50 protein-coding genes are annotated in these 53,028 nt (G+C 43.3%); 20 read left to right on the forward strand and 30 right to left on the reverse strand.

Annotation, left to right across the window (positions count from 1 at the left end):
* Positions 1-413 (forward strand): HEAT repeat domain-containing protein (locus ACM0OZ_RS33115; RefSeq protein ID WP_414587089.1); only part of this gene is annotated, 413 nt, incomplete at its 5' end.
* A 108-nt stretch (positions 414-521) separates the two neighbouring features.
* On the opposite strand, the gene proB is transcribed toward ACM0OZ_RS33115, so the two are convergent.
* From proB to ACM0OZ_RS33165, 10 genes are all read right to left on the reverse strand, one after another.
* Positions 522-1,631: a glutamate 5-kinase gene (gene proB, locus ACM0OZ_RS33120; RefSeq protein WP_414587090.1), complete on the reverse strand. Its 1,110-nt coding sequence runs from the start codon at positions 1,629-1,631 to the stop codon at positions 522-524.
* A 122-nt stretch (positions 1,632-1,753) separates the two neighbouring features.
* A complete protein-coding gene (locus ACM0OZ_RS33125; protein WP_414587091.1) occupies positions 1,754-1,945 on the reverse strand; it encodes a hypothetical protein in 192 nt (63 codons plus the stop codon).
* A 1,020-nt stretch (positions 1,946-2,965) separates the two neighbouring features.
* Positions 2,966-3,511 (reverse strand): YqeG family HAD IIIA-type phosphatase, encoded by a 546-nt coding sequence (locus tag ACM0OZ_RS33130; RefSeq protein WP_414587138.1) that lies wholly within the window; start codon positions 3,509-3,511, stop codon positions 2,966-2,968.
* A gap of 100 nt (positions 3,512-3,611) precedes the next feature.
* Positions 3,612-4,694: an endolytic transglycosylase MltG gene (gene mltG, locus ACM0OZ_RS33135; RefSeq protein ID WP_414587092.1), complete on the reverse strand. Its 1,083-nt coding sequence runs from the start codon at positions 4,692-4,694 to the stop codon at positions 3,612-3,614.
* 83 nt (positions 4,695-4,777) lie between these two features.
* Entirely contained in the window at positions 4,778-5,350 is a 573-nt protein-coding gene (locus ACM0OZ_RS33140) for a DUF3727 domain-containing protein (RefSeq protein ID WP_414587094.1), read from the reverse strand.
* A 134-nt stretch (positions 5,351-5,484) separates the two neighbouring features.
* Positions 5,485-5,943, reverse strand: a complete 459-nt coding sequence (gene ruvX / locus ACM0OZ_RS33145) for a Holliday junction resolvase RuvX (RefSeq protein WP_414587139.1) — start codon at positions 5,941-5,943, stop codon at positions 5,485-5,487.
* 117 nt (positions 5,944-6,060) lie between these two features.
* Positions 6,061-7,317 carry an N-acetyltransferase family protein gene (locus ACM0OZ_RS33150; RefSeq protein ID WP_414587096.1) on the reverse strand — a complete coding sequence of 419 codons (1,257 nt, stop codon included), beginning with the start codon at positions 7,315-7,317 and terminating at the stop codon, positions 6,061-6,063.
* 202 nt (positions 7,318-7,519) lie between these two features.
* Positions 7,520-7,720 carry a hypothetical protein gene (locus ACM0OZ_RS33155; RefSeq protein WP_414587140.1) on the reverse strand — a complete coding sequence of 67 codons (201 nt, stop codon included), beginning with the start codon at positions 7,718-7,720 and terminating at the stop codon, positions 7,520-7,522.
* A gap of 327 nt (positions 7,721-8,047) precedes the next feature.
* The gene (locus ACM0OZ_RS33160) at positions 8,048-8,374 is read right to left on the reverse strand and encodes a YnfA family protein (RefSeq protein ID WP_414587097.1); all 327 of its coding nucleotides are present in this window, start codon (positions 8,372-8,374) and stop codon (positions 8,048-8,050) included.
* 146 nt (positions 8,375-8,520) lie between these two features.
* The gene (locus ACM0OZ_RS33165; protein ID WP_414587098.1) at positions 8,521-10,113 is read right to left on the reverse strand and encodes a B12-binding domain-containing radical SAM protein; all 1,593 of its coding nucleotides are present in this window, start codon (positions 10,111-10,113) and stop codon (positions 8,521-8,523) included.
* 382 nt (positions 10,114-10,495) lie between these two features.
* Here ACM0OZ_RS33165 and ACM0OZ_RS33170 point away from each other — a divergent pair, with 382 nt between their 5' ends.
* The 3 genes from ACM0OZ_RS33170 to ACM0OZ_RS33180 all read left to right on the forward strand — a co-directional run bounded on the left by ACM0OZ_RS33170 (position 10,496) and on the right by ACM0OZ_RS33180 (position 14,374).
* A complete protein-coding gene (locus ACM0OZ_RS33170; RefSeq protein WP_414587099.1) occupies positions 10,496-10,681 on the forward strand; it encodes a hypothetical protein in 186 nt (61 codons plus the stop codon).
* A 771-nt stretch (positions 10,682-11,452) separates the two neighbouring features.
* Positions 11,453-12,145, forward strand: coding sequence for a hypothetical protein (locus tag ACM0OZ_RS33175; RefSeq protein WP_414587100.1), 693 nt, complete (start codon positions 11,453-11,455; stop codon positions 12,143-12,145).
* A 219-nt stretch (positions 12,146-12,364) separates the two neighbouring features.
* Entirely contained in the window at positions 12,365-14,374 is a 2,010-nt protein-coding gene (locus ACM0OZ_RS33180) for an HAD family hydrolase (RefSeq protein WP_414587101.1), read from the forward strand.
* A gap of 425 nt (positions 14,375-14,799) precedes the next feature.
* Here ACM0OZ_RS33180 and ACM0OZ_RS33185 read toward each other — a convergent pair whose 3' ends face one another.
* Complete coding sequence (locus ACM0OZ_RS33185; protein WP_414587102.1) at positions 14,800-15,759, reverse strand: NAD-dependent epimerase/dehydratase family protein; 960 nt, start codon at positions 15,757-15,759, stop codon at positions 14,800-14,802.
* A 126-nt stretch (positions 15,760-15,885) separates the two neighbouring features.
* On the opposite strand from ACM0OZ_RS33185, the gene ACM0OZ_RS33190 reads away from it, so the two are divergent.
* Positions 15,886-16,419 carry a GNAT family N-acetyltransferase gene (locus ACM0OZ_RS33190; protein ID WP_414587103.1) on the forward strand — a complete coding sequence of 178 codons (534 nt, stop codon included), beginning with the start codon at positions 15,886-15,888 and terminating at the stop codon, positions 16,417-16,419.
* 106 nt (positions 16,420-16,525) lie between these two features.
* Here the strand turns inward: ACM0OZ_RS33190 and hemE are convergent, their stop codons facing one another.
* Positions 16,526-17,581 (reverse strand): uroporphyrinogen decarboxylase, encoded by a 1,056-nt coding sequence (gene hemE / locus ACM0OZ_RS33195; protein WP_414587105.1) that lies wholly within the window; start codon positions 17,579-17,581, stop codon positions 16,526-16,528.
* A gap of 147 nt (positions 17,582-17,728) precedes the next feature.
* Between hemE and ACM0OZ_RS33200 the strand changes: the two genes are divergently transcribed.
* Positions 17,729-18,493, forward strand: coding sequence for a hypothetical protein (locus tag ACM0OZ_RS33200; protein ID WP_414587106.1), 765 nt, complete (start codon positions 17,729-17,731; stop codon positions 18,491-18,493).
* Positions 18,494-18,572: 79 nt separating this feature from the next.
* Here the strand turns inward: ACM0OZ_RS33200 and ACM0OZ_RS33205 are convergent, their stop codons facing one another.
* A complete protein-coding gene (locus ACM0OZ_RS33205) occupies positions 18,573-18,836 on the reverse strand; it encodes a helix-turn-helix domain-containing protein (protein WP_414587107.1) in 264 nt (87 codons plus the stop codon).
* Between the two features lie 190 nt (positions 18,837-19,026).
* Here ACM0OZ_RS33205 and ACM0OZ_RS33210 point away from each other — a divergent pair, with 190 nt between their 5' ends.
* On the forward strand, positions 19,027-21,102 hold the full coding sequence (locus tag ACM0OZ_RS33210; RefSeq protein WP_414587108.1) for a S9 family peptidase: 2,076 nt from the start codon (positions 19,027-19,029) through the stop codon (positions 21,100-21,102).
* Positions 21,103-21,579: 477 nt separating this feature from the next.
* On the opposite strand, the gene ACM0OZ_RS33215 is transcribed toward ACM0OZ_RS33210, so the two are convergent.
* The 3 genes from ACM0OZ_RS33215 to ACM0OZ_RS33225 all read right to left on the reverse strand — a co-directional run bounded on the left by ACM0OZ_RS33215 (position 21,580) and on the right by ACM0OZ_RS33225 (position 23,910).
* On the reverse strand, positions 21,580-22,014 hold the full coding sequence (locus tag ACM0OZ_RS33215) for an RrF2 family transcriptional regulator (protein ID WP_414587109.1): 435 nt from the start codon (positions 22,012-22,014) through the stop codon (positions 21,580-21,582).
* A gap of 501 nt (positions 22,015-22,515) precedes the next feature.
* Entirely contained in the window at positions 22,516-22,947 is a 432-nt protein-coding gene (locus tag ACM0OZ_RS33220) for a response regulator (protein ID WP_414587110.1), read from the reverse strand.
* A gap of 789 nt (positions 22,948-23,736) precedes the next feature.
* Entirely contained in the window at positions 23,737-23,910 is a 174-nt protein-coding gene (locus tag ACM0OZ_RS33225) for a hypothetical protein (RefSeq protein ID WP_414587111.1), read from the reverse strand.
* Between the two features lie 64 nt (positions 23,911-23,974).
* Here ACM0OZ_RS33225 and ACM0OZ_RS33230 point away from each other — a divergent pair, with 64 nt between their 5' ends.
* Entirely contained in the window at positions 23,975-25,315 is a 1,341-nt protein-coding gene (locus tag ACM0OZ_RS33230) for an RNA-guided endonuclease InsQ/TnpB family protein (protein WP_414587112.1), read from the forward strand.
* Positions 25,316-25,664: 349 nt separating this feature from the next.
* Positions 25,665-26,912 carry a cysteine desulfurase-like protein gene (locus ACM0OZ_RS33235; protein WP_414587141.1) on the forward strand — a complete coding sequence of 416 codons (1,248 nt, stop codon included), beginning with the start codon at positions 25,665-25,667 and terminating at the stop codon, positions 26,910-26,912.
* Here ACM0OZ_RS33235 and ACM0OZ_RS33240 read toward each other — a convergent pair.
* The 8 genes from ACM0OZ_RS33240 to ACM0OZ_RS33275 form a co-directional block, all read right to left on the reverse strand.
* Positions 26,879-27,175: a hypothetical protein gene (locus tag ACM0OZ_RS33240; protein ID WP_414587113.1), complete on the reverse strand. Its 297-nt coding sequence runs from the start codon at positions 27,173-27,175 to the stop codon at positions 26,879-26,881. The two genes, ACM0OZ_RS33235 and ACM0OZ_RS33240, sit on opposite strands and share 34 nt — an antisense overlap.
* Positions 27,176-27,252: 77 nt before the next feature.
* On the reverse strand, positions 27,253-28,239 hold the full coding sequence (locus tag ACM0OZ_RS33245; protein ID WP_414587114.1) for an aldo/keto reductase: 987 nt from the start codon (positions 28,237-28,239) through the stop codon (positions 27,253-27,255).
* An 80-nt stretch (positions 28,240-28,319) separates the two neighbouring features.
* Positions 28,320-29,216, reverse strand: coding sequence for a helix-turn-helix transcriptional regulator (locus tag ACM0OZ_RS33250; RefSeq protein WP_414587115.1), 897 nt, complete (start codon positions 29,214-29,216; stop codon positions 28,320-28,322).
* 174 nt (positions 29,217-29,390) lie between these two features.
* Complete coding sequence (locus ACM0OZ_RS33255; protein ID WP_414587116.1) at positions 29,391-30,005, reverse strand: Crp/Fnr family transcriptional regulator; 615 nt, start codon at positions 30,003-30,005, stop codon at positions 29,391-29,393.
* 103 nt (positions 30,006-30,108) lie between these two features.
* Positions 30,109-30,537: a MarR family winged helix-turn-helix transcriptional regulator gene (locus ACM0OZ_RS33260; RefSeq protein ID WP_414587117.1), complete on the reverse strand. Its 429-nt coding sequence runs from the start codon at positions 30,535-30,537 to the stop codon at positions 30,109-30,111.
* A 243-nt stretch (positions 30,538-30,780) separates the two neighbouring features.
* Positions 30,781-31,254 (reverse strand): GNAT family N-acetyltransferase, encoded by a 474-nt coding sequence (locus ACM0OZ_RS33265; RefSeq protein WP_414587118.1) that lies wholly within the window; start codon positions 31,252-31,254, stop codon positions 30,781-30,783.
* A 142-nt stretch (positions 31,255-31,396) separates the two neighbouring features.
* Positions 31,397-32,683 carry an RNA-guided endonuclease IscB gene (gene iscB / locus ACM0OZ_RS33270; RefSeq protein ID WP_414587119.1) on the reverse strand — a complete coding sequence of 429 codons (1,287 nt, stop codon included), beginning with the start codon at positions 32,681-32,683 and terminating at the stop codon, positions 31,397-31,399.
* 315 nt (positions 32,684-32,998) lie between these two features.
* The gene (locus ACM0OZ_RS33275; RefSeq protein ID WP_414587120.1) at positions 32,999-33,442 is read right to left on the reverse strand and encodes a MarR family winged helix-turn-helix transcriptional regulator; all 444 of its coding nucleotides are present in this window, start codon (positions 33,440-33,442) and stop codon (positions 32,999-33,001) included.
* 247 nt (positions 33,443-33,689) lie between these two features.
* On the opposite strand from ACM0OZ_RS33275, the gene ACM0OZ_RS33280 reads away from it, so the two are divergent.
* The 6 genes from ACM0OZ_RS33280 to ACM0OZ_RS33305 all read left to right on the forward strand — a co-directional run bounded on the left by ACM0OZ_RS33280 (position 33,690) and on the right by ACM0OZ_RS33305 (position 39,603).
* A complete protein-coding gene (locus ACM0OZ_RS33280; RefSeq protein ID WP_414587121.1) occupies positions 33,690-34,883 on the forward strand; it encodes an ABC exporter membrane fusion protein in 1,194 nt (397 codons plus the stop codon).
* A gap of 145 nt (positions 34,884-35,028) precedes the next feature.
* The gene (gene devC, locus ACM0OZ_RS33285) at positions 35,029-36,195 is read left to right on the forward strand and encodes an ABC transporter permease DevC (RefSeq protein WP_414587122.1); all 1,167 of its coding nucleotides are present in this window, start codon (positions 35,029-35,031) and stop codon (positions 36,193-36,195) included.
* A 19-nt stretch (positions 36,196-36,214) separates the two neighbouring features.
* A complete protein-coding gene (locus ACM0OZ_RS33290) occupies positions 36,215-36,958 on the forward strand; it encodes a DevA family ABC transporter ATP-binding protein (RefSeq protein WP_414587123.1) in 744 nt (247 codons plus the stop codon).
* 448 nt (positions 36,959-37,406) lie between these two features.
* Positions 37,407-38,120, forward strand: a complete 714-nt coding sequence (gene rd, locus ACM0OZ_RS33295; RefSeq protein WP_414587124.1) for a rubredoxin — start codon at positions 37,407-37,409, stop codon at positions 38,118-38,120.
* 222 nt (positions 38,121-38,342) lie between these two features.
* A complete protein-coding gene (locus ACM0OZ_RS33300; protein ID WP_414587125.1) occupies positions 38,343-39,002 on the forward strand; it encodes an RNA-guided endonuclease InsQ/TnpB family protein in 660 nt (219 codons plus the stop codon).
* Between the two features lie 25 nt (positions 39,003-39,027).
* Positions 39,028-39,603 carry an RNA-guided endonuclease InsQ/TnpB family protein gene (locus tag ACM0OZ_RS33305; RefSeq protein WP_414587126.1) on the forward strand — a complete coding sequence of 192 codons (576 nt, stop codon included), beginning with the start codon at positions 39,028-39,030 and terminating at the stop codon, positions 39,601-39,603.
* A 46-nt stretch (positions 39,604-39,649) separates the two neighbouring features.
* On the opposite strand, the gene ACM0OZ_RS33310 is transcribed toward ACM0OZ_RS33305, so the two are convergent.
* Entirely contained in the window at positions 39,650-40,444 is a 795-nt protein-coding gene (locus ACM0OZ_RS33310) for an AAA family ATPase (protein ID WP_414587127.1), read from the reverse strand.
* Between the two features lie 206 nt (positions 40,445-40,650).
* Positions 40,651-41,226 (reverse strand): Uma2 family endonuclease, encoded by a 576-nt coding sequence (locus ACM0OZ_RS33315; RefSeq protein WP_414587128.1) that lies wholly within the window; start codon positions 41,224-41,226, stop codon positions 40,651-40,653.
* 237 nt (positions 41,227-41,463) lie between these two features.
* Here ACM0OZ_RS33315 and ACM0OZ_RS33320 point away from each other — a divergent pair, with 237 nt between their 5' ends.
* Positions 41,464-42,030 carry a Uma2 family endonuclease gene (locus tag ACM0OZ_RS33320; protein WP_414587129.1) on the forward strand — a complete coding sequence of 189 codons (567 nt, stop codon included), beginning with the start codon at positions 41,464-41,466 and terminating at the stop codon, positions 42,028-42,030.
* Here ACM0OZ_RS33320 and csaB read toward each other — a convergent pair.
* Positions 42,023-43,066 (reverse strand): polysaccharide pyruvyl transferase CsaB, encoded by a 1,044-nt coding sequence (gene csaB / locus ACM0OZ_RS33325; RefSeq protein ID WP_414587142.1) that lies wholly within the window; start codon positions 43,064-43,066, stop codon positions 42,023-42,025. The genes ACM0OZ_RS33320 and csaB overlap by 8 nt on opposite strands.
* 39 nt (positions 43,067-43,105) lie before the next feature.
* Between csaB and ACM0OZ_RS33330 the strand changes: the two genes are divergently transcribed.
* The 4 genes from ACM0OZ_RS33330 to hisA are packed head-to-tail and all read left to right on the forward strand — an operon-like array spanning position 43,106 to position 45,820.
* The gene (locus ACM0OZ_RS33330; RefSeq protein ID WP_414587130.1) at positions 43,106-43,453 is read left to right on the forward strand and encodes a DUF2499 domain-containing protein; all 348 of its coding nucleotides are present in this window, start codon (positions 43,106-43,108) and stop codon (positions 43,451-43,453) included.
* Positions 43,450-43,797 (forward strand): DUF3593 domain-containing protein, encoded by a 348-nt coding sequence (locus ACM0OZ_RS33335; protein WP_414587131.1) that lies wholly within the window; start codon positions 43,450-43,452, stop codon positions 43,795-43,797. The genes ACM0OZ_RS33330 and ACM0OZ_RS33335 overlap by 4 nt, the downstream gene beginning before the upstream one ends.
* Before the next feature lie 9 nt (positions 43,798-43,806).
* On the forward strand, positions 43,807-44,997 hold the full coding sequence (locus ACM0OZ_RS33340) for an alpha/beta hydrolase (protein ID WP_414587132.1): 1,191 nt from the start codon (positions 43,807-43,809) through the stop codon (positions 44,995-44,997).
* Between the two features lie 49 nt (positions 44,998-45,046).
* The gene (hisA, locus tag ACM0OZ_RS33345; protein ID WP_414587133.1) at positions 45,047-45,820 is read left to right on the forward strand and encodes a 1-(5-phosphoribosyl)-5-[(5-phosphoribosylamino)methylideneamino]imidazole-4-carboxamide isomerase; all 774 of its coding nucleotides are present in this window, start codon (positions 45,047-45,049) and stop codon (positions 45,818-45,820) included.
* Positions 45,821-46,218: 398 nt separating this feature from the next.
* On the opposite strand, the gene ACM0OZ_RS33350 is transcribed toward hisA, so the two are convergent.
* The 3 genes from ACM0OZ_RS33350 to ACM0OZ_RS33360 form a co-directional block, all read right to left on the reverse strand.
* Positions 46,219-47,790, reverse strand: a complete 1,572-nt coding sequence (locus tag ACM0OZ_RS33350) for an RNA-guided endonuclease TnpB family protein (protein WP_414587134.1) — start codon at positions 47,788-47,790, stop codon at positions 46,219-46,221.
* Between the two features lie 466 nt (positions 47,791-48,256).
* Positions 48,257-49,762 carry an HlyD family efflux transporter periplasmic adaptor subunit gene (locus ACM0OZ_RS33355; protein WP_414587136.1) on the reverse strand — a complete coding sequence of 502 codons (1,506 nt, stop codon included), beginning with the start codon at positions 49,760-49,762 and terminating at the stop codon, positions 48,257-48,259.
* Between the two features lie 236 nt (positions 49,763-49,998).
* Positions 49,999-52,194 carry a peptidase domain-containing ABC transporter gene (locus ACM0OZ_RS33360; RefSeq protein ID WP_414587137.1) on the reverse strand — a complete coding sequence of 732 codons (2,196 nt, stop codon included), beginning with the start codon at positions 52,192-52,194 and terminating at the stop codon, positions 49,999-50,001.
* Between the last annotated feature and the right edge of the window lie 834 nt (positions 52,195-53,028).

A 53,028-nucleotide genomic window follows, 5' to 3' on the forward strand; every position in this document is an offset into this window, starting at 1 on the left:
ATGTGCGAAGAGCAGCAGTCCAAGAGTTAGCAAAAGCATTCAAAGATGACCCAGAGACATTATCCTGGCTCAAAAATCGTGCCACTAGTGATGAAGATTATCATGTGCGAAGAGCAGCAGTCGAAGAGTTAGCAAAAGCATTCAAAGATGACCCAGGAATGTTTGGGCTTTTATGCAATATTGCTGTCAATGACCCCTTTAAGCGCAACTACGACTTTGAAAACAACCCCCGGCAAATAGCACTTGCGGCAATTATCCAACAATATCCTGACAATCGCCAGATTCTGCCAGTGTTAAGGAATAGAGCAAAAAAAGATCGAGATCGGAAAGTGCGGGACTTTGCGAAAAAAGAATTGAGGAAACGGGGAGTGAAAATCAGATGGTACGAGTCTTTATTGCGCTTTTTTCCTTAATCTGAACTTGGTTGAGTCAATAGGCGGTAGTCGGGTAAAATTTATTTTTTCTTCTGCGTTCCTAGCTGTGGAGTTCTGAGTTCTATTTTCAAGTAGGTTTATCGGTTTCTACGTCAAAACTAAATTATCCCGGTGAACCACAGTTTCCGCACCAACATAACCTAAAATAGCGGCAATTTCACTGGAACGACGCCCGCGAATCTTTTGTAGTTCGGTGCTGCTGTAGTTTACCAGTCCTCTGGCAATTTCATGACCGTTTTTGTCGCACAATTGCACCGCATCCTGAATGTCAAATTCTCCTTGCACTGCGGTAATACCAGCAGCTAACAAGGATTTGCCAGCACCAGAAATTGCTAGCACTGCTCCCTCATCTAAATAGAGTTTTCCTGCAGGAACCAAACCATAAGCTATCCAGCGTTTACGGGCAGAAGATGGTTCAGGATGCGGTTCAAAGTGAGTGCCAATGAGTTCGCCTTGTAAAATTTTTTCGATATTGTGGGGGTATCGTCCTTGGGTAATGACGGTGCGAACACCAGCAGCGATCGCAATTCTTGCTGCTGAAATTTTGGTGAACATACCACCAGTACCCCATTGGGAACCTTGGGTGCTTGTTTGTATTTGTAATTCTGCTAATTCTTTGATGTTACTGACTAAAGCAATCGGTTGGGCATCGGGTACAGAACGGGGATCGGCTGAGTAAAGCCGATCTACATCGGTGAGCAAAAATAGCCAATCTGCTTCAACTAGGCTAGCAACTAAGGCAGAAAGGGTGTCATTATCACCAAATTTCAGTTCCTCCACTGCGACTGTATCATTCTCATTCACCACCGGAATGACCCCCAGTTGCAGTAATTCCCTGAATGTATTGTAAACGTTAAGGTAACGACTGCGCTGTACCAAGTCGCTGCGGGTGAGCAAAACTTGAGCAATTGGCTGTTGCAGAGTCGTAAATAAATCGTCGTATATCCGCATTAACCTGCCTTGCCCTACTGCTGCGACAGCTTGTTTCAAAGCGATCGCCTTGGGACGTTCAGTTAAACCCAGCCGCGCACAACCTACCCCTACAGCGCCAGAGGACACCAAAATGACCCTATGATTTTGCCGTCGTAGGTGTGAAAGGGTTTCTGCTAAAGTGGCGATCGTGGAAAGTGCCAGTTGTCCGGTTTCTGGTTGAGTCAGGCTGGAAGTGCCAATTTTGACGACAATTGTTTTAGTCATGAGTCATGAGTCATCAGTCATTCGTTTTATAAGGACGGCAGGCTGAAAACCCCTGAGAAGCAGGTGCATAGCACCGTACTTCGTACTTCAGGCGCTTGGGTTGAAAGCCGCCGACGCAGGCTTTAGCCTGCGGTGATGTTGTATTTTCTAATCAACTCTTCAAGATACTCGCTAGCGCTAACTTTTTGTTTGACGGCTGATTCTTGTATTGAATGCCAAGCGGTATCTGTTAGCCAGACACCGCGCTTCTTTTTTGGCTGGTCATACAATACCGGAATATTTTTTACTCTTTTTTTGCCTTTTCCTGTTGACATACTAAAGAACCGTACCCTATACTAATAGCATAGCACAGGTAGGATAACCGCTAGCACGTGACTATACAAATCTGGGGTGTCTCCACACGACTGGCTAGGAAATAATAATGCTAAGAGGGTAGGGAAAGTCCTCTTTCAAAACCCAGTCGCTATCTAACCGATTGCGCGTGAACCTAGTAAAGAAAACGCTTTGTAAACAACGTACCGTGGGGCACACGGGAACCTGGGGAAAAGGAAGGAACAGACTAAATCAGGCACTTCCGGCAAAGTACCTGAAAGCTTGAGGAGAGATGCCCTCTAGGTCTTTCGTGAACTGGCTCGACATTTTGTACAGTAGTAGCGGATGTTTGGTTAGGTATTGCCCGTGTACCATTCGGCGAATGGGAATAGGGACACGAAGGTTTACGGCAGCTCGACGAGACAAGAATCCCCTCGGCTTTAGCCAGGGGAGTGTCAAGACAAAGAACTAAGGATAATTGACTAAATTGTAAAGCGCCAGTCCCTTTATATGTTGAGACTGACGCTTTGGTTTTTTATATTGACTTTTTATCGGCTAGGGTCTTTATTTGGCTGACCCGATGTTATTTATACTTATTATGATCCCCGATTTTTGTGTCAAACAAAGGTTTCTTAATTGTTTCTTTAGATTTACTTTCCTGACTATTTGTCAAGCTTTGTAAACCTTTTTGTTTATCGTTTTAGTCATTAGTGAGACCAGTGCTGCGGGAGGGTTTCCCTCCGCAGGCATCTGGCGTTCGCCGTCAGGCGTGCCGTAGGCATACCCGAAGGGTCATTGGTCATAAGTCATTGGTTTGATGACAAAAAGCTCATGAGAATTGACTCAATTGTAAAGCGCCAGTCCCTTTATATGTTGAGACTGGCGCTTTGGTTTTTTATATTGACTTGTTATCGGCTAGGGTCTTTATTTGGCTGACCCCATGTTATTTATACTTATTATGATCCCCGATTTTTTTGCCAAACAAAGGTTTCTTAATTGTTTCTTTAGATTTACTTTCCTGACTATTTGTCAAGCTTTGTAAACCTTTTTGTTTTAGGAGTAATGGAGACACCGAGAATTTCAGATACCCAAACTTCAAAGTTGCGTATCGGATGGGAACGCAGAGCAGCATCTGGATGGATAATTGGTTCTACCAAAATAGTAAACATTCCTAAGCGATTACCTGCTATGACATCAGTAAATAAGCGATCGCCGACCATACCCACTTGGTGTTCTGGCAAATTCATCGCTTGGAGTGCTTCCCAAATCTTACGCCGCGAGGGCTTAGCAGCACCTAAGAAGTAAGGCACGTTGAGAGAGCGAGCAATCCCACCTATGCGGGCTTCGCTGAGGTTATTGCTGACCAACCACAACTTTGCATAGGGACGAATTTGCTCTACCCACTGTTGCAATTCAGGAGAAGCTGACGCTACTCTAATTGGTACTAATGTTTCATCTACATCCAACACCAGCCCCTTCAGCCCGTATTTTTGGATCATGTCTGGTGTGAGGTTCAACACTGAACCTTCCAAAATCAAGTTAGGCTGTAAGAGATTGTTCCAGCTCATAGTCATTAGTCATTAGTCATTAGTCATTCGTCATTAGTCATTAGTCATTAGTCATTTGTCATTTGTCATTTGTCATTTGTCATTGGCTTTAAACAAAGGACTACTGACCGCTTCTTTCTTTACGGATTTTGGTAACTGCTGCTTCGTGTTCTTGTAAAGTACGACTGAACACATGAGTACCATCGTAGCGTGCCACGAAATATAAGTAATCCGTTTTTTCTGGATCAAGTGTAGCTTTTAAACTTGCTAAGCCTGGGGAAGCAATAGGAGTGGGTGGTAAGCCAGGATTGAGATAGGTGTTGTAGGGAGATGCAGTGCGAACTTGAGCCAAAGTCAGAGGCTGATCTGCTGTTTGACGAATGTTTAAAGCGTACTCAACTGTTGGGTCGCTTTCCAAGCGCATACCTTTTTGCAGCCTAGAAAAGAACACCCCAGCTATCAGGGGTCGCTCACTCGCTACCACTGCCTCTTTCTCCACAATACTAGCGAGAGTCACCCACTGCTTGAGGTCTAGCGTTGTCTGATTTCGTTCTTTTCGATACACTGGCAGGGCAACTTGCTCAAAGCGGTTGAGCATTTGTTTGATAACATCTTGGGGAGTGATGCCACCACTAGCAATTTTGTACGTATCTGGGTATAAAAATCCTTCTAAGGAGGGTAGATTGGCGGGAAGCCAAGGGAACTGGCTACGGTCAATTTGAGTTGTCGCTGCAAGAAAATCTTTGGCGGAGAAAAATCCTCTTTCCTCAAAATAAGCTGCCATTTGCCGCAATGACCAGCCTTCGGGAATGGTGTAACTATTTTGCACCACTTCTCCCCGCCAAATTTTTTGAGCGATCGCCGATAAAGGCTGGGTGGGCGAAAGTTCATAGCTTCCTGCTTTAAAATTACCTTCAGGGTCTTTCCACCCCAGGTAACGCGCCCACAAATTCCACGCCAAGCGCGAGCGAATTAAACCAGCCTTTTCCAGATCACGACCGATTTGCTGTGATCCTGCTCCGGGAGGGATTTGAATTTGTAGCCCTTTGAGTGAGTTATCTGCCGTTGCACCAGCTGTTACTGGTTGGATTGGTGCTATTGCCCAACTCCACCACGCCCAACCTTGCCAACCACAAAATAAAAGGGTCAACGGCAGGACACCCAATAGAAACGACCGCTTCCAACTTTTTTGCTTAAAATTCATCTTACAAAAGATGATAATTAAAAATTCTTCATTAAAAATTAAAATTTATAATTTTTTTAATTTTTAATTTTGAATTTTCCATCTTATTCGACTTCATTAAACAAATGTTCTTCCAACAAGGGTTGGACTTTACGAAACTCCTCTGGGGACAGTAATTCTGGTTTACCAGTTTTAGCTATTCGTGCAAAAAACAGCAGTGGATCGAGAGGAGTGTAAATTGCGTACTCCTGGTCTTCGTGGTAAAAGCTCGATAGTAGCTGTAATTGCTCCGGCTCTAAATCTGTCCCTTCGTCTTCAATTTCTAGGGTAAACAGTTCCGACTCTTCCACTGGTGGTAACTCACCTGCAACAGTCAGAGCATAAGCCGTATGTTTCAGGAACAGATTTTGCTCAGCTAGAACAGCTTGGGCGATGTCAAAAATTTCATCAATTGTCGCTTCATCTTCTACTAAAATGGCTTCTTCTTCGTCGCCATCACCTTGCCAAGCAAAAATTTCTATTGGTGAGTCAACAGGAAGAAGCAAAACGTACTCTTGACCATCTACTGTGAGTGAATGCTCAATGTAACATTCCAGGTTTCTCCCTTTGTCATCAGTCAAAGTGATGGAACCAGCTTGAGTTTGGTCATTTTCTTCAGGAAATTGTGAGGGTGACATAGCCGAGCTCTATAATTTATAACTACCAGCAATTTTGACAATGACGTGATTGTTTCTTGTGAAACATATTATCAATTAAATAGGAGTACAGCTGGCTAATAATTTTCAGAATATCATGTTAAAAGGTTGCATTATTAATCAGCAGAGACTAATGTGCTTTTGGAGCTAGCTCGCCTTGTATCCAGCCATTGTTGTAAGATGAGAGACGCTGCTTTGCGGTCAATCAATTCTTTGTGACGAGAGGGCGATCGCTTCTCTGCTATCAGCATCTGCTCTGCCTGAAATGAAGTTAATCGCTCATCAACATATTCCACAGGCAGTTTGAGAGCCTTGGCAAGTCTTTTGGTAAATTTCTGCACTTCACGTGCCTGAAACCCTAAAGAACCATCCATAGAATAAGGTAATCCAACGACTAGCACTTGCACTTGACGCTCAGCGACGAGTTGTCGGAATTGCTCCACATCGCGCTCAAACGATGTGCGCTGTATGGTGGTGATCCCAGTGGCTATCAAACCAGTGCGATCGCATCCTGCTACACCAATACGCTTGCGACCAACATCTAATCCCAAAGCGGAAATATACTCCTTTTGCACGGAGCATGCAGGCACAAGGGGTAAGGGGGACGACAAGGGGAGATGTTCCCCTGTCGCCAAGTCTTTTTGTCCCTTTGTCTCCTTGTCTGCTTCTCCCTGTTCAAAAGCCACTATGAATTACTCCTGCTGTGCATCTGCTGACTCGCTTTGGCTAGATGCTTCCAAGTTACAGTTGTTGCACGAAAATGCAACAGTTTCTGTATTTTTACTAGGTTGCGCTACTCTCTCTGGCGACACTTGCTGTGCTTGTACCCATGACATACCACCTGGAATGGGTTTGCGTGCGGGTTGTAAACCTTGCAATACTTCGGGTAATTGAATTCCTTCTAGGGATACAAATTTTGACTCCCGCAGTTTGTGCCACACTGAGCGAGACATCATCAGCGTGTGTTCTCTGCGATTTGCGCCAATTCGCTCCAAATACTCTTCTCTTTCTGGGTGATAGTCGGCTGAGGTAAGTTGTAGAGCCTGTGGAGGAAAATCCTGTGCTACCCGTGCTAGTTGAGACAGCAACTCAGGATACAGCCAAGTGTAAGCTGGGTTAACTGTCAGTGTTCCCATATGGGGCTGTTGACCTTTGCGGTCAAGTCGTACTTGAAAATAGCCGATCGCCGCTTTGCGTTGGGGTTCAAAAACGTAACCACTCACGACTTCTGTTTTCGTCACCCACTGCTTCACAGCTTGTATTAAAGCGCCGAACAAACTTGTTTTAAAGTCATCAGCGTTGCGGTCAAACACCTGCCGTACTAAAGGAGGCATTGATGATGTATCAAGTTGATAGAGGAGTTGGGCATCAGCATTACTTACCGGCAGTAGATTGGGCAAGTCTGGCTCTGATTGTGCCAATTCTTGAAGCAACTCTGGTTCTATCTCCCAGTATGTCATTTCGGCTAGGCGCTGAAATCCATTTTTACGGTATAGCGCCAATGCATCTTTGTCATTGACATTGACTTCTAAAATCCAAGTTCGAGCTTCCACAATCGACTCAAAGCAATAGCGCAAAAGTTGCGACCCAATTCCTTGCTTATCAGACCCACGTTCTAGCATGACGCGGTCAACACGCCAAGTGCTGTGGGTGCGATTAAACGGGGATACTTGGATCATCCCCAGAAGCATACGCCCTTGTTCTGCTACGTATGCACAAAACTTATACTGTAGCGGGTTGGGAAACCAATTCAAAAACTTCAGCAACCCATACCAGCGCCGCAGCCATTGCATCTGCCGCGTTGCATCAGTCGCTCCCTGGGGGGTTTGGGCGGAGAATGACTCTTGAGTTATACGTTCTATTCCATCCAAGTCCCGGTATTGGACTTGTCGGATCACAACGCTAAGATTTCGGGGTAGTAATGAGGCCATTTTCATTCGAGCCGCCATTGCGCCTATAGTAACTGGGTCAAAGGAACTGCTGCAATAATAATCTTAACGGCTTTGAGCTCCTTTCTATTGAGCCAAAAGGGTGATTTTCGTAAATTTTGATGCAAAGCAAGCAGATTTCGTGATAACACTTTTAGCCTTGTTTTCACAAAATCTGCTTTTATGTTTGTTTTACTTTGTTTTTATTTAAAAATTGTATAGGCTAGATAGCTCTACGAGAAGCTAGCTTTTCAAAATTGGCTTGGGTTTGATGGAGTAATTGCTCCCGGCTGTCTTCCAAAGACTGTTTCAGGGTTGGAACCAGATTGCGAGATTGCAGAGCCATGTGAAGTTGTAGATGGGCAACATATTCACTGAAATCATCATGCACTGCATTTGCGCCGATTCTGAAATTTGATTCCATTGCCACTGTGTTCTCCTTGAATCTTTCCCGATTGTTGATTTACATTACCAATACTTATCATGTTGTTTTGCCTAATCTTCTTACTTTGCAATGAAGTGTAATGTATGGCAACCGATTGTGGAGAAATGTAAACTTTGCTCAATAGTTAAGAGCAGGACAATTGCACATGAAGGGTTCCCCGACTTGTAGACGCCCGGAGGACGGTGATAATGCGAGCAGTTCTCTTGAGGGAAGCTACTGCTGGATTAGGGTTTCCCGGATTGTTCACGCGCAGCGTCTTTTTATAGAATTGACTTTTGCAAGAAGTCTAATAATTATGTCAGCCTTTTAAAGGCGATGTGAACCGAACAAAATTACAGCCGTTCCCATCAGGGAAATTGTAACGCCCAGTAAGTCCCAGTGATCCGGCTTGACACCTTCAGTCAACCATAACCAAACAACAGATGAAAAAATGTAAATACCGCCATAAGCTGCGTATACTCTTCCAGCATTTGAAGCATCTACTTTGGTTAGAGCAACAGCAAAGATAATCAGGGCTAAAATACCTGGAAAAATCCAAAGTATACTTTTTCCTAGTCTCAACCATGCCCAAAAGGCGTAGCAGCCAGAAATTTCTCCTTCTTCAGCAACTAAGAAGAAAACAAGCGTTTGCATTTTCGGCTTGAGGTTTAAAGCCGATATTATATTACACTATGGCACCGCTATAAACTAGGGTGTTTATTCAAAGCAGAGCCATAATAACATCAACACAGTTAGGGAAACCATGAGCGAGCAGCTATTATCTATAGTTAACTATTTAGCTAACTAGCTATAGCGCTAACTTTCTCATTCTCCTTCACCATTTCATATGGTTTTTCTGCGCCTTGTGCTAGATATTCAGCCAACTGAGATTCTATTTGCTCACGTACAATTTGGCGATACTCTAAGAAATGCTCATTATGGGCGCAGGTAGCAAGGTAATGCTCTGCAACGCTGGGATTACGCTTGATTATGCTAAACAAGTGGTGCCAGAACTTCCAGCGAGTTTCCCGTTTTATCCCTTGTCTCCAGATAACAATCAGTAGGGCTTTGACAACAATCCACTCTGGCATCTTAAACGGTGCTTTCCAACTCGGCGCACCCATGATCAGGAAACAGCGGTAGGTGCGATCCAAGTACTGCACTGGGTCGTATAAAGTACAAAACGCCTCAACATATTCTCTGGCAATGTCTTCTAAGGGACGGGTGGGGATAAAGTTCATCAAAGTGGTTTGGTTGATATTGCCGTCTTTGTTTTCCCGCAGTCGTCCTTCTTTCTTGAGACGGTGCCAAAGAGCAGTGTTTGGTAGTGCTTGTAACATGGAAAAGGTCGTAGAGGGAATTGCTGCAAGTTCTGCAAAGCGGACAATGCGATCGCCTGCGCCTGGTTTTTCGCCATCAAAACCAATAATAAACCCAGCCATTGGACGCAACCCAGCTTTGATAATGCTTTGCACTGCCTCAGTCAGTGAACTACGGGTATTTTGAAACTTCTTCGTGAGTTGCAAACTCTCCTCATCTGGTGTTTCAATTCCCAAAAACACTGCTGCAAAACCGCACTCAACCATCAACTCCATTAATTCTGGATCTTGTGCGAGATCAATCGAAGCTTCGGTGTCAAACCGGAATGGATACTGGTGTTCTGCCATCCAAACTTTTAACTCTTTAAGCAACAACTTGACATTGCGCTTGTTGCCGATAAAGTTGTCGTCCACCATAAAAATACCGCGCCGCCAACCCAACTTGTAGAGGTAATCTAACTCTGCCAACACTTGTGCGGGAGTTTTGGTACGCGGTTTGCGACCATAGAGAACAATAATGTCGCAAAATTCGCACTGGAAAGGACAACCCCGGGAGAACTGAATCGACATCATGTCGTAAGCATCAAAGTCTAGCAAATCAAAGCGGGGTATTGGGGTGTTTGTGACATCGGGTTTTTCTGTCGCCCGGAAAGTCCCAGAGGTTTCACCCCGTTCAATTGCTGCGACAAACATCGGTAGGGTAATTTCCCCTTCATCTAAAATCAGGAAATCTGCGCCAACTTCCTTAACTTCGTGAGGTACTGAGGTGGGGTAAGGACCACCGACTGCAACTAACTTACCACGTTGCTTTGCTTCGCGAATTTGCTCGAGCAAATCTTGTTTTTGAACTATCATCGCGCTGAAGATACACACATCCGCCCAAGCCCATTCCTCTTCTGTCACTGGGCGGATGTTGCGATCAACCAGCTTAAATTCCCATTCTTGAGGCAAAATTGCTGCGACTGTCACTAAACCCAAGGGTGGTAACAAAACCTTGCGGTCTACTAATTCTAATATTTTTTCATAAGACCAAAATGTTTTGGGAAAAATAGGATAAACCAATAAAACTCGCATAAACCGTCAAACCTCACACTTTAAGTGTTAATTCACTTTAACTAAGTTAAAAGTTTATTGAGGTATTGACGACGAAATTCTCTTAATTAAAGTTTCTATTTTTATTGGGACTTACGCAAGAACTTTCTAAAACTCTTATTTCTTAGTGTCCTTTGTGTTTTAGCCTTGTTCTAACAGACACACACTCCTGTTCAGCACGCCACTTCCTGTCTACGCAGTTCGTTTCTTCATAATGCATACGTAAGTTCTGTTTATTTTTAATGAGAAGAGAAAACGGTAAATTCTTATTATAAAAAACGAATAATATGCACCCTTCCTAACCGAAATGTGCTCTACAGAGGACTGGTAAGCAATTTGGACATCCGTAAAAAGAGAAACCCTGATGGGAGCAAGCATCCTGGCTGCTTACACTCATGCAAATCAAAGGCACAACATAGCACTATATTATCTATCGCTAGAGGCAAGGCAGGCATTGCGATCGCCGTTTGCGGAGCGTGCGCTTTCCCCTCAGACGGGCCATAGCCCATCGCTCTTCAGGCGCTGTTCCTTGCCCAATCACCTGCATTAGCACGAAAAATTTAAAACTGCATCTACCTAAAAATACAAAATCTAACCTAAAATTACTTTTTTGTCAATAGCTAACTCCTAAAATTACGAATACCGACATATATTCCATTATGAATCTAAAAAATCTGTAAATAAAACAAATCTTGATTGACCTGGTATTTACACGGGTATTAATATCATATACAGATGCAAATTTATAAATTGCATATACATAGATATAAATATGTAAGTATTAAGTACAAATTCATTTTTTTGTGAAGCCTCATCACTTCATAATTCAACATGAAAGTACCAAATACAGACTACTTAGATATAGTTAAAAATTTTCATTGACCAGAGAAATTTGGTAGAACGAAGAAATTAACTATTAGGAACTCATTTCTAAGGAAAACGGCACGAATCAGTTACCTTTTTTAATAGCTGAAAGTCCTGTCAATCAAGGCTTACATTTTTTCAAACAGGTAAGTTATTTGTGGGCAACTACTAAGCTTATATCTAGTATAAAGTCTCATGCGACCTGAAATAATATCAGGCTGGGTAGGATTGCAGCCAGCAATCTACAAATCCAAGCCTGACTGCAGGTATATTCTTAACTATTCTTGTTTTGTGTGAGGATTAATAAATGGTAAACATCGGTTATCATACTGCTAAATTTCAAGGCCAATTTATTCGTTCTCTTTATAGAAATGTAGTTGTTAAGTTGGTCAACCTTCCTATCAAACAAAATCGAAAAGCTCCGATAAATGTCTATTCTTTATCATGTGAGCGCGATTTGCCAGAACAAGTGGTAAGTATTCGGTCATTCATCCGTCATGTCGGCATTCCAGATACATTCACTGTTATTTCTGATGGTAGCTACACTGACGATAGTTGTCGTTTACTGCGCCGCATACATCCCTGTGTTGAGGTGGTGCCTTTAAAAGAACTTCTTAGAAGCGATCTGCCTCAATGTGTTTCTGAATATGCCCAACTGCATGCAATGGGCAGAAAGTTGTCGGCATTAATGTCAATTCCTGTGAATGGTCCAACTATCTACACAGATTCAGATATTTTATTTTTCCCAGGTGGAATTGACTTAGTTGAGTTAGCTACTCCGGACGATAAATACACTAGATATTTACCTGATTGCTCTAATTCACTGGATGAGAGAATCATTTACGATGATTCCGAGAAATTAAATCCAATCAATGCTGGATTTATTTTATTCAAGCACGAGTTGGATTGGAGTTTCGCTATTGAACGCTTGGCGAATATTAAAGGAGTTCCTGGATATTTTACTGAACAAACAGTGGTGCATTTGACAATCCACCAGAATCAGGGCAAGCCTCTGTGCCCGCAACGATATATTCTTAATGTAGAAGACCAGTTCATTTATCCAGATAAATTTGCTAGTAAAGAAATTGCTTTAAGACATTACGTTAGGGATGTCAGACACAAGTTTTGGTTTAATTTAGCGTTCACTTAATGGTAGCGTGAATATTTCTTGGATTAGCCGACAGGCTAAACAAACTAAGCCTACCTGTGTAGGCTAATTTCTACAGGCTGCAAAGGCAGCCTTTGTTAGTGTGTCCGTATCCGCACCATGCGCGGGTGACGGATACTGTTAAGCGACACGTATTGGATGGTAAGTGTCGCAACTGGTGTTGCTTGCTTAATTTTTACTAAAAACAAATACATTAATACAATGCATATCTCTTCATTTGATGTCTTTGACACCGTTCTGACACGAGTTGTCGGAACACCAAAAGCATTCTTTCTCCTGCTAGGTAAGCAACTTGCAGTTTCTACGCTAATTAACTGTACACCGGAAGCGTTCGTTCATGCTCGCACCACAGCCGAGTTCCGGGCTTACGCAAATGTAGGTGAAAAATATTCTTTGCAGCAAATCTACACAGAACTTGCGATCGCGCTGCGACTCACTGATGAGCAACGCGAAAAAATCATGCACCTAGAATGTGCCTTAGAGTCTCAACTGATTCGCCCGATTCCGATTGCAAGGGACATTATACAGGCAGCCCGCAACCAAGGCAAGCGTGTGGTTTTCGTGTCCGATATGTATTTGCCTGCAGAGTTCATCAAGGAGCAGTTAGTGCGTCATTCGTTTTGGGAACAGGGTGATGTGCTGTATGTATCTAATGAATATGGAAAATCGAAGGCAACAGGGCAACTTTTCCGAGAATTGCTGAGTCGTGAAGGTGTTTCGCCTGCCCAAGTATCTCATTATGGAAACGATCTGCGTGTTGATGTTCAAGGTGCCAAAAAAGTTGGGCTGAAAGTTAAACATTTTTCCGAAGGCAACCTGAATCGATATGAACAAAAACTCGAGTCTCATTCCTACGCCACAGAGGGTTTATCTTCTGCTATGGCTGGTGCTTCTAGGCTAGTCCGTTTGCAAGTCCCGGTGTCGTCCTCAAAAGAAGAGGCTTTGCGTGATGTCGCTGCTGGCGTGGTGGCTCCTACATTAGTCGGCTATGTTCTCTGGGTACTGCAACAGGCTCAGCTAATGGGTTTAAAAAAGCTCTACTTTGTGTCGAGAGATGGTCAAATTTTGCTGGAAATAGCGCGTAGATTAGTCGGCAAGCTCAACTTTTCTTGTGAGCTTCGCTATATTTATGGCAGCAGACTATCGTGGAATTTGCCCGCCGTCGTCAGTCTTGATCCACAGCAGGCATTGGAGATGCTGAAAAGACCAAGCTGGATTTTGGATGGCACGAGTACCCTCTCTATTCGAGACTTTCTGGCGCGGGTTTCTATTGCTCCGGAAGAGATTCGTGATAGCTTGGCTGCTGTTGGATTCAAAGAAAAAGATTGGTCCCGAATTCTTAGTAGGCAAGAGGTGCAGGCATTGCACCCAGTGCTTGACAAACGCGAAGTCAGCGAACTCATTCTTCAGAAAGCACAACAGAAGCAACAAGTTCTGATGAAATACCTGGAGCAAGAGGGACTGCTTGACTCAACGCCAAAGGGGTTAGTTGATGTAGGTTGGTATGGCAGCTCGTATGATTCCCTAGCCGCACTTCTCAATGCCAACGGTGCTACACTCGATATCGGTCTATTTTATGGTCTCAAGAGTAACTCCCAGGGCAATCAATCTGACTCTAAGAAAGGCTATTTCTTTGATCAGCGGACAAGAACTGGCTTCAAAGACGTTTTACCTGAGTTGGGTATTGTTCCTCTGGAAATGTTTTGTAGTGCAGATCATGGTACTGTGCTTAGCTTCACGGAGGAAGGTGAACAAGTTCGACCGGTTTTCAAGGAGGAACGTAATCAAAGGATCATTGACTGGGGGTTACCACTTGTTAGGAAGGCAGTTTACTGTTTTACTGAGAATCTCTTACTTAATGCCAGCTTAGTGAATCCTTGGGCAGATGTGCGCGAAGCTTCTGCAGATGTCCTTCAGTCGTTTTGGTTGAACCCTTCTGAGACAGAGGCAAAGGCTTGGGGTGATTTTCCCTGGGAGGCTGGTCATAGTGAGAAGACTAACTCTCTTGCCCAATCCTACCCCTGGAGAAGTGTGGCTAAATCTTTTTTGACTGCGAGATTAGCTTATCAGCAAGGTTTATGGTTTGAGGGATCAATAGCCCAAAGTGCCCCATCAATCCAAAAGGCTATGAAAGGTTTTCGCCGCTATCGCCGCTTGCTCTCGGTTATTAAGTCCAAGGTTCCCACAAAAGTTCTTCTCCGTAAAGCTTAGTAGTCTATGTCATTAATTATGATGGTTGTATGATTTCGTAGTAAGGACTTTAGTCCTAGGCTCATTGAGCGCTCTTTGCGCTCATGTGCGTTCATATCAAAACTAATGCGGTTAACCACTAGTGGTCTGTTTCATTAATTCTAATGGGTTACAAGATCCCCGACTTCTTAAAGAAGTCGGGGATCTGACCCCTACGACATGTCAAAATTAATGGGACAGACCACTAGTCTGTCAATTTTGAGTTAAGAACGAGAACCCTTTAATTGCCCACAGTACGAAGACCCCACCCCTAACCCCTCCCCCTTCGGGTATGCCTTCGGCACGTCTTCGACGAACGCCAGTCGCCTACGGCGGGAAACCCGCCTGCAGCGCTGGACTCACCGCAAACGAGGAGGGGAATAGTAAGTCATCAAACGAACCTGATATTACTTGATAAATGGCTCAACACCACTGATTTTCAAAACATCACTCACCGTCGCACAATAATTTGGTAAACCGAAACTGCCGGGATTAATAAAATTTTGGTAACTAAAATGCCGATAGTTCATACTGAATCTATCCCAAGCAGCCATCTGAATGCGGAACAAAACGATAATTAAATTGGCTAAAGATAAAGATAGAGGGATGCGAAAGAAAATCTTTTTGCCTAGATAAGCGCAAACTTCTTCTATTGCCTGGTTTACAGTCAACTGCGCTTGACCTAAAACTAAGGAGCGTGGTTCGTCTTGTTTGGGAGGATTATCAATCAAATACCGTACTACAGTGGCAATATCTCGCCCGTGAATCAAGTGGAAACTACCATCTGCCTTTAAAAAGCGAATCAAGTCTATATATTTCGTAACTTCTGGAATACCAGATGTAACGTGAGAGTAGGGTTTATTGCGATCGCCCCCCACGACTAAAGTCGGAAAAACAGTGGTCACTTTAGGGGCTATGGCTAACTGCGATATCTTTTGCAAGCAATCGTACTTGGAACGGATATAATCTGTACCCAGTTCGCCTGCTTCCTTCAACGGTTGATTGTTGCGATCCAAAACGCTAGCGGTGGAAAAATAGATCACTTGTTCGCATCTGTTTGGATCTAGCAAGTTGAGCAACTCGTGCGTTTTATGTACATTAATATCAAATGTTGCATCACCGCCCCAAGCCGTTGCTGTTAGTACAGCAACATCTATGCTTTTCAGTAAGTCGGCAAATTTCCCTATTTCTTGCATATCACCCTGCAAGACAGTCACACCCGGACGTGCTTGAGTATCTACTTGCAGTTTCTTTGGGTTCCTCACCAGCAGATACAGTTCGTGTTCCGTTTCTTGAATTAAAGCTTCACTTATGTAGTGACCGATACAACCACTTGCACCCGTTACTAAAATCCGTTTCTGGCTCATAGGGAGTTTCAAATAAGATTAAGGCGTTATGAATTATGAATTATGAATGAGAAAAAAGTTTCAAGATTCATAATCTATAACTTTTATATGAGCAAAAGCCCTTACTGGTATTAAAAATAATTCTACATGACTATCATTACTGAAACTGACCGCCTAATTATCCGTACCTGGATTCCAGAAGAGGATGCAAAACAAGCTTTTGAGATATACAACGACCCTGAAGTTACCCGCTTCCTCATCACCAAAGCAGAGAGTCTTGAAAGCACAGTAAATATACTGCAACGATGGGTAACAATAGCTGCCCAACTGAATAATGGAACTGGTTTATGGGCAATGGTTCTTAAAAAAACTGGAAAAATTGTAGGAACTATTGTCCTCATGCAACTACGAGATGAGGATCAACAATTCACACAAGATTATGAAATTGGTTGGCATTTGAAAAAATCAGCTTGGGGTAAGGGATACGCGACGGAAGCGGCAAAAGCAATTTTAGATTACGGATTTAACACCTTAAAACTACCCGTAATTTGTTCAATTGTACAGCCCGAAAATACTGCGTCAATCCGTGTTATCCAGAGGTTAGGAATGATTCCAATAGGACGCACAACCCGATATTACAAAATGGAACTTGAAATGTTTAACGTAGTTGCCCCAACTTAGTACAATTGCACCCAACTTGTATACACTATAGACTCTAAAGGAAATACTGTGCATAGAAATGAGGCAGCGGGGGAGCGCAAAGCATTGCGCCCCTAACCTCGCTTTGTCATACAACTGCACTACTGAGTTGCTTTGCTGTTTCAAAGAAGAAAGCCACATTCTCCTCTGGAGTCTCAGGTAAAACACCGTGACCGAGATTAAGAATGTGTCCCTTGTTACCAGCTTTCCGCACTGTATCGAAAATGCGATCGCGGATAAATTCTTTGGAACCAAACAGCACACCAGGATCAAGATTTCCCTGCACTTTCAGGTGCTTACCCAACCTTTCCCGTGCGTCTGCCATATCCACTGTCCAGTCTACAGTGATCACATCCGCGCCTGAGAGTGCCATCCTTTCTAGCAAACCACCACAACCACTCACCAACAAAATGAGGGGTGTATCAGGATGAGTTTCCCTGACTTGCTGGAAAACTCGCTGCTGATAGGGGAGTGCGAAAGTTTCGTAATCTTGAGGGCTCAACTGTCCTGCCCAAGAATCAAACATTTGCACAACTTGAGCGCCACAGTCAATTTGGTAGCGGACATAAGTAGCGATCGCATCTGCAAATTTTGTGAGCAACTGATGCAGCACCGTCGGGTTTGAGAACGCCATGTTTTTGATGATGGAATAGGTTTTGGAACCTTTTCCCTCCACCGCATAAGCTGCTAATGTCCAAGGCGCACCGACAAAGCCCAACACAGTTGATTGGTTGCCCACTTCTTGCCGCAATGCCTGCAGAATTGTTTTAATAAAAGGCAGGGATTGTTCTGGCTCTAACGGATGCAGGTTCTCAACTTGTTCTGCGGTGCGAATGGGCGAGTCAATGATTGGTCCTTTGCCTTCAGCGATATCCATATCAATGCCCAAACCAGGAAGCGGCGTGACAATATCAGAAAACAAAATCACTCCGTCCGGTTGGAAGGCTTTCCAGGGTTGCAAGGATATCTCAATCGCTACTTCTGGTATTTCCGAGCGATCGCGAAAAGAAGGATACTTCTCCCTTAAATCTCGGTAAGCTTTCATATATCGTCCCGCTTGTCGCATCATCCATACGGGGGGACGGTCTAACACTTCACCACGAGCTGCCCTGAGGAGATAAGGTTCATTGGAAGAAATACCCATTTAACAGTTCATCCTAAACTCTTTTTTATGTCATTGTTTAGCTTATCATTCCAGGATTCTCCTTTTTGAAGAGCAAGAGCGTTTGGGGTGCAGATCGCAAAACTTCTACTCAAATCCGACTTAAAACTTAATAAATATTAAATTCTTATGCAACCCCATTCAAAACAACCCTCTCAGAAAGTATTTTCTGGTGAACGCAAGGCGCGAAAGTTTTTAATACCCCGCTTCCAGCGCCGGAGTTTTTTCATCCAATTTATGCTTATGACCTTTTTAGGATGGGTTGTAGGTGGAATTGCTAGTATAGCCATAGAAAAAACTATTGTAGAGATGCTGCCAAGAGCGGTTTTGCAAGAAAAAATATGGTATACCTTAGCAAAATATTTTAGTAATACTGTGTTTGCGCTCATTTTCGGTGCAGATCAAGCGCTTGTTCTACGTAGATACCTATCCGGTTGGTTGTGGATGTTTGCCACTAGCCTGGGTTGGCTAGTTGCTAACGGCGTTTCCGCACAATGGATTAACTATATTGCATCCATCGCATCATTAAATCAAATATCTGTTGAACAAAAGGTCATCTTTGGATTTTTGTCAACTATCGCATATATCCTTTCCGGAATTTGGCTTGGATTTTTCCAATGGTTAGTCCTGCGACGGTACACTAGACGTGCTTGGTGGTGGAATTTTCTGCCTTCAATTTCATTTCTATTCATCAGTATCTTGGTTTGGTTGCTTTCGTTTGTGCAGGAGTTTATTCCAGAAGCCAATCGGGATCAGATCGTGTATTTATCTGAACAAGGATTGACAGCGGTGGTTTTGGGAGTCATCCCAGCTATTGGCTTGTGTAGCTTGAAAACGAATTTACGGTACATCACAGGGACTTCAACTAGTTCCGACAGGAGTCCCGCACCATAATCTTTGATTTGGTGGTGGGAGGAATGTCGGGGAAATTGGTGCGCGTCCTCTGACCAATTCTTACCGTAGGGAAGAGAGGTCACGAGAGTTCTGGAATCTCTTTCTTCAGTTTGGGCAAGTCATTTTGCTGACGCTGATAACTAGGAAACGGGGTATTGGCTGGAATTATATATTCCTTCACCAGCGAACACCGATCTATCAAACTTTTTCTAGAGGCAATCGAGTCTTTCAGCTCGCGCAAGGCACGGTTGTAGACAAATCGACACGTCTCCAACCAGGACTGCATGAGTTGTTGTTGGATAGCGTCGGGGTAAATTCGATAGGTGAAGTTTATTGTCAGCATAAAAGTAATTTACCACAACACCTACCTAGCAGTAAGCTCTTATCTATTGGCAATTTTAGGGGTATGCGCCCTTGGCGCATACCCCTAAAATTGCCTGTTCGGGGTTCCAACAACCACCACTAACCGCTTGCGCGGTATAGTGGGGGACTTATAGCCCCTCAAGCTCCCCAATTAGTTAAAGTTAAGAAATATGAACGAACATGATTTACAAACTACAGTGACTCCACCTATCGCCGAAAAACAGCCGCAAGTATTGGAATTGCACGGAGATCAGCGAGTTGACAACTACTTTTGGATGCGTGAGCAGAACAATCCGAAAGTTATCGCTTATCTGGAAGCTGAGAACGCTTACACCAATGCGATGATGCAGCACACTGAAACGCTGCAAACAAAGCTCTACGAGGAAATGCTTGGTCGGATTAAAGAAACCGATTTGTCAGTGCCATACCGTAAAGATGACTATTATTATTATTCACGTACTGAAGAAGGAAAAGCTTACCCAATTTTCTGCCGCAAAAAGGGCAGCCTCGACGCTCCCGAACAAGTGCTGCTAGATCAAAATGAACTAGCAAAAGAGCATGAATTTTTGAGCTTAGGTGTATTGCAAGTTAGCCCTAATCATCAAATCTTAGCTTATTCCATTGATACCAGTGGTGCTGAGCAATACACGCTTTTCTTTCTTGACCTTAAGACATTCGAGTTATACCCAGAAAGCATTTCTGAAACTAATTATTCTTTGGCTTGGGGTAATGATAATCAGACAGTATTATACACCAAAATTGATGAGGCAAACCGTCCCTTCCAACTATTTCGGCACAGTTTAGGCAATTCTGTTGATGAAGATGCTCTCATTTATCAAGAATCAGATGATGCTTACCATTTATATGTTGGGAAAACCCGGAGTCAGGCATACATCTTGATGAGTGTGGGTAGCACAATCACATCAGAAGTTCACTATTTGGATGCTAATAATCCCATCGGCTCTTTTCAATTAATCCACCCACGAAATACCGGGGTGCTATACGACGTTGACCATCACAGTGATGACTTTTACATTGTTACAAATGAGGAGGCAATCAACTTTAAACTGATGAAAACTCCGGTAGCCTCGCCAGCCAAAGAGAATTGGCAGACTGTCATTCCCCATCGAGAAGATATCCTGCTCTCAGGTGTTAGCCTGTTTGCCAATCACATGGTAATTTACGAAAGAAAGGGTGGATTGCCAATTGGGCGAGTGCAAAATTTATCGACAGGCAAGGAAGATAAAATTACCTTTCCAGAGCCAACCTACAATTTTTACGAAAGCAGTAACCCGGAATTTAACACGACTATCCTGCGGTTCAATTACACCTCTTTGATCACTCCGCAATCTGTGTTTGACTATGACATGGAAACAAATGAACGGGAGTTGAAAAAAGAAACAGAAGTTCTCGGTGGCTACGACAGAACTCAGTATAAGAGTGAGTGGCTGATGGCTACCGCCAAAGACGGTACACAAATTCCCATATCCATTGTTTACAAACAGGGAATCAAAAAAGATGGTAAAAATCCTTTGTATCTTACAGGATACGGTTCTTATGGTGCATCTTACCCGGCGTCTTTTTCTTCCAATCGACTTGCGCTGCTAGATCGTGGGATAGTGTTTGCTGTTGCACATATTCGTGGCGGCGAAGAAATGGGGCGCAAGTGGTATGAAGATGGCAAGTTCTTGAAGAAAAAGAACACCTTCACCGATTTTATTGCCTGTGCAGAATATTTGATTGGCGAAAAGTGGACATCGAGCGATCGCCTTGCCATTTCCGGCGGTAGTGCAGGCGGTTTATTGATGGGAGCAGTGATGAATATGCGTCCCGACCTTTTTAAAGTCGTCGTTGCTGATGTACCCTTTGTAGACGTAGTGACGACTATACTGGATACTTCCCTACCGCTGTCAGTCATGGAATGGGAAGAATGGGGTAATCCCAACGACAAAGTTTATTACGACTACATGAAGTCCTACTCGCCCTACGATAACGTCGAGGCGAAGGATTACCCAGATATCCTCATCGTTGCTGGCTTGAATGATTCTCGTGTCAAATATTGGGAGCCAGCCAAATGGACGGCAAAACTACGAGAACTTAAAACAGATAACAACATTCTCCTACTTAAAACTAATATGGGTGCAGGACACGGCGGCGCATCTGGGCGTTATGAAAGTTTGAAAGAATTAGCTTTTGAGTACGCCTTTGTTTTAGATAGGTTAGGTTTAGGATGCAGTGAAAGCTAAGTACAGTGGTTTGTAGGGACACAACAATGTGCATTGGTGTTAACTTATACCGTTTCTGCGTGAAGCTGCAATGTATTTTACCCCCCGGCTAACGCCGTCCCCCCGCGAGCTCGGGGGGACTACAGGGGGGTTTTATAAGGCGCACCTTCATACAGAATTGGTATTAGTGAATTAATTGAACAATGGGCAAGAGACACTGCGGACTAAAGTCCTACGTGTCGGGCTTCATCCGCTTCATAAAGCATGGACAAATATGCGAGCGCCTTGGTGGCGAGGCGGTTTGATTAGTTAGATTTGGTAACTATGTGATACGAAAACCGCCTCGCCACCGCCTCAAAGAGAAATCTTTCTTGGGTATGAATGGATAAGGCTGGGCATATTTGTCTATTTCAGACCCAACCCCTCTCGCGCATAGTAGGGGTTCTCACCCTCCCGCTATACTTTGATAGTTTGAACACAGGTTTCTCATAAGCATTTTTAAATATAGTACATATTTTCCATTTGTTGCCTAGTTGCTTGTCGCTCACAAAGGTCTTGAAGGGTACATTTTTGCAACACAGAGTAAGCTGCTTGATTTGCTTGTTCCCAAACTTCCTCAATCACCTCATTGTCTACTGTTTGAGGAGTGGAATCGGGAGCAGACACAGCATCTACACCTTCAATACAGTTCAACACATCCAAAACCGTAATCTTTTTGGGGTCTCGTGCTAAGACATAACCACCTTTTGACCCGCGAACGCTCTTAATCAAACCCCCATTCCTCAATGTTGCTAGGATCTGCTCTAAGTAACGTGTTGGTATACTTTGTAGCGCTGCTATGCCTCGAATGTGTAAAGATTCGTCGCTATGATAACGCTTTGCCAGTTCTAGCAGGGCTAAAATTGCATATTCAAGTTTGTTTGAAAGTTTCATCAGCGCACAGCCCTTACTAGCTGGTTGCTTTTACTTTAGAAACTTCTATTCATAAAAGCAAATGTTTGTTTTTATCAAAATTATAAATAAATTTTATTAACAGAAAGAACAGAGGCGTCAGTCGCCAGAATTCAGAACGAAGGTTAAGCGACGCTCGGTTGAGTAAAGGGGTTTAAATAACGACAACAGCAGGGTGTTCACTTTCGTTGGGGTCTGAATCCAGGGGCGTACATTGATTCTGACTCCTGAATTCTGACTTTTGACTTCTTCTTCAATAAAACACTACTAGGACTTACGCATTGACAAAAGTCCTCAAATATGGGTGTCCATTTTTCGACTGTAGGGTGGGCAGTGTCCTAAACTTATGTCGGGAGCATCAGGTTTTACTGAGCACTGCCCACCCTACACCTCACTTTCTTTTCTTACCATCGGGAAAAGCACCAAAAAGTGCAGTGGTTAAAAATAGTTAGCGTTACTTTGACTTAATAAGTCTTGGCAATATCAAGTCAACGGAACATTGCTGTCAAATATTTGTTTTACCACAATGTCTATCAAATCATCGTAAGATGACGTTTTAACAAAGTAGGAGCAAGCCCCTAAAGTAGCGGCTTGAATCAAATCATCTGGATCGTCAGAGACACTCATTACCAAAACTGGTAAATGTTTCAATTTGGGATGCCGCTTAACCCATTCAAGTAACTCAAAACCAGACACATCGGGCAGCCTGATATTTGTCAATATCATCACTGGTAGTGGATAACGCTCTGTGTTACCGTAAGGCTCCTTACCCGACAAGTAGTTTATAGCTTCTTGCCCATTTTCAACGACTTGAAAAGAGACTGGTAATTCAGCGAATTCAAATGAACTGACGATTAAAAATCGTGCATCAGGCTCGTCTTCGACTAACAAAATGGTTTTGCAGGTTTCACCCATTAGTAAAAAGCAATCGAAACACTCCACTATTTACAAAGTAACTAGTTCTGTTGTCCTCTAACTTCTACTCTTGGAATTGATTATTATTAAATTTATATGTGTCTGGGAATACTTTGTCACCGAGATTACATAACAAATTAACAATTATATCTATCAGATGGTGGTAAAACATTCGCTAACGTTTACTAATACTAGAAAATGGATAAACACCAACATAACGCCAATCCCCCCTGCTATTTTCCTCCATTGCCGAACGGGGGGATTTCTTAATGTATATTTTGTTTTTTCAATCCAATAAAATTGTAAAAAAGTCTATCGAATGGAGGTACAAAATTACGTAATAAAAATGTTTAACTCTGAAGAGATAGCACTATAGCATATTACATTTAATCCCTCTTTAAACAGGGCTTTTTTCTAGTAATGAGTAAGAATTAGAAAATATCGGCAGGGTCAGCAAACTGTAACTTACGCTCCTTAGCGATCGCTCCCGATGCAACACACATGACAATAGTCAGAAACAGCACGAGTGTGGCACGATTCAATGTCATTTGAACGGGAAGTAGCGTCGCCTTTGCAATGACTGCGAAAAGTCCGAGTGAAATAGTAAATCCCGGAATAACTTTTTCAACCCCTCGAACTCACGTTCATTTAAAGCCGTGGTTTTATAAATAAATATTATAAAACAAAAAACATAGATTTTATTTATAAGGATGGCTGGCTGAAAACCCTTGAGGATGTGACTCTCCTGAGTCGGTCACATCCGTGATGCCGACAAGGGATGAAAGCCGCCTACGTAGGCTGTCTTCCTACCGTGATATCTTCTCTTGCCATTCTTTCTATAGTGTCTGACAAGCTATTGGCTTTAAATTCAATTTGCTTACTTTCAAGCCAGTCCTTAGCTGTTTGAGTCAAAGTTAATGTCAACTTAGTTTTCTTTTCTCCATAAATTTTTTTTCTAGGCATTACAACCTCACTTTTGTGTTATAGTCGTATTGTATACGACGTAAATAAAGGAAGTGATAAAGTCTTGCTAACAAATTACGTATACAAGTTGCGTCCTAACATTACTCAGCAATCTAAAATGGGTAGCTGGGTTGATATGCTCAGAAGTCATTACAACTGGTGTTTGAATGACCGATTGACTCAATATAGCCAACAGTATATTCAAGGTAATTACTGCGACATAAAAACTAAAGCTGTTCGCGAAGCGTCTCCGCGAGGAGAAGCTTGCCCACTAACGTGTTTTGTTAGCAAGAATGGTGCAACGGGTGAACCCTGGAAAGATTCTCAACATAAAAATCCTAGACGTGGCGCTGGTGATATTCAAATTACTGCATTACCAGAATTGAAAAAAGCTAGACCCTGGTATGCTGAAATAGATTCGACAGTTTTGCAGCAAAACGTAAAGCGTCTTGATGTTGCGTACAAGAACTTTTTTGAGGGTCGTGGATTCCCTAAATTCAAAAATCGCTCTAATTTCACATCTTTTACTTACCAAATGGGTGTAAAAGTACAGGGTAGCAAAATCTATTTACCAAAATTGGGATGGATGCGTTTTTACAATTCCCGCCCAATACCCCCTGGTTTCACCATTAAAGCTGCCACAATTCGTAAGCGCCAAGATGGTTGGTATGTTTCTATTAGAATTGAAGACAAGACACTACCAGACTACGTTGCCAAACTTTTGACCGACGTTAACAAAATAATCGGTTGTGATTTAGGGATTACAAAATTAGTCCACCTTTCTGACAACCATCAAATTGAAAATCCTAAATTTGCAAGCAATAAAAAGACTAAGCGTACTTTAAAGATTAGGCAAAGACGTATCAGTAAGAAACTGAAAGGTAGCAATAATCGTAAAAAGTGTACTAATCAAGTAGGACTGTTGCATAAAAGAATTACTGATAAACGTCAAGCTTACCAATGGAAGACAGCTAATAAAATTGTTTCTAGAAACATTGATGCTATCGCTCTAGAGAATCTCAATGTTTCTGGAATGAAGCGTCGTTGTAAGCCAAAAGTAGACGAGAATACTGGTAGATTCTTAAAGAATGGACAGTCGAGAAAGAAAGGTTTAAATCGTTCTATTTCTGATGCTAGTTGGGCTGAATTGATTTTAAAAATCGAGTATCTAGCTGTAAAGTTAGGAAAGGTTGTAATTAAAGTTAATCCAAAACACTCTAGCCAGCAATGTCGTAACTGTGGCCATATTGATGAGTCGAATAGAGATGGTGAGAAATTCATTTGTTCTCAATGTGGATACATGACGAATGCTGATATTGGTGCTGCAAAAACCATTAGAGATAGAGCATTTTCTATAGTACGGGGGGACTCCTCGGAACTTAAACGCCCGAAACAACGGCTATGAGAAATCACCACGCACTCCCGTGCAAACGTGGTGAGCCTGGGAACCTGATTAATCAGGATATTAAGGTAGCGATGTCTTAAGAATCCCCGTCTCTTTAGAGCGGGGAGTGTCAAATAACAGTCTTCCTGGTTGTAGGTTAATCGAGCCTGATGAGATTGCGGAGCTTGCCTTATTCTTGTGCACTGAACAAGCCAGAATACTTCGAGGTCCTGTGATTGATGCCTCTTTAGGACTTGGCGTGAACCCTGGAACTCTTACAAACTTTATGAAGGATAGCAACCAAATTTCTGTCAGCAATAGTAATGCACAGAAAAGCGATGGCTCTGAAAAAACAACCAGTAATTTTGCTATGGAGCCTCTTGACTTGGAATGGATACGTGCTCAATTTCCGGCTCTTACACAAAAAATCAACGGTCAACCTACTATTTTCTTTGATGGACCAGGTGCTACTCAGGTACCTGAGTCAGTACTAGATGCAATCAGTAACTATCTGGTGAAGTCAAACGCTAATGCATACGGAGCTTTTGCCACAAGTGCACGTACAGTTGCGTTGATTGCCTCGGCTCGTGCTGCGATGGCTGATTTTTTGGGTTGCAGTAGCGATGAGGTGGTATTCGGTGCTAACATGACTACGCTCACCTTCACCTTGAGCCGAGCTATTGGTCGAGAACTGCAACCAGGTGATGAAATTATTGTTACCCGACTTGACCATTTTGCCAATGTTTCTCCTTGGTATCTATTGGAGGAACAAGGTGCAATTATCCGCGTTGTTGATATCAACGTCGCAGACTGCACCTTAGATATGAGCGATTTGGCACAGCAGATTAATCACCGCACAAAGTTGGTAGCCGTGTGTTACGCTTCCAACGCTGTGGGAACAATCAACGATATACCAGCAATAGTAGAGCTTGCACATGCTGTGGGTGCTTGGGTTTTCGTCGATGCAGTTCATTATGCTCCTCACGGGTCGATTAATGTACATGCGCTAGGCTGTGACTTTCTTGCTTGTTCTGCTTACAAGTTTTTTGGGACGCACGTTGGTATTCTTTATGGTAAGCGGGAACATCTTAGCCGACTCACTCCATACAAAGTAAAATCTTCCTCAAATGAAGTATCATCGCGCTGGGAAACAGGAACATTGAATTATGAGGGTTTAGCCGGTGTGGTGGCGGCAGTTAACTATTTAGCAAAACTAGGTTGTCATGTTACGGGCGCATCTGCCGATCATAATCGCCGTGCTGCCTTAGTAGCAGCAATGTCAGCAATTCAGCAATATGAAAGAGAACTTAGCCACAAGCTGATTTCAGGACTATTGCAGATTCCTGGCTTAAGTTTTTACGGCATCACTGATGCGAGTCGTTTTGCTTGGCGAACACCAACCGTAGCAATTCGACTGGCTGGACAAACGCCAGAATTTACGGCTAAAGCTTTAGGCGATCGCGGAATCTTTGTTTGGCATGGTCATTTCTATGCCCTAAATTTGATTGAGAAGCTAGGCGTAGAAGTAAGTGGCGGCTTACTACGAATTGGGCTGCTACATTATAATACAGCCGAAGAGATTCATCAGGTGTTGCAAGTTTTAACTTCCTTGCCGTAAGTCCCCCACTGAAACGGTACTCTGTTCAGTGGCGGGATTGCTCTGGCGGGCGGCAATGAGGGCATCTCCAACTTAAACCGACCGCTCTTCGGTGAAGGAGGAGATGTCGGAAGAGTCGCCAATCTCTGGGGTCGGTAGTCGCTTGATATAGTCAAGGGAGCACTTCGGCTGATCTTGGGTAAGGTTGCTATTACGCCGGGAGCGATCGCTCTCGATGCAACACACATCACAACAGTCATAAATGGAACATTAACCAGCTTCATCTAGCACCCCCAGGAGACTCCCGCCACATCCGTTAAGGATTGGCGGTAGTGGCGTTGGGGTTCGCTGTGAGAAAATGTCAATGATTGACTGTGCTCATATGTTCAGCCGAATACCGCTCACCTGCTGCAATTCCTTTAGGTACCACCTCATCAAGAAGACGCAAATCCTCTGGGGTGAGGGTAATTTGGGTTGCTGCCACATTTTCTTCTAAATAAGCGCGGCGTTTTGTGCCAGGGATAGGAACAATGTCGTCGCCTTGAGCTAAAATCCATGCCAATGCTAGTTGACTGGGTGTCGCGCCTTTTTCAGCGGCGATCGCTTTGACTTGCTCTACCAATTGCAGATTCTTGTCAAAGTTCTCGCCTTGGAAGCGTGGGGAAGCCCTACGATAATCGTCTGGTGCTAAATCATCTGGACTCTTGATTGCTCCTGAGAGAAATCCCCGTCCCAGAGGACTGTAGGCGACAAAGCCAATGCCCAACTCTCGCAAGGTCGATAAAATTTCATCTTCTGGTTCGCGGCTCCACAGGGAATACTCGGTCTGCAACGCCGTGATCGGATGAACTGCAGCTGCCCGACGAATTGTCGCAGGAGCTGCTTCGGAAATACCGAGGTAGCGCACTTTGCCTTGCTGTACAAGTTCTGCCATCGCTCCAATCGTTTCTTCAATTGGCACATTCGGGTCAACACGATGCTGATAGTAAAGGTCAATAGTATCTACGCCTAAACGCTGGAGTGAAGCATCGCAAGCCTGGTGCACATATTCTGGTTTGCCACTAATACCCAACCATCCGCCATCCGCTGTGCGGACATTGCCGAACTTGGTTGCTAGCACGACCTGATCTCGACGGTCTTGGATGGCTCGACCAACTAACTGCTCGTTGGTAAAGGGACCGTACATATCAGCGGTATCAAGGAAGTTCACACCGAGGTCAAGAGCATGATGAATCGTGGCGATCGCTTCAGACTCATCGCTATTTCCATAGAACTCAGACATACCCATACAACCGAGTCCCAGTTCTGAAACAACCAGTCCTTGATGTCCCAGTTTTCTCCTTTTCATAACACTTTCTCCTTGTTTGACTTTCTGCTTATTTGCATTTATTGCAAGTTAGACTATCTCTGGAAAGCAGGTCGCTACACCTACTGTGCGCTCGCCACTGATAAATTTTTCCAATATGCCTTGGGTGTCGTCCCTGTCAGTTTGCGAAAGTGTTTGGTAAAGTGGCTTTGATTGGCAAAACCGCACGCCAAAGCAACATCACAAATCGTCATCTTTTGGCTCTTGAGCAACTGTTTTGCTCGTTCTACGCGCAACTGAAGGACGTATTGGTAAGGACTTATACCCAATGATTGCTTAAACAGTTGGCAGAAGTAGTATTGGCTTATTCCCGCCATTTCTGCTAGCGTGGTCAATTTTATTTCCGAGTCAACATGGCTGTGAATATACTCAATAATTTGTCTTAATTGAGACTTAGACAATCCATCAACATACGTTGATATTTGAGGTTTTTTAGCACAATATTTTTTTAACAAATGAAGAACTAGCGTCGTTTTCAACTGCTCAACATAGAAATTATCTCCTTGATTTGTTGACTCTAGTTCGTCTTTAAGCGATAATAATATACCCAAAATCAGCGGATCTTGTAATGTGGCAAAGTGAGGAATCAGTTCAATGTCCTCAGGTGCTGCGACTTCCACACCTAACTGTATCAAAAGGTTAGGGTCAATAGCCACAAACATGAATTGAACCTCTTTTTGCCATAAGCAACGGTGGAGTGTCCCAGCCGGAATAATCGCTGTGGTTCCTTTCGTCTGGTATTCGCTTTCTCTATGTCCGTCAAACCATCTTTCTGTGGAACCAACGTCTAAGGCAATACTGATAGTATGCATTGTCAGGCAATGCTCTGGGGTATCGTGACTAGGCTGATGATGATGCTCAAAATGAATACCGCTCCATTCTGTATGCAAACTGGTTAACACAGGTGGGTTAGGAAAAATTGCAAGAGAAGCTCCTTGCTCTTTGAAATCAACGAGCAAAGGCTTTTCCTGGTTTAATCGCTGGCAGTTGCTCATCTTTGGGTAAGCTAGATACAACAGGAGCAAGCGCTATCTGGGTCATGCTTAAATTTTTCTAGATTTCCAGACTTTAGCCAATATTCAAACCAATTTGATATGGTAATGAATTCGGTAGCAAAATTTCATTGATTTAAATCAAGCAGCAGGTGAATTCACAAGCGTGACCGAAAGACGCGTTCGCGTAATCATCCCATCGCGCTCTAGCCTCGTCAATGCCCGGGAGAGGGTTTCAGGCGTAAGACCCAAATCAGCAGCAATATCTTTGAGGGGGCGGTCAAAGTTAACGACGGTTTGTTCTTCAGACTGTGTTTGATAGCGTAGATATCGCAGCAGTCGCTCGTGCGCTGCCCGAATATCTCGCAACTCTATGCGTATTTTCAAATCCTCGATTTTCCGCACTAGCATTGCCATGAAATCTTCTGCTAAATCTGAATTGTTACGGATTGCTGACAAAAGAAGTTCTTTGGGATAGATAATCACCCGCGAATTCACTTCTGCTACTGCGGTACACGGGTAAGTTTCTGAGAACAAGGCAATTTCAGCTATACCCTCCCCAGAACCAGCAATCTGTAAAGTCACCTCTTTGTCGCCACTGGTGTAGCGGACAAGTCTAACTCGTCCCGTTTCTACAACAAAAAAAGATAATGCCAAGTCTCCTTGTTGAAAGAGGTTTTCTCCTGCTGCTAAGTCACGGTGTACAATTGCATTCCGTAACTCTACTGGCAAGGTATCCAACGTCAACAAATCCATACAGCCTTCTCCGATTTTGGATTTTTAGATTTTGGATGAATAGAGTAGATTGTCGTTTTTCGGAATTTGTTAGCTGGCTAAATAAATGGTGAAAAAACAAGCTTCAAGTTAGGTTATTGCGAACCTGCAAAAGCAACCGACGCAACACAAATTGCTCTTCCTGTGTCAAGTTAGCTAATATCCGTTTTTCTAGAAGATTCCAAGCACAGGTGACTGGTTCTTGGAGCGATCGCCCCGCCTGTGTCAAGTAAATCCGGCAAATTCGCGCATCTTCTTCATCTTTACGTCGCTCCAAAAATCCAGCTTTTTCCATCCTGTGTATCATTTTTGTGAGAGTTGGGGCTTCGACTTGCATCAATGAAGCCAGTTCAGATTGGATTAACCCATCGTGTTCCCACAGATGCATGAGCAAAATTTCTTGCCCAGTATGCAATCCTAGTTCAGCCAAAACCGTAGCAGCTTGATTGCGGTGTGCCTTACACACTTGCACCATCAAACAGCACAAGGTTTCTTGTATGGGTTTTTCAGACATATATGAGTTATATTTAGCCAGCTAAATAAAATGTACAATGTTTGATGAACATTTAGCAACTTGTCGTTAGTGTAGAAAACCCGACAAGATTTTGCAGGCATTGGAATATTTTTAGCAATATCAGGCAAGACAGCCAGCCCTAGCTCATATAATCTCTATTTGATGCAGTTATTACAAAACCCTGCTCTTTACATCGAGGTGAAGTACTGATTCTGCAATGATGCCTAATGCATCACCAACTTGCTAGACAGCATTTTTTAGAAACTTCTCCATTGAGTAGTTAACAAAACTCTCTCCCCTGCGTTCCACTTGTTGTTCCCTAATGATCTCGAAGCCCATGTGCAAGAAAAATGGCTTTGCGGTAATACTTGCTTCGGTGTACAAGCGATTCATTCCTAATTCACGAGCCTTTGTCTCAATCGCACGGTAAATTTGACTGCCGATACCCATTCGTTGATAATTTTTATGGCAGTAGAAGCAGTCTATATGCCCGCTCAACTCTAACTCGCCAAAACCTGCAATCACACCTTGATCATCAGCAACATAAGTGAGTCGTTCAGAACAAACCTTTGCCCAGTTTCTAAAATGAATATTATCTGGTGCCCATGCCTTGACCTGATTGCTTGAGTACTCACGAATGTTGATTTCACGCACGGTATCGTGGAACAACTGCGCTATTTGCTCAGCGTCTTGCTCATGAAACAATCGTATTTTCATCTAAAACCTCCAGGAGACTCCCACTAAATCTGTAATCAGATTAGTGGTGAGAGGAATGGAGGGGAAATTGTGAGGTGTCCTTTGAACATCTTTGTGTACAACTACAAACAATGAGAAGGACGACCGAATAATTTCTAATCTCTCAGACTGCATAAGAGTAACCATCCTTTGCATGAATTCGTTTACAAAACTTGTGTGATATTCCTTGAACTAACCCATCTTTAGTTGAAATGTTAAAACTTCCAGAAGAACGGATTGCAACTTTCCCAACATAAATGCCAACCTTTTTACCTGTAGTAACGATAGCTTTCACAATGTCTCCAGTTTGAAAACCAAAGTGAATCTTTTCTCTAGGAACATGACGACTAGGAAAACCGTATTTATCTGTTCTGCATGACTGCCTAGAACCATGACCGTTAGCTGTAATCAACAATAGTTTAACTGCCTTAATGATTAGTCTTGCTGGGGTTGATTTACCAACACAAGCAGCATCAATCCAGTGTGTTTTGTCCAACTTTTGTTGACTACGATTGAACTTTGTTAATCCTCCTGAACCTATTTCTACGGGTAGTCCTGTTTCTTTCAGGACGTTCAATAATGCAAACCTTGTTGTGTTTACGGCTGCTGCGTCTGCTAATGCTTTATTGGCTTGTCTCAGAATCTTATCTAACTTTGAAGGGTCTTTTTTAAGAAACTCTTTGATGTCCCTAGTCCCTTTCTTAAGGTTACATTTCTGACAACTTAAGGTGAGGTTTGTGATTGAGTTAGAACCTCCTTTTGCTCTTGGATGAATATGCTCTATCTGAAGTGGAACGTCTTTCACTCCACAGTAAGCACACTGCCTGTTCCACTTTTCTAATAGAAACTCTCTTGTCTCGTAACCCGCTAAAGTGCCTTGCTGATATTCCTTACCTTGAATATCTGGATTATGCATCAATTGCATATCAAAGCGAACTAATTCCTGACTAATAGCTTCGATTGGAGCAAAACGGCATAGCTTGTTAACCCAGGTTTTAATATTTTCAACACGACTTTGCAAGCTTGGGGCTAACCAGTCTTGTGGGCGTGTTCTATTTAAAAACCGTGGTTTCCTATACCTAGTTTTTCTAGCACGTCTACCACGTCTTAATTGTCTTCGAGAGGTTAAAGCTTCTCGAATTGCAAAACCTTTGTGCTTTAGTTCTGCCGCAAAAACTATTTCACCAGTAAAATCGTTAACTAATGCAATTCCTGTCTGTTTAGCGCCAGGGTCTATTTTTAATCTCAACGGGTGAATAGGTGCTTCTGGACGTGACTCTTTCAAGATGATGGTGAAAGGGAATTTTCGGTAAATAGCTGCTTTTTTGTTTCGTAATAGTTGTCTCGCTTGTGCTGGGTGAATTGGATCTAAAGGTCGTTTGTCGGCATTTAAAACAAATATTTTGGACATAAGTCCCTCCTTACGGGTAAAGTTAGCCTAGACAAAGATTTAAAGGCTTTTTGCGCTAACAGCACTGACTCAAACCCAATGACTCTGTTTAACTGTTAACCTTAGAGCTACAAACTGGCTGCGCATTTGTAGGTAAGATGACCTAAAAATCGTAGTAACTAAATACTTAGTCGGGTAAACTCTGGGCGTATTTATTGCCCCCACTGGAACTGTACTCAGTTCAGTGGTGGGTAGTTTACTTTCATCGAAGCCTTCACTGGCTAAGTATTTATTATTCTGCTTACCGTATTTGCCGTACCATCTGCCTTCTCAATACTACTCCTTCTCAAACTTATTTGAGTCCAAAGTGTTGATGCAACGCAGGAGATACTCGTTCAAACATTCTTGCTCCTGTGGACTGAGGTTCGAGAACAGCCGCGCTTCAATCTCGTCGGCAATGCGATCGCCTTGTTCCAATAAAGTCTCGCCACGTGGAGTCAAATGAGTTTCAACAGCTCGACCTCGTGAAGGCGGACGACGGGTAATGAGTCCTGCCTGCTCTAAACGTTGCAGCATAGTCGCCACGGCTTGTGGAGTCACGAAGGCAATGCGCGCAATGTCAGCACCCGAAGCTCCAGGGTGTTCGCGCAAAATCCGCAGCGTGCCCCATTGTGCGACACTCAACCCAAGTGGAGAAAGGGCAGCATCGAGGGCAACTTCAACGACGGCTTGTGCTCGATAAAGGTTAAGAATTTTGCGGTAGTTAATGGACTGATTCACGTCGGCTCCCTACTTAACACAGCCCAAAATCGGTGCTAATTCTATTTTGGCTGAATTCATTTCTATATAAAAACATTGACAATCACTCTTTTATATATAAAATTGTTGATATAAAAGTATTGACATAGAAATTGAGTTAACTGGTTTTAACCTGCATCAATGACGTTGAGCGTATCTCCACGTTCAGGTTCAGTCTTGGGCTTATATGTTTAGCCAACACAGCAGAATCTATACAGGAATCAGCATTATGAACTTCCAACCAATATCAAAGCCTTTCATACTACCAAAACCTTCAAAACGGTGGACGGTAGCTCTCATGATTGCTGCTACCGCCATCACAAGCGCAACGCTTTACTATGGTTTTTCCCAGATTGGGCATCAAAGTAAACCATCAGAAGCTGTGAAAACTATTTCAACGATTCGGCAAATTACTGCTCTCGGACGGCTGCAACCGGAAGCAGAGGTTATCCGAGTGTCTACACCTGTGACGCTTAGGAATGACCGGATTGCTCAATTGTTCGTGCAAAGAGGCGATCGCCTAAAAGTCAATCAAGTCATTGCGGTTTTAGCTAGCCGGGATCGCCTCCAAAACGCCCTACTCGAAGCACAAAAACAAGTGAAAGTGGCGCAAGCTGAACTCGCCAAAGTGAAAGCTGGCGCAAAATCTGGAGAGATTGCCGCACAGAAAGCCGAAATAGCTCGCCTTGAACAACAACTCCGGGGTGAGATTGCTTCTCAAACAGCCACGATTGCCCGTTGGCAATCTGAAGTGAACATCGCCAATGCTGAATACAAGCGCTATTTATCGCTATTTAAAGAAGGGGCGATCGCAGCTTCTGAGCGAGATAAAAAGCGGCTTGCCTTAGAAACTGCTCAAGCACAGCTTAACGAAGTCAGGGCAAATCAAAATCGCACAGCAGACACGCTACAACAGCAAATCAAGCAAGCAAAAGCCACATTGGAAAAAATCGCAGAAGTGCGTCCGGTTGATGTGGAAGCAGCCCAGGCTGAGATAGACAAGGCAGTAGCTGGTGTCAAAAAAGCTGAAGCTGACTTTGCTGAAGTCTATATCCGCGCACCCATGACAGGACGAATTCTGGAAATTCATGCCAGACCAGGAGAAGCCGTTGGTGATAAAGGTATCGTTGACCTCGGACAAACTGACCAAATGGAAGTGGTTGCAGAGATTTATCAAACTGATATTGGCAAAATTTATCAAGGGCAACAAGCAATCATCACTAGCGAATCATTCCCTGGAGAAATCCGTGGAACCGTTCGCCTGATTGGGTTACAGGTGACTCAACAAGAAGTTACCAGCGGAGAACCAGGAGAGAACCTCGACCGCAGAATCGTGGAAGTACGAATTCGCCTTAATCCGGAAGACAGCAAGCGAGTTGCAAACTTGACGAATATGCAAGTACAAGCCGCTATCCAGCTTTAGGCGTTGCTGAATTGAGGTATGAAATTTTCTTCCTTTAATTTTCAAAACCCTTTGCGCCTTTGCGTCTTGGCGCGAACCTAAATTCATCTTTTGAATCAGCAACGCCCAGCTTTAAGGTAGACCAAAAAATCTAGGAATCACTGAAATGTTCCGCAAATTCCGTAAAACACCACTAGCATGGTTGCAAGTCAGACGAGAGAAAACGCGTCTCGCCGTTGCTTTAGCAGGAATTGCCTTTGCAGACGTCCTCATGTTTGTCCAACTTGGACTCAATGACGCACTCTATGACTCCGCAGCAAATTTTCACAATAGCCTAAGAGGGGATTTGTTCCTGATCAATCCACAATCTGAAGCTGTGCAGTCGTTCAAGAGTTTTCCAAGAGAGCGGTTATATCAAGCAGCAGGATTCGAGAAAGTCAACTCTATAAACTCTTTATACGTTGGTAGCGCTCAGTGGCGCAATCCTCAAAATCGTCAGCGCGAACGCACAGTCCTAACCCTTGGTATTAACCCTGCGAAACCTGCATTTACGTTACCAGAGGTGAATCAACAGATAGACAAACTCAAGCCGCTGAATCGGGTGTTATACGACCAAGCAGGGCGACCTGAATTTGGCGATATTCCTGCGTTGTTTCAAAAGTCTTCCCCGCTCTCGGTTCAAGTGAATGATAAGCAAATTTGGATCACCGGGCTGTTTACGCTAGGTGTGTCCTTTGGGACTGATGGTACTATGATTACCAGTGATTCTACCTTCCTGCGCCTGTTTAGCGATCGCCAACCAGAGGAGATTGACGTTGGTCTGATTTCGTTAAACAAGAGTGCAAACCATAAGGAAGTGCAGGAACAACTGCGAGCCACCTTACCAAATGATGTTTTGGTGCTAACGCGAGAGGAATTTGCCAATCGAGAGAAGCAATATTGGTCAAGTAGCACTCCGACAGGCTTCATTTTTGGGCTTGGAACCATCATTGGCTTTGTCGTGGGGATTGTAATTGTTTATCAAATTCTCTACTCTGATGTGTCAGAACATTTACCTGAATATGCCACGTTGAAAGCGATCGGCTACAGCGATAATTACCTCGTCGGCATTCTCATTCAAGAGTCACTTATTCTAGCAATCATGGGTTTTATACCAGGGTTTGTTCTTTCGTCAGGGTTGTATTTGATTGCTGGAACTGCGACTTTGTTACCTATTGGCATGACTCCAACCCGGACTGCATTAGTATTATTTCTTACAATTTTAATGTGTGTTGTTTCGGGCGGAATCGCTATGCGTAAGTTGCAAGCAGCCGATCCGGCTGACATTTTCTGATAAAAAATGCGTAACCACTATGCAGAACCAAACTTTTCCTACTACCCAAAACCAACCTACAACAAATAAACCTGTGATTTCAGCTTCCAACCTGAACCACTACTTTGGTGAGGGAGAACTCCGCAAACAGGCTTTGTTTGATATTAATCTCGACATTTATCCTGGAGAGATTGTCATTATGAGTGGTCCTTCTGGTTCTGGTAAAACCACACTGCTGACTCTTATGGGAGGTTTGCGTTCAGCACAATCCGGAAGTCTTACAATCCTTGGACAAGAAATGTGTGGCGCAAGTCAGCAACAAATGGTGCAAGTGCGGCGGCAAATTGGTTATATTTTCCAAGCGCACAACCTGCTGACTTTTTTAACAGCTAAACAGAATGTACGAATGTCTTTAGAACTGCATGATGAATACCTGGATCAAGACATAGATGGAATATCTGCCGATATCCTTAAAGCCGTTGGGTTGGAAAAGCGCATCGACTACTATGCAGATAGCCTCTCTGGTGGACAAAAGCAAAGAGTGGCAATAGCCCGTGCTCTTGTAAGCCATCCCAAAATTGTCTTAGCCGATGAACCCACAGCCGCCCTCGACAAAAAATCAGGACGAGATGTGGTGGAGATGATGCAGAAGCTGGCAAAACAGCAGGGCTGTACGATTCTTTTGGTCACACATGACAACCGGATTCTCGACATTGCCGATCGCATCGTCTATATGGAAGATGGTCGTCTAGCAGATAACCCAGCTTTGATACTTGGTGAATGATCAACACTAAAAAGCAAAAGACAGCGAACCACTTAGCACTGATTTTTATCACGATTCACAACCAAAAAGATAGGACTTACGCACTTTACAAATAGGCTTTTATGTGGTGAAAAAGCCCCAGACATCGAATATATAAGCGATCTGCTGCCATTTTTGCCATTTCTATCCCCTAAGCGCATAAGTTGATTTTGCTGACACCCATAAACAAGAGACGAAGGTTAGCTCGCCAAGCTTAGCTTCGGTTCAGTAAACAGGTATGACTTGTTTCACACTGCTTTTGGCGTAAGTTCTAAGCTTTTTGCGCTAGCCAGCATAAAAAAATTATGAAGGTTCTAGTTTTTCAGACTCATAATGAGTACAATTTATTTATACGTACTCGTAACGAGTACGTATTAGATGACTGGTATTGTAAAAGCAGCCTATTAATGAATAATTGAGAGGAGAAATCATGGATTTATCAAACTCGAACACCGCAAAAAACCTGTCCGAAGCCTTTGCTGGGGAATCGATGGCAAATCGTAAGTATCTGTTTTTTGCGGAAGTCACTCGCCAGTTGGGGCTGAGTGAATTGTCAAAGCTGTTCCGGGAAACTGCAAATCAGGAGACAGAACACGCTTTTGCTCACTTCCGGTTAATGCATCCAGAGTTGGTGGTGGAGGATGTCGCTTCGTTAACTGATGAACAAAAGAAGGCGATCGCATCTCGTTGTTTAGAGTTAGCGATTGAGGGAGAAACCTATGAGTACACTACCATGTATCCAGAGTTTACTGCTGCGGCGCGTACAGACCGGGACGATAAGGCTGTCGTAGAGTTTGAAGCACAACAAGTAGAGTCTCGCGAACACGCTCAGATATTCCGTAAAGCAGCACACAACTTTGGATTGCTGACACCAATCGAACATCATCACGCCAATCAATATACAGAAGCACTCCAAGCTCTTGATGGTATCGCTCCAACAGCGAAAGCAGCAAGCGGCGATCCTGCAACTCAAAAATGGATTTGTCGCCAGTGTTCAATGATTTATGACCCCGTAGAGGGCGATCCTGATTCTGGAATTGCTCCTGGGACAGCGTTTGAGGCAATTCCTGAAGATTGGTTGTGTCCAATTTGTGGTGCTACGAAGAAAACGTTTGTCCCTTATGAGGAAGCAGTTGCTGCGTAAGCATTCACTATAGCAGAGGGTGCGTGAGGCGATCGCATAAAGCGCGATCGCCTCACTACTTATCTAAAAGTGGGGGTTTGGGGGAGCAATAATACCCCCACCATAATCTTTGAAAAGGTGGGGGATACATGGACTCCCCCAAGTTAACTTATGGGATTCAATATCCCATAAGTTAACATTTAACACTTGCCCAGTGTTTAGTAAACGTTGTACAATACTGCAATGCTGACACTAAACTACCGTTACCAACTCTACCCAAATACCGCTCAAGAGCAAACGCTTATTGAGTGGATGGAAATCTGCCGTGGTGCATATAACCATGCACTAGCACAGATAAAAGATTGGTGCAATAGTCGTAAGTGTCTAATTGACAGATGCTCTCTGGAAAAAGAGTACATTCTTCCTGCTGACTTGAAGTTTCCTGGTGAAGTTTACCAACTTAACAACTTGCCAAAAGCCAAGAAAGAATTTCCTAAACTCCAGGAGGTTCCTTCTCAAGTCCTTCAACAAGCTATTAAGCGGCTTCATCATGGATGGGAATATTTTCAGTCCAGAGGGTTTGGCTTTCCCCGATTCAAGAAATATGGGCAGTTCAAATCATTGCTGTTTCCTCAATTCAAGCAAAACCCGGTAACGAATTTGCACATCAAGTTGCCCAAAATTGGAGCCATTTCCGTTAACTTGCATAGACCTATCCCCAGTGGGTTTGTGGTCAAGCAAGTGCGAATTTTGAGGAAAGCCGACCGATGGTATGCTTCTGTCAATATTCAATGTGATGTCAGCATTCCCGACCCAGTTCCGAATGGTCATCCTATTGGGGTTGACACTGGGTTAGAGAAGTTTTTGGCAACCAGTGACGGGGGCGCGAGTATTACCGCCTAAGTTTTTTAAAAAGCTGCAAAGCGAGTTGAAATTACTGCAACGCAGGCTCTCTAGAAAACAAAAACGGTCTAAGAATTACGAGAAACAACGTCTAAAAGTTGCGCGGCTTCACCACAAAATCGACAACACCAGAAAAGATTTTCATTTCAAGCAAGCCCATGCTCTTTGTGATACTGCTGATATGGTTTTTATGGAAGACTTGGATTATCGTATCAGTGCCAAGGGCATGCTTGGAAAACATATGCTTGATGCTGGGTTCGGTCAGTTTAGAACTATCGTCAAGTATGTGTGCTGGAATAGAGGAAAATTTTTCGGTGAAGTTGATGCAAGAGGGACTTCTCAAGAGTGCCCAGAATGCGGTGGTGAAGTAAAAAAAGACTTGAGCGTTAGAGTTCATCATTGTCCTCACTGTAACTATGTGACAGATAGGGACGTAGCCGCGGGTCAGAATATTAGAAATCGAGGGATTGTCCTCATTAGTACCACAGGGCTTGTGGGAAAGGAAACTGCCTGTGCAGACGGTCTACCGGGGGTTGAGGTAACGAAATCTAGGCAAGTGTCGAAATCCCGCAAGGGAAGAACCAGGAAATCCTTGAAGTGATTCGGGGAAGCCCCCACTATAATCTTTGATTTAGTGGGGGAGGATGTCACAAATGTCTTAAAAAAGATTGCGGATTATTTAAAAAAGCCTTTGTTAAAGAAACTTGTTCTAGTTCCTCATAGTTTACTTCTTTTGGTGGGCAGACATCAAAACTAAGAATAGTCGCATCTGGAAAAGCCATTAAAATAGGAGAATGGGTAGCAATGATAAACTGGCTATCCTGATTTATCATCTCTTTTAACATGGAAAGAAGTGCTAATTGTCGCAGAGGTGATAGGGCGGCTTCAGGTTCATCAAGAAGATATAAACCACCAGGCACAAAGCGTGATTGAAAAAGTTTGAAAAAAGTTTCTCCATGAGAGTAAGCATCCGGCTCTTCTCCATACTTTTGAGTTAAAGCACCTTTTTGAGCTAATGCAGAACGTTTCGCTAATTCAAGACCAAAACCAGTAAACTTTTGCTCGTATTCTAATGCTTGTTCGTCGAGTTCTTGGCTAAGAGTTTTCATTCTCCGGACAAAGTTGAAAAAATCTTCGGCTCTAAGAAAAAATCCTCGCCTAGTCTTTTTTTGCCAAACAAATTTTAATTGTGTAGATAATTCTCTGGCAGAGTTTAACGTTTTGTCTCGCTGTATATCTTCACCTCCCACCGTAATTGAGCCGACGCCTGCTGCTATTGCTTCTAAAAAGGTCGATTTTCCTGAACCATTTTCTCCAACAAAGAAAGTGACAGGGCTATGAAAGTTAATTTCTTTAAAAGCTTTGATTATAGGAAGATTGAAGGGAAAGGAATCAATTTTTTTAGCAAGTTGTTTTTTGGCGATCGCTCTTAAATGAATCATGGAGTTACACTTACCTAGAGCAGCCTATTTACTGAGATCTTGCACCTGTTCCAACAGTGAGTCGGCGAAGCCTCCAAACCCTCGTTACTAGGTTCAACCTGGTAACGATATATTAGAGCCTCTGGCTCTTGTTGCGTGCAATATCTGAGTATTAATTATGCCGTATCTAAGCCTTTGTTAGTACATTTATATTGTTTTTTGACTTCTCAACCTGGAAAAACTCTATTCAACTCCAAAGACAAATTGGGAAAACCAGGGAGTGTCACCAACTCATGTCGCAATGCAATCTGCTTCAAACGATAGCCAAACTTACCTTGAGTATCCTGGTAAGGCTGACTGTAGCGTTCTAATTGATCTGCCACTAGATTAACAATCCAGTAGTCGCTAATCCCATCTTCAGCATAAAGTGCTAGTTTGGTGTTTTGGTCATACTCAAGGGAAGAGTCTGATACTTCAATAACCAGGAGAATATTTTCTGGTAAAGGATGATTTGACAAGTAATCATCAGCCTTACCCCGTGCAATGACAATATCTGGTTCAGGCTGACTATCAGTAGGCAAGATTATAGGTTCTTGTCCACGGATAACAGCTGTGTCTCCCACTAACCTGTCTAACTCTCGAAATAACTTTGTATTACAGACAGAGTGTCGTGTGCCTTTTGCTGCCATTTGCATCAATTCTCCCCTAATCAACTCCACCCGGTCATCCTCCGTTAGGAACCCTAGTTCCATAAGGCGATGATACTCAGCTATAGTGAAGCGTTTAGGGGTGACAGCGGTCATAGGCAATTTTTAAGCATATATCAATTATGCCGCACCTCAGTTAAAACAGTGAACAGTACCAGCCGCAGTGACGCCACCGAGCTGGTGTGGTTGTACTGACACCAACGCTCTCTGGTGCTCTTGGTGGGGGACTTAAACATGCAAAGGATGAAACTGATAACTGATAACTGATAACTGATAACTGGTAACTGTTAAGGGTTGGTACATTAGAAAAACAGACTTCAAAAGATGCCCCATATGAGCCAGACTACGAGTAACCAGGTACGCTGGACAACTGCCGACTTAGAACTGTTCCCAGATAACGGTAAGCGCTACGAGATTGTAGATGGAGAGTTATTTGTGACACACGCACCACATTGGGAACATCAAGAAGCTGCTGACAGCATTTGTACAGAATTGAAACTATGGTCTCGACAAACTGGTTTGGGAAAAGCTGTCACAGCAGCTGGTATTATCTTCACCGATGCTGATAACGTCATTCCTGATGTGGTGTGGATCAGCAATGAGCGACTAGCATTAGTGATAGATGATGCAGGACACCTTACTGCTGCACCAGAGTTAGTGGTTGAGGTACTTTCTCCTGGCGAGAACAATGAACGACGCGATAAACAAGTGAAGCTCAAGCTTTACGCAACTCAAGGTGTGCAAGAATACTGGATTGTTGATTGGCAGTTGCAGCAAATTCAAGTTTATCGACGACAGCAAGCTACACTGGTGTTAGTGGCAACTTTACTAAGCAATGATGAACTGAATTCACCACTCTTACCTGGTTTTACTTGCCCTGTTAGCCGTATATTTACTTAATATTTAAGGCTTCGCTCAACACCTCGCGGTGAATCAGTGCTCTATCTAGCAAAAACTGAATTTTTTCTGTTGACAATGGGTCGCCATTCGCGTAGTGTTCTATCCATGTTTTACTAATGAGATTGGGATCATCTGGCAAATTAGCCAAATCCCATCCCGGCATATCTACATCTTCCATCAATCGATTCACTTTGGGATCGTAACTCAGAGCAAAGCAGCGACACCCTTCACTTGCTGCCATAATTAAGCTGTGCAAACGCATTCCAATTGCCATTTCTACACCGCGAAACACTCCTTTCAAAAGTTGCGGTTCTTCTAGACACATAATTTGGCTGACATCTTTGAGTTGTGCTTGGATTGCTTGGGCTATGCCTAAATCTTCACTTTTTTGAAAAGGCAGCAGTAATATAAAAGTTTGTGTGGCTTTTTGAAAATCAACGAGTGCGCGAGTCAGATGAGCAAGGCGAGTTTGGGTTAACTGGGGATGTGTTCGTAAAGTTACAGCAACTCTGGGAGCAGGTAAATCCCAAAGTCCTGGAACGGGTTTACTTTCCAACGCCCATACGGGATCTGGAGCCAGTATAAAAGGAATTTGCCAATCAGTAAGCAAAGCCGCAGAAGCGCGATCGCGGACACTCACTTTCGTACAACCGCCAAAAGTTTGCCGTGCTAACCAACGAGTCACAGGACGCTTCAGTGGACCAATTCCTTGTCCCCAAGCAACGGTTTTCAAACCCATTCTTTGAGCCAATGCCATGATTCCCCCATAATAAAATGGGCTAACGGCACTGGTTGTATCTTGAATCAAACTACCACCACCCCAAATAAAAGCATCGCAGGAGCGCAAAGCTTGTAGTACGGTGAAAGGTGCCATACGATCATGCGCTTCCAGGTTGTAGCGATCGCGAGTTTCCTCAGGATTGCCAGAGAGAACCACAGGCGTGACTGATGGTGGTAGCATCTGTAGAAGCGTTGCTAATAAAGCTTCGTCTCCACCGTTTCCCTTACCGTAATACCCTGATAACAACACCCGCATACTTTGATTTTGAATTTTGAATTTTGAATCTTGAATATTATGCACGCTCTTTCGATTCCTACTTGGATTATTCATATATCTAGCGTTATTGAGTGGATTGCCGCTATTTGGTTAATCTGGAAATACGGAGAAGTGACAGGTAACCGTGCTTGGTGGGCATTGTCCTTTGCTATGTTACCTGCTCTAGTCAGCGCCATGTGTGCTTGCACTTGGCACTATTTTGATAATTCCGAATCTCTAGAATGGCTGGTGACGCTGCAAGCAAGTATGACCTTAGTCGGTAATTTTACGCTTTGGGCAGCTGCGGTGTTGATTTGGCGTTCCAATCAGTCAACCAAAACTGATAGCAATCCTGTGTCTACAAAAACTATAAAATTAGAGCCATGATTTCAAAAGAAGCCCTGTTTGCCCTTTCATTGTTTCCCTACTTGGGTTTCTTGTGGTTTATCAGCCGCAGCAGGCAAATGCCCCGTTTGGCGCTGTATGGTTTCTACGGTACTCTCGTGTTTGTCGCCATCACCATTCCAGCGGGAATTTATGCCCAAATCCATTATGGTAAGTCTCTAGCAAATGTTGATTGGCTGCACGGGAGCGCAGAATTTTTCTTGACATTTTTTAATATTTTCATTGTCCTAGGTTTCCGACAAGCTGTGATTCAAAATCAAGCTGTTGTCGCTACTCCTCCTGAGCAAATGTCATCGCAAATGTCATCACCCACTTCTCAAGACTAAAAATCACCTATGTCATTGCAGCTACCTTCTGTTATTAAATATTTTTCCCGCACTCTGTTAGGTCTATCAGGTTGTGTAACATTTTTAGCTGTTGATAGTCTTCTGAGTTCATCTTCTAGTTTTGCGGCTGAAAAATTTGTTGTCAGGTATGGATTGTTTGAGCAATCACTTCCTGTGGAAGATTTGCGTAAGTATGCTGAAACTCAACAGGTTTCTTCTGCTCTCAACTCTTTCCTGCGTTACCTAAATCCTAAACAGCAACAGAGATTGCAACAGGCACTTCACGTAAATATGTCTCTTGATATTGTGGCTGTGGATAAGCTATTAGACACAAGTCTTGGCAAAATGCTTTTATCTGCTGCTTCTAAAAGCGTTACGCGTCGTGACAAAGCTGGGATACAAGCACTACGTTCAGCCATTATCTTAGGAGCCAAATCAAGAGAAGGTTTGGGAATCATCAGCTTTCTAAAAGCTTATCCGAGCGAAAAACTAGTAGTGGATTTGCCGCAAGCTTTAGAAATACTGAATCAATCAAAATTATATTCGAGTTCATCTAATGGGTCACAAAATACGCCACAAAAGGATAACCTAACTTCTACACCTCTATGGCAAATTCAAACCCAATATCAAAGACTGGCAAGTAAAGGAAAGCAATTTTCAGGCTGCTTATTTGGAGATTCTGTTTCTGCTCAACTTGGAAATTCCCTTGGTGAAGGAACTTTTAATTTTGCCTTAAATGGATTGAGTACAATTTCATTAGTTGAACAACTGAAAATGTTAGCTACTGGCAATGTAAAATGCCAAAAAACCATTATTGCCATTGGTGGAAATGATGCTTCGTATGGGCTAACTAACGAGCTATTTACCGAAAAATTGAAAGAGGCTATCTCGTTAGTAAGAGCAATGGGAACTAAAGAAATTTTTCTCATTCCTGCTTTCTACTCAACAGTTGCTGCTAGCAAAGATCCGAGTGTAGCAGCTCCACTATCGAAAGTGGAGGAAATTAATACTGTGATGAATCAAGTTGCGACAACTGAAAATGTGCCAGTTCAATCGTCAGGCATACAATCTTTATATGAAAATAATGTTCTAAAAGACAATTTAACAAGTGATGGCGACCATCTCAATACCGAAGGTTTAAAGATTTATCGCCAAGCGTTATTAGAAATTTTGGCAAGTGGTTCGGCAAACAAAAATTGATTTGTGAGGAAATTTTACAGTGGTAAAAAATAAAAAGGAGAAGTTATAAATGGAAGTTATTCCAGCAATAGACTTACTAGAAGGTCGCTGCGTGCGACTTTATCAGGGAGATTATGAACAATCGCAAGTTTTCAACGATAACCCAGTTGAAGTGGCTCAACAATGGGTAGAACAGGGAGCCACTAGATTACACGTAGTTGATTTGGATGGAGCAAAAACAGGGGAATTAGTAAACTTGCCAGCAATTGAGGCAATAACTCAAGCAGTGTCAGTACCCGTTCAAGTTGGTGGGGGGGTGCGCGATCGCTCTCGTGTGCAACAATTACTGAATTTAGGCGTACAGCGCGTCATTTTAGGAACTATAGCCGTAGAACAACCCCAACTGGTACAAGAACTGTGCCAAGAATTTCCAGGACAGATTGTTATTGGTATCGATGCGCGTAACGGAATGGTAGCAACTCGCGGCTGGCAAGAAACTTCGGAAGTTTTGGCAACTCAACTGGCTGTACAAATGCAAGAATTAGGAGCAGCTGCCATAATATACACCGATATCCAACGTGATGGAACTCTTTCTGGACCAAATATAGAAGCTTTGCGAGCGATCGCGGCAACAATTTCCATTCCTGTCATTGCTTCTGGCGGTGTCAGTTCTGTCACCGATTTGTTAAGTCTATTGGCGTTAGAATCACAAGGCGTGATTGGTGTCATTGTCGGTCGCGCACTGTACACTGGTGATGTTTCTCTTAGAGAAGCATTGCGTGCGGTTGGTCAAGGGCGGATTCAGGATATTCCGCCTAATATAGATTTTTCCGCATTTGCCTAGTATCACCTACCGTCCAGTATAGAGACGCTTTCATGAGAGCGCGTCTCTTCTTCCTTTAACCCAATTCTTTTTTGAAATTTTCCGGATTAGTCATTTACCGTCGTGTATCCCATCTTGTAAGCAATTATCCAGTTCTTAATATGACTCGTAAAAGACCTCCTAACAGAGGTAGACCAGTCAAAACCAACTCTGGTGCTACCAGGTTAATAAATTCCGACATTCAAAGATCTTCGATGATCCCTGGTACTTCCAGGTTCAAAAAAATCAACATTAAAAGATTCTTGATTAAAATCAGGCGCTTACTAAAGAAATTTTTTAAGAAATATTTTAATTTTTAATTTTTAAATTTTATAGTTAATGGGTTTCCTCTCTGGTAGAGACGCTTGATTTATGCGTCTCTATTTTCTTTTTTGAACCCTCCCCCGCGCGCGAAAACGGGGCGGTACGGCCACATCCTCGACTGACTTTTTGCTCGATTCAGCTATCTGGTCAGAGATTATTGGCTGATTGGAGACTCGCTCTGAGGGAGAATCAGACTGCCTGCGTTCAGACGCGCCTACTTGCTTGCGAGTTAAATAACGTTGCCACGCCTCCAACAAGACTGGTTCCAGCCCCGGATACTCGTTTAGAGCATCCCGCAGTGACAACTTATCCTGATTGACGTACCTACCCAAAAAAGCACTGAATAAATCACGGTGATGCTCTGAAATACCCGTGACATCCCCATGAACTCGCTCGGATAACGATTTCTTGATGCGGCTACCGTCCAAGTGAGTTTGAGATAGCGCGGTTTTTTGAGTAGAGAACTTTGTGAACGAACCGCCAGTATTCTCAACTTTGCGCTTCAGTTCTGATTGAACAAATCCGGGGGACTTGACAGATATAGCTTTGCCATATCGTTTCTGCCATCCCTTTACGCTTACATTTTCTGTTTTGATGTTCTTGCCATGTCTCAAGATTTCGTTAACAACACGACGATTTTGACACTTGGCGTATACAGACTTTCTACGCTCTAGTTCACGCTTTTTCTGCGCTGCTTTGTGATAATTGCTAGATTTCTTCCACTGCTGTTTTCCTTTCTTGGACTTGCCTTTCTTGATAACAGTTTTGCGTCCTCTGCGTGCCTTGAAATCCGGTTCAAAATTATCAGGATTCAAGCTATGTTGGGAGCGTTGCATCCGTCGTTGCAGCCTAGTTATTTCTTTGGTGAAAGTTGGAACATTTTCAGCGAAAGGTAATAAGTCAGCATGACGATCAGCAACGAATGCGATATTGGAAACATTAAGGTCAAGCCCAATCAGTCCGTCAGAAACATAATTCTGTGGCTTTTGGTAAGGCACTCCCTCTAAAACAAGTTGCACAAACCATCTACGCTTACCATTGAGCTCGCGCCGAACGATGCGACAGTATTTGACGGGACTTGAAAGACCATGATTGATGACTTCATTGTCGAAATCAATAATTGCCGGGAGTTCTAATCCAGCCCAAACAATCTGGTCACCTTTCCATCTAATACCTTGCTTGTTGGTCTTACCTTCAACTGAACGGAAGCGACTTTCAACTTTAAAGCGTACATCTTTAGCTTTACCAAATAGTACGCGTTCAACCGCTTTAAATGCACGAGTCGCTAACTTCTGCTGCGTTATCGCATCTATCTTTTGAGCGATCCATTTTGAATCCTTGGCGGATCTATTGGCGTAAGCCTGTAAGTCGTAGTCAGTGAAACGATATGCTTCACGTGCCTTATTGAAAGCGTCGCTGCGCTCTTTGTTCTTATCGCGTGAAATTTTTCTAGCGGCTTGATATGCCTCGGAATTACGTACTAGCTCCATCCGCGTTTTAGCTTCATTCAGCACGTTGTTGTACAACCGCATAGCTGCATTAAACCTTGCTTGCAGTTCTGAATCTTGCTTGCTGTCTGCTTTTAATGGCAGTTCTAAAACAAACGATGGTTTGGTACTCCGTGGCATAGCTTGTAATCACCTCCTATATTTGTTAACCTGTACTTAGAATAGCGTACCACTTCTAAATATGTCAACAGGGAAAGGGATAAAAAGGACAAGAAATCAACCAGCATTACATTCTGAGCTTAAGGAATCTCACAGGATATACCTCACTCCGACAGCATGGAATAGATTGCAGAAAATAGCAACAACTAAAGAAACAAGTATCAGTGAACTTGTCGAAAGATGGGCAAGAGAAACCAATATTGACGCTGAATAAATGAGCGCGTGTCGGCATTCCACCCCGATATAAATAACGTACGAGGTTCAATTCATTTGATTTCTTGAACTTCGTACTTCGGGGCTATCTGCCTCCCGCGTTATTTTAGGTATAGGATTAGTGAAGCTCTCTGGCAATACAGTAGAGCCTCGTTGCAATTTGCATCGTCCATATTTTCGGATGTGCTTGGAGAGTCTCATCTAAACGTGGGACTTACAGGTCTGTTATTAGCCTTGCTTTCCTAAGAAAGAATTGCAGTACAGTCTCTTCGCGGGTAATAATGTCAGCTCTGCCATCCATACCCAATTGGATTTGGCATTTCGTTTGACTGTTTGCTAAAGAAAGGGCTGTTGGCTCAATTGTTACTTCATAAAAAGCACCTTTCTCAGTTGCTTGTGGATTGGTGTTGTTTATATTTGCGCTATTGTTATTATTTTGACGGGTAATTGCATCGGGAGAAACCGCCTTTACTTTACCATTGAGAGTGCCGTAATCAGGATACGGACAAGCACCCACTCGCATTTGCACTTTTTGACCAATTTGTACCTTGCTTTTAGCCTCAGGTTCAATCGCTGCCTTTACGACTAAAGGAGCATTACTGGGGACAATTTGTGCAACTTCCTCTCCCATACGTACCGTTTGACCGGAGTTTCTTAGATTTAGCTTAGAAATAATACCATCGGTGGTAGCTGCAACAGTGGTTTCTTGAAGCTCAACTTCAATTTGTTTAAGTTCTCTAGTATCTCGCTCTAGCTGTTTTTGAGCTTCAATTTGTTGGTTAATTAGAGCTTGCCGTTCTCTTTCTAAGGTCGCTTGATTAGCTTCTCCAGAAGCTTTTTCTTGAGCTATACGTTCAGTTGCAATTGTGACTTCTGCATCAGTTGGATTGAGAGTGGCTTGGATACGTTGTCGTCTGGCTATAGCAGCTTCTACAGCTTTTTTGAGCCGTTCGATTGTTTTTTCTTGAGCTTCTACAGTTGCTTTTTGTGCCTGTACTGCTTGTTCTTGCTGTTTAACAGCTAGTTGTGCTTCTTCAAATTGGTCTAGTGAAAGCGCTCCTTCGTTGGCTATAGTTTGATAGCGGTTTCGCTTCGACATCGCCGCTCCTAATGTTGCCTCCGCAGCACCTAAATCTGATTGTGCCGATTTTAACTGCGCCTCGGCTGTACGCAATTCCTCCACAGCTATTCTGATATTGGCTGAAGCTTCTTGAAAATCGCTAACTGTGGTAACTTTTTTTTCTTGAAAAGCGCGGTTATGTCCTCGCCGTTCAGCTTCAGCAGAGGCAATGGTACGGTTGATGCGCTCAATTTCTGCTCGAATCTGATGGTTTAGAGTCTTTATTTGGGCATTGATTTGTGCTAGTTGCAACCTAGCTTGTTGGGTACTAGTTTGTAATTGACTCTTTTTAGTTTGCAACCGCGAATCATCGATAGTCGCGATCGCATCACCTTTCTTAACGACTTGATTTTCTTTTACATGAATCTGCATGACTTGACCTTCTGCCGTTGCTTGCACAATTCGTAGTTCCCCAGCAGGACGAACAACAGCTTGTCCTTGGACAGTTACTTTATATTTGGCAACAGCAGCAACTGGGATTGAGAGTCCTAAAGCACAAAGGATAAACAGTCCACCCCATGTTGTCCAACGACTAATTGGTGGGAGAAATTCGTTCTCACTTACTACAGGTAGAAAGTTTGAGTTGGAGTTAATAAGCATAAAAAGTAGGGAGATGGGGGAGATACCAATTCAAAATTCAAAATTCAAAATTAAGAAAGCCTAAGATAACGAGGGTTTGGGAGTGTGTATCTGTCGCATTCTTTTTTCAAATTGGTATAAGGAGTTTTGTAGAGACGCGACAAATCGCGTATGGATGTGGTATGTAGTAAATCGTCTTTTTTAGCACTTAACTACTAAGTACTAACAACCATCAACTAACAACTGACTAATTACGATTAACTCTTGAATAATGCGGATGACACCAAACCATTACTTGATGGGAGAATATCCTCTAGGAAGTCTAAATGCTCACCCCTAATTTTACGCAGTTCCTCTTTTGTACCAGAGATTTTCAAGCGTCCTGACTCGATTAGCACAATCCAATCGGCTCGCTGGATGACTTTGGGACGGTGGCTAATCATAATTGTGGTTTTGCCAGAGCGATGGTATAAAAGTTTATCTAATACAAGGCTCTCACTTACCGGGTCGAGAGCACCTGTAGATTCATCTAAAATTAGTATAGGTGGGTCAGTCACTATTGCCCTTGCTATGGCTAGTCTCTGCCGTTGTCCACCAGAGAGATTTGCGCCAAATTCTCCTAAAACGGTTTGATATTTATCGGGTAGTTTACTGATAAATTCATCTGCACCAGCAATCTGGCAAGCTCTAATAATTTCTTCAAAACTGACGTGGGGATAGCTTAAGCGGAAGTTGTCAATGATTGAACGACTCCAGAAGTGGGGTTCTTGGGGAACTAGCACCACCTGTTGTCGCAGACATTCTAATGAGAGGTCTTGCTGGTTGTATACCCCATAGCGGATATTACCAGACTGAAGCTTATAATATAAACCAGTTATCAATTTGGCTAGGGTACTTTTGCCGCAGCCTGATTTACCAATCAAAGCAATGACTTGACCGCCAGGAATAGTCAGGGAAAAATCTTCTAGCAGACCAACTCTACCTGCATGGTGGAAGTTGAGGTTAGTGCAGGTAATATCTGCGTTCTCAGGAATTTTTGCAATCGGCTTTTTGAAGTCATTTTCGTCTTCTGGGGTGGCATCAATGACTTCACTGAGGCGTTGAATGACAACTTGAGCGGTGATAAATTCATCAACTAAGGAGATCGCGGAACTCAGGAAACCGAGAAAGTTACCACTCATACCACTAAATGCCAGTAATTGCCCAATACTAAGAGTGCCATTAATCACTAAATACGAGCCTAGCCAGAGTACGGCAATATTAGTCAAACTGGAAAGAATGCCAGTAATTGTGCTGCTGTAAATTCCCAGCTTCATCGTCTTCCAGTTCAGGTTAGCGAGGCGACCGTAATTGCTCTGATACTCTTGCCAAGCTTGGGGGGTGGCTTGGGTCGTTTTTAGTACCTGGACACCACGAAAGGTTTCCACGAGAAAACCTTGATTTTCTGTACCTAAGACAATTTGATTACGAGTTACCGAGCGCAAGCTAGGAAGAAAAAGCAGGTTGACAACCGTGACTAAGACAAAAGCGACAGTGGAGGCAACAGTGAGTTGCCAGCTCAAGAAAAGCATAAAGCCCAAGGAAACCAAGGCAATAAAAAATTGGCTGGGCAAACCAAGGACAATTTGGGAAACTAGGGCATTGACGGCATGAATATCGGCAATGCGGCTAACGACTTCCCCACTGCGGCGACCTTCAAAATACTCAAGGGGTAAGTGCAACAGTTTTCGCCCGTATTCCAGAATCAGTCCTAATTGCAGCCTTTGACCAAAGTGACCAATCAGGTGAGACTGTACTAAACCAATTGCACTTTTAATCAAGTTCATTGCAATCACCCCAATTGCCACCGTCGTTAGCAGTTGGGTATCTCTGCGCACTAGCACGTCATCGGTAAGCAGTTGCATCATCAAGGGAGAGGCAAGAGAAAGCAGTCCAATCGCGAAGTTAATAGCAATTGCCTGGGCTATTAAAAAGCGATAGGGCCACACCCGCACCAAAAAACGTCCAAAGCCGTTAACTTTATCTTCTGGTTGCTCTGCAAAACGGATGTCATCTGGCACCAATAGTAACATAATGCCGTTAGCCCAACCATTCATTAATTCAGAGACAGTGAGATAACGAATGCCTATTCCTGGGTCAGCAACTACATATTTTTTGCCTTTCCGCCCGTACAAAACTACCCAGTGGTAGCCTTTCCAGTGAATAATCGCTGGTAGCGGAGCATTGTGCAAAGATTCAAGAAATTCAGCGCTAGCTTTGACTTGACGGGTGTTGAACCCCAGCGCTTCTGCTCCTCGATTTAATCCTAATAGGGTGGTGCCTCGCGAACCAGTTCCCACTGCTTCCCGCACCCGATGTATGGCAAGGTTGCGTCCGTAGTGTTTGGCAACAGTAGCAATGCAAGCCGCACCGCAGTCTTCTTGACTGTGTTGTCGAATAATTTGATATCCCATACCTGAATGTTAATGCTTCAAAACAACGCTAGTAGTTGGGGCTGTTCTTTACTCACCCGTTTGAACTTAAGCCCAAAAGCGTTGATGGATAAGTGTTGTGCCAAAAAATTAAAACCCCCACTTACAACGCAGGGCTATTTCATATTATGTCCGCTCAATTACCCACAAATTCGGGGAAACCCCACCCCGCTTTTGCCGTAGCCAAAGTTCCCCTCCCCGCTTGCGGGGAGGGGTTAGGGGTGGGGTTCTGTAATTATGGGTAATTTGCTGGACATCATATCATTCTAAATGTAGGGGTTATATGGTATAATCCAGGGTGATGCAAATACGTGTAACTACTTCCATGAGTAAAGTACCCACCACTAACGCATCGTGTATAGTGGGGGCTAAGCGCTAAGGCGCACGCTTCGCGAACACATCTCATTCGCCGTTGCCACGGAGCGGAACAATCATTACTGAATGTCCGGAACAAAATCAGGTGATGGTCTTACAGAAATTTGCAGTAAAGCGAAGATTCCATAATTTGGAGCAAACACAAAATTATTGAATCTTTGCGCTTGCTTTGACCTTCAAAACAATTAGGTGATATGAGCAAGGCTTGCCTTACCCCCTATTGATTTGGAAGTAGAGAAGGTTAGTGAAGCTATAAAAAAAGCTTGAGCATTTTTATCATCCCTAATTACTAATCCCTAAAACTTAGGTATTAGTCCATTAGTTCAATGTGCCACAGCTTAGGCAACACGGCGTATGGACGAGATGGTATTGTTAAATGTGCTAGGTAACTGGAGTTTAGACTAAAAGTCGGCGCTCACTCCCATAACAGTTCAACTGTAC

Origin of the sequence: Scytonema sp. PCC 10023, assembly GCF_963920835.1 — a bacterium.
GTDB lineage: Bacteria > Cyanobacteriota > Cyanobacteriia > Cyanobacteriales > Nostocaceae > Kalymmatonema.

Coding starts and splice junctions, on each gene's coding strand:
- proB (WP_414587090.1), bottom strand. CDS start 1,631: ATGACTAAAACAATTGTCGTCAAAATTGGCACTTCCAGCCTGACTCAA.
- ACM0OZ_RS33125 (WP_414587091.1), bottom strand. CDS start 1,945: ATGTCAACAGGAAAAGGCAAAAAAAGAGTAAAAAATATTCCGGTATTG.
- ACM0OZ_RS33130 (WP_414587138.1), bottom strand. CDS start 3,511: ATGAGCTGGAACAATCTCTTACAGCCTAACTTGATTTTGGAAGGTTCA.
- mltG (WP_414587092.1), bottom strand. CDS start 4,694: ATGAATTTTAAGCAAAAAAGTTGGAAGCGGTCGTTTCTATTGGGTGTC.
- ACM0OZ_RS33140 (WP_414587094.1), bottom strand. CDS start 5,350: ATGTCACCCTCACAATTTCCTGAAGAAAATGACCAAACTCAAGCTGGT.
- ACM0OZ_RS33150 (WP_414587096.1), bottom strand. CDS start 7,317: ATGGCGGCTCGAATGAAAATGGCCTCATTACTACCCCGAAATCTTAGC.
- ACM0OZ_RS33155 (WP_414587140.1), bottom strand. CDS start 7,720: ATGGAATCAAATTTCAGAATCGGCGCAAATGCAGTGCATGATGATTTC.
- ACM0OZ_RS33160 (WP_414587097.1), bottom strand. CDS start 8,374: ATGCAAACGCTTGTTTTCTTCTTAGTTGCTGAAGAAGGAGAAATTTCT.
- ACM0OZ_RS33165 (WP_414587098.1), bottom strand. CDS start 10,113: ATGCGAGTTTTATTGGTTTATCCTATTTTTCCCAAAACATTTTGGTCT.
- ACM0OZ_RS33170 (WP_414587099.1), top strand. CDS start 10,496: ATGGGAGCAAGCATCCTGGCTGCTTACACTCATGCAAATCAAAGGCAC.
- ACM0OZ_RS33180 (WP_414587101.1), top strand. CDS start 12,365: ATGCATATCTCTTCATTTGATGTCTTTGACACCGTTCTGACACGAGTT.
- ACM0OZ_RS33185 (WP_414587102.1), bottom strand. CDS start 15,759: ATGAGCCAGAAACGGATTTTAGTAACGGGTGCAAGTGGTTGTATCGGT.
- ACM0OZ_RS33190 (WP_414587103.1), top strand. CDS start 15,886: ATGACTATCATTACTGAAACTGACCGCCTAATTATCCGTACCTGGATT.
- hemE (WP_414587105.1), bottom strand. CDS start 17,581: ATGGGTATTTCTTCCAATGAACCTTATCTCCTCAGGGCAGCTCGTGGT.
- ACM0OZ_RS33200 (WP_414587106.1), top strand. CDS start 17,729: ATGCAACCCCATTCAAAACAACCCTCTCAGAAAGTATTTTCTGGTGAA.
- ACM0OZ_RS33205 (WP_414587107.1), bottom strand. CDS start 18,836: ATGCTGACAATAAACTTCACCTATCGAATTTACCCCGACGCTATCCAA.
- ACM0OZ_RS33210 (WP_414587108.1), top strand. CDS start 19,027: ATGAACGAACATGATTTACAAACTACAGTGACTCCACCTATCGCCGAA.
- ACM0OZ_RS33215 (WP_414587109.1), bottom strand. CDS start 22,014: ATGAAACTTTCAAACAAACTTGAATATGCAATTTTAGCCCTGCTAGAA.
- ACM0OZ_RS33220 (WP_414587110.1), bottom strand. CDS start 22,947: ATGGGTGAAACCTGCAAAACCATTTTGTTAGTCGAAGACGAGCCTGAT.
- ACM0OZ_RS33225 (WP_414587111.1), bottom strand. CDS start 23,910: ATGCCTAGAAAAAAAATTTATGGAGAAAAGAAAACTAAGTTGACATTA.
- ACM0OZ_RS33235 (WP_414587141.1), top strand. CDS start 25,665: ATGGAGCCTCTTGACTTGGAATGGATACGTGCTCAATTTCCGGCTCTT.
- ACM0OZ_RS33240 (WP_414587113.1), bottom strand. CDS start 27,175: ATGAAGCTGGTTAATGTTCCATTTATGACTGTTGTGATGTGTGTTGCA.
- ACM0OZ_RS33245 (WP_414587114.1), bottom strand. CDS start 28,239: ATGAAAAGGAGAAAACTGGGACATCAAGGACTGGTTGTTTCAGAACTG.
- ACM0OZ_RS33255 (WP_414587116.1), bottom strand. CDS start 30,005: ATGGATTTGTTGACGTTGGATACCTTGCCAGTAGAGTTACGGAATGCA.
- ACM0OZ_RS33260 (WP_414587117.1), bottom strand. CDS start 30,537: ATGTCTGAAAAACCCATACAAGAAACCTTGTGCTGTTTGATGGTGCAA.
- ACM0OZ_RS33265 (WP_414587118.1), bottom strand. CDS start 31,254: ATGAAAATACGATTGTTTCATGAGCAAGACGCTGAGCAAATAGCGCAG.
- iscB (WP_414587119.1), bottom strand. CDS start 32,683: ATGTCCAAAATATTTGTTTTAAATGCCGACAAACGACCTTTAGATCCA.
- ACM0OZ_RS33280 (WP_414587121.1), top strand. CDS start 33,690: ATGAACTTCCAACCAATATCAAAGCCTTTCATACTACCAAAACCTTCA.
- devC (WP_414587122.1), top strand. CDS start 35,029: ATGTTCCGCAAATTCCGTAAAACACCACTAGCATGGTTGCAAGTCAGA.
- ACM0OZ_RS33290 (WP_414587123.1), top strand. CDS start 36,215: ATGCAGAACCAAACTTTTCCTACTACCCAAAACCAACCTACAACAAAT.
- rd (WP_414587124.1), top strand. CDS start 37,407: ATGGATTTATCAAACTCGAACACCGCAAAAAACCTGTCCGAAGCCTTT.
- ACM0OZ_RS33300 (WP_414587125.1), top strand. CDS start 38,343: ATGCTGACACTAAACTACCGTTACCAACTCTACCCAAATACCGCTCAA.
- ACM0OZ_RS33310 (WP_414587127.1), bottom strand. CDS start 40,444: ATGATTCATTTAAGAGCGATCGCCAAAAAACAACTTGCTAAAAAAATT.
- ACM0OZ_RS33315 (WP_414587128.1), bottom strand. CDS start 41,226: ATGACCGCTGTCACCCCTAAACGCTTCACTATAGCTGAGTATCATCGC.
- ACM0OZ_RS33320 (WP_414587129.1), top strand. CDS start 41,464: ATGAGCCAGACTACGAGTAACCAGGTACGCTGGACAACTGCCGACTTA.
- csaB (WP_414587142.1), bottom strand. CDS start 43,066: ATGCGGGTGTTGTTATCAGGGTATTACGGTAAGGGAAACGGTGGAGAC.
- ACM0OZ_RS33330 (WP_414587130.1), top strand. CDS start 43,106: ATGCACGCTCTTTCGATTCCTACTTGGATTATTCATATATCTAGCGTT.
- ACM0OZ_RS33335 (WP_414587131.1), top strand. CDS start 43,450: ATGATTTCAAAAGAAGCCCTGTTTGCCCTTTCATTGTTTCCCTACTTG.
- ACM0OZ_RS33340 (WP_414587132.1), top strand. CDS start 43,807: ATGTCATTGCAGCTACCTTCTGTTATTAAATATTTTTCCCGCACTCTG.
- hisA (WP_414587133.1), top strand. CDS start 45,047: ATGGAAGTTATTCCAGCAATAGACTTACTAGAAGGTCGCTGCGTGCGA.
- ACM0OZ_RS33350 (WP_414587134.1), bottom strand. CDS start 47,790: ATGCCACGGAGTACCAAACCATCGTTTGTTTTAGAACTGCCATTAAAA.
- ACM0OZ_RS33355 (WP_414587136.1), bottom strand. CDS start 49,762: ATGCTTATTAACTCCAACTCAAACTTTCTACCTGTAGTAAGTGAGAAC.
- ACM0OZ_RS33360 (WP_414587137.1), bottom strand. CDS start 52,194: ATGGGATATCAAATTATTCGACAACACAGTCAAGAAGACTGCGGTGCG.